Origin of the sequence: Guyparkeria sp. WRN-7, from assembly GCF_001641825.1 — a bacterium.
Classification (GTDB): Bacteria; Pseudomonadota; Gammaproteobacteria; order Halothiobacillales; family Halothiobacillaceae; genus Guyparkeria.
Genome location: NZ_LRFH01000014.1, coordinates 57142 through 114812 on the forward strand (window position 1 = coordinate 57142; position 57671 = coordinate 114812).

General features: G+C 65.9%; 51 protein-coding genes and 1 tRNA gene (2 of these 52 only partly in view). 16 read left to right on the forward strand and 36 right to left on the reverse strand.

The window, feature by feature from the left end; genetic code table 11:
- On the forward strand, window positions 1–1294 hold the 3' portion of the coding sequence (recG, locus tag AWR35_RS04845) for an ATP-dependent DNA helicase RecG (protein WP_082663916.1). It extends 833 nt beyond the left edge of the window; 1294 of the gene's 2127 nt are visible here — the last part of the coding sequence; its start codon lies off the left edge, out of view; it ends in the stop codon at window positions 1292–1294.
- A 78-nt stretch (window positions 1295–1372) separates the two neighbouring features.
- Here the strand turns inward: recG and AWR35_RS04850 are convergent, their stop codons facing one another.
- The 3 genes from AWR35_RS04850 to AWR35_RS04860 all read right to left on the reverse strand — a co-directional run bounded on the left by AWR35_RS04850 (window position 1373) and on the right by AWR35_RS04860 (window position 4097).
- Complete coding sequence (locus tag AWR35_RS04850) at window positions 1373–2674, reverse strand: OmpA family protein (RefSeq protein ID WP_082663917.1); 1302 nt, start codon at window positions 2672–2674, stop codon at window positions 1373–1375.
- Between the two features lie 14 nt (window positions 2675–2688).
- Window positions 2689–3312, reverse strand: a complete 624-nt coding sequence (locus tag AWR35_RS04855) for a hypothetical protein (protein ID WP_058574825.1) — start codon at window positions 3310–3312, stop codon at window positions 2689–2691.
- A gap of 110 nt (window positions 3313–3422) precedes the next feature.
- The gene (locus tag AWR35_RS04860; protein WP_058574826.1) at window positions 3423–4097 is read right to left on the reverse strand and encodes a hypothetical protein; all 675 of its coding nucleotides are present in this window, start codon (window positions 4095–4097) and stop codon (window positions 3423–3425) included.
- Between the two features lie 285 nt (window positions 4098–4382).
- Here AWR35_RS04860 and AWR35_RS04865 point away from each other — a divergent pair, with 285 nt between their 5' ends.
- On the forward strand, window positions 4383–6506 hold the full coding sequence (locus tag AWR35_RS04865; protein ID WP_058574827.1) for a transporter substrate-binding domain-containing protein: 2124 nt from the start codon (window positions 4383–4385) through the stop codon (window positions 6504–6506).
- 82 nt (window positions 6507–6588) lie between these two features.
- Here the strand turns inward: AWR35_RS04865 and AWR35_RS04870 are convergent, their stop codons facing one another.
- From AWR35_RS04870 to doeB2, 9 genes are all read right to left on the reverse strand, one after another.
- A complete protein-coding gene (locus tag AWR35_RS04870) occupies window positions 6589–7842 on the reverse strand; it encodes an MFS transporter (protein WP_231723558.1) in 1254 nt (417 codons plus the stop codon).
- 1013 nt (window positions 7843–8855) lie between these two features.
- The gene (locus tag AWR35_RS04875) at window positions 8856–9320 is read right to left on the reverse strand and encodes a hypothetical protein (RefSeq protein ID WP_058574829.1); all 465 of its coding nucleotides are present in this window, start codon (window positions 9318–9320) and stop codon (window positions 8856–8858) included.
- 39 nt (window positions 9321–9359) lie between these two features.
- The gene (locus AWR35_RS10740) at window positions 9360–9731 is read right to left on the reverse strand and encodes a hypothetical protein (RefSeq protein WP_156413937.1); all 372 of its coding nucleotides are present in this window, start codon (window positions 9729–9731) and stop codon (window positions 9360–9362) included.
- Between the two features lie 37 nt (window positions 9732–9768).
- Window positions 9769–9951: a hypothetical protein gene (locus AWR35_RS10900; RefSeq protein ID WP_058574830.1), complete on the reverse strand. Its 183-nt coding sequence runs from the start codon at window positions 9949–9951 to the stop codon at window positions 9769–9771.
- 84 nt (window positions 9952–10035) lie between these two features.
- On the reverse strand, window positions 10036–10206 hold the full coding sequence (locus AWR35_RS10905) for a hypothetical protein (RefSeq protein WP_231723559.1): 171 nt from the start codon (window positions 10204–10206) through the stop codon (window positions 10036–10038).
- A gap of 191 nt (window positions 10207–10397) precedes the next feature.
- Complete coding sequence (locus AWR35_RS04885) at window positions 10398–11774, reverse strand: NAD-dependent succinate-semialdehyde dehydrogenase (protein WP_058574831.1); 1377 nt, start codon at window positions 11772–11774, stop codon at window positions 10398–10400.
- Window positions 11771–13072 (reverse strand): ectoine hydrolase, encoded by a 1302-nt coding sequence (gene doeA / locus AWR35_RS04890; RefSeq protein ID WP_058574832.1) that lies wholly within the window; start codon window positions 13070–13072, stop codon window positions 11771–11773. The genes AWR35_RS04885 and doeA overlap by 4 nt, the downstream gene beginning before the upstream one ends.
- 3 nt (window positions 13073–13075) lie before the next feature.
- A complete protein-coding gene (locus tag AWR35_RS04895; protein ID WP_231723560.1) occupies window positions 13076–14350 on the reverse strand; it encodes an aspartate aminotransferase family protein in 1275 nt (424 codons plus the stop codon).
- Between the two features lie 118 nt (window positions 14351–14468).
- Entirely contained in the window at window positions 14469–15635 is a 1167-nt protein-coding gene (gene doeB2 / locus AWR35_RS04900) for a N(2)-acetyl-L-2,4-diaminobutanoate deacetylase DoeB2 (protein ID WP_058574833.1), read from the reverse strand.
- Between the two features lie 264 nt (window positions 15636–15899).
- Between doeB2 and AWR35_RS04905 the strand changes: the two genes are divergently transcribed.
- On the forward strand, window positions 15900–17327 hold the full coding sequence (locus tag AWR35_RS04905; RefSeq protein WP_058574834.1) for an MBL fold metallo-hydrolase: 1428 nt from the start codon (window positions 15900–15902) through the stop codon (window positions 17325–17327).
- A 321-nt stretch (window positions 17328–17648) separates the two neighbouring features.
- Here the strand turns inward: AWR35_RS04905 and AWR35_RS04910 are convergent, their stop codons facing one another.
- The 3 genes from AWR35_RS04910 to ssb form a co-directional block, all read right to left on the reverse strand.
- Window positions 17649–21314, reverse strand: coding sequence for a DNA-binding protein (locus AWR35_RS04910; protein WP_156413938.1), 3666 nt, complete (start codon window positions 21312–21314; stop codon window positions 17649–17651).
- Window positions 21315–21735: 421 nt separating this feature from the next.
- The gene (locus AWR35_RS04915) at window positions 21736–22374 is read right to left on the reverse strand and encodes a hypothetical protein (RefSeq protein ID WP_058574836.1); all 639 of its coding nucleotides are present in this window, start codon (window positions 22372–22374) and stop codon (window positions 21736–21738) included.
- 383 nt (window positions 22375–22757) lie between these two features.
- Window positions 22758–23303, reverse strand: coding sequence for a single-stranded DNA-binding protein (gene ssb / locus AWR35_RS04920; protein ID WP_058574837.1), 546 nt, complete (start codon window positions 23301–23303; stop codon window positions 22758–22760).
- Between the two features lie 294 nt (window positions 23304–23597).
- Between ssb and uvrA the strand changes: the two genes are divergently transcribed.
- Window positions 23598–26429 (forward strand): excinuclease ABC subunit UvrA, encoded by a 2832-nt coding sequence (gene uvrA / locus AWR35_RS04925; protein WP_058574838.1) that lies wholly within the window; start codon window positions 23598–23600, stop codon window positions 26427–26429.
- Window positions 26430–26477: 48 nt separating this feature from the next.
- On the opposite strand, the gene AWR35_RS04930 is transcribed toward uvrA, so the two are convergent.
- The 5 genes from AWR35_RS04930 to AWR35_RS04950 form a co-directional block, all read right to left on the reverse strand.
- Window positions 26478–27017 carry a hypothetical protein gene (locus AWR35_RS04930; RefSeq protein WP_058574839.1) on the reverse strand — a complete coding sequence of 180 codons (540 nt, stop codon included), beginning with the start codon at window positions 27015–27017 and terminating at the stop codon, window positions 26478–26480.
- A 21-nt stretch (window positions 27018–27038) separates the two neighbouring features.
- Window positions 27039–27389, reverse strand: a complete 351-nt coding sequence (locus tag AWR35_RS04935) for a TraR/DksA family transcriptional regulator (RefSeq protein WP_058574840.1) — start codon at window positions 27387–27389, stop codon at window positions 27039–27041.
- A gap of 8 nt (window positions 27390–27397) precedes the next feature.
- Entirely contained in the window at window positions 27398–27895 is a 498-nt protein-coding gene (locus tag AWR35_RS04940; protein WP_058574841.1) for a hypothetical protein, read from the reverse strand.
- Window positions 27896–28017: 122 nt separating this feature from the next.
- A complete protein-coding gene (locus AWR35_RS04945; protein WP_197408135.1) occupies window positions 28018–29010 on the reverse strand; it encodes an MBL fold metallo-hydrolase in 993 nt (330 codons plus the stop codon).
- Between the two features lie 155 nt (window positions 29011–29165).
- A complete protein-coding gene (locus AWR35_RS04950) occupies window positions 29166–30149 on the reverse strand; it encodes an aldo/keto reductase (protein WP_058574842.1) in 984 nt (327 codons plus the stop codon).
- Window positions 30150–30255: 106 nt separating this feature from the next.
- Between AWR35_RS04950 and AWR35_RS04955 the strand changes: the two genes are divergently transcribed.
- Entirely contained in the window at window positions 30256–30711 is a 456-nt protein-coding gene (locus AWR35_RS04955) for a phosphate-starvation-inducible PsiE family protein (RefSeq protein ID WP_058574843.1), read from the forward strand.
- A gap of 67 nt (window positions 30712–30778) precedes the next feature.
- Here the strand turns inward: AWR35_RS04955 and phoU are convergent, their stop codons facing one another.
- Window positions 30779–31501: a phosphate signaling complex protein PhoU gene (gene phoU, locus AWR35_RS04960; protein WP_058574844.1), complete on the reverse strand. Its 723-nt coding sequence runs from the start codon at window positions 31499–31501 to the stop codon at window positions 30779–30781.
- Between the two features lie 170 nt (window positions 31502–31671).
- On the opposite strand from phoU, the gene ppk1 reads away from it, so the two are divergent.
- The 4 genes from ppk1 to AWR35_RS04980 all read left to right on the forward strand — a co-directional run bounded on the left by ppk1 (window position 31672) and on the right by AWR35_RS04980 (window position 37074).
- Window positions 31672–33747, forward strand: a complete 2076-nt coding sequence (gene ppk1, locus AWR35_RS04965) for a polyphosphate kinase 1 (RefSeq protein ID WP_058574845.1) — start codon at window positions 31672–31674, stop codon at window positions 33745–33747.
- 101 nt (window positions 33748–33848) lie between these two features.
- Window positions 33849–34091: a PP0621 family protein gene (locus AWR35_RS04970; protein WP_058574846.1), complete on the forward strand. Its 243-nt coding sequence runs from the start codon at window positions 33849–33851 to the stop codon at window positions 34089–34091.
- Window positions 34070–35719, forward strand: a complete 1650-nt coding sequence (locus tag AWR35_RS04975; RefSeq protein WP_082663919.1) for an ATP-binding protein — start codon at window positions 34070–34072, stop codon at window positions 35717–35719. The genes AWR35_RS04970 and AWR35_RS04975 overlap by 22 nt, the downstream gene beginning before the upstream one ends.
- Window positions 35716–37074, forward strand: a complete 1359-nt coding sequence (locus AWR35_RS04980; RefSeq protein WP_058574848.1) for a sigma-54 dependent transcriptional regulator — start codon at window positions 35716–35718, stop codon at window positions 37072–37074. The genes AWR35_RS04975 and AWR35_RS04980 overlap by 4 nt, the downstream gene beginning before the upstream one ends.
- A 105-nt stretch (window positions 37075–37179) precedes the next feature.
- Here the strand turns inward: AWR35_RS04980 and sixA are convergent, their stop codons facing one another.
- Window positions 37180–37686 (reverse strand): phosphohistidine phosphatase SixA, encoded by a 507-nt coding sequence (sixA, locus tag AWR35_RS04985; protein WP_058574849.1) that lies wholly within the window; start codon window positions 37684–37686, stop codon window positions 37180–37182.
- Window positions 37687–37909: 223 nt separating this feature from the next.
- Between sixA and AWR35_RS04990 the strand changes: the two genes are divergently transcribed.
- Entirely contained in the window at window positions 37910–38443 is a 534-nt protein-coding gene (locus AWR35_RS04990; protein ID WP_058574850.1) for an FHA domain-containing protein, read from the forward strand.
- 7 nt (window positions 38444–38450) lie between these two features.
- Window positions 38451–40127, forward strand: coding sequence for a protein kinase (locus AWR35_RS04995; protein ID WP_058574851.1), 1677 nt, complete (start codon window positions 38451–38453; stop codon window positions 40125–40127).
- 12 nt (window positions 40128–40139) lie between these two features.
- Here AWR35_RS04995 and AWR35_RS05000 read toward each other — a convergent pair whose 3' ends face one another.
- The 12 genes from AWR35_RS05000 to AWR35_RS05055 form a co-directional block, all read right to left on the reverse strand.
- Entirely contained in the window at window positions 40140–41099 is a 960-nt protein-coding gene (locus AWR35_RS05000) for a LysM domain-containing protein (RefSeq protein ID WP_058574852.1), read from the reverse strand.
- 73 nt (window positions 41100–41172) lie between these two features.
- A complete protein-coding gene (locus tag AWR35_RS05005; protein WP_058574853.1) occupies window positions 41173–41979 on the reverse strand; it encodes a protein phosphatase 2C domain-containing protein in 807 nt (268 codons plus the stop codon).
- A 95-nt stretch (window positions 41980–42074) separates the two neighbouring features.
- Entirely contained in the window at window positions 42075–43994 is a 1920-nt protein-coding gene (locus AWR35_RS05010; RefSeq protein WP_058574854.1) for an ATP-binding cassette domain-containing protein, read from the reverse strand.
- A 259-nt stretch (window positions 43995–44253) separates the two neighbouring features.
- Window positions 44254–44330: transfer RNA gene (locus AWR35_RS05015), tRNA-Pro, on the reverse strand.
- A gap of 24 nt (window positions 44331–44354) precedes the next feature.
- Entirely contained in the window at window positions 44355–45332 is a 978-nt protein-coding gene (locus tag AWR35_RS05020; protein WP_058575248.1) for a polyprenyl synthetase family protein, read from the reverse strand.
- An 89-nt stretch (window positions 45333–45421) separates the two neighbouring features.
- A complete protein-coding gene (locus AWR35_RS05025; protein ID WP_058574855.1) occupies window positions 45422–46801 on the reverse strand; it encodes a hypothetical protein in 1380 nt (459 codons plus the stop codon).
- The gene (locus AWR35_RS05030; RefSeq protein WP_058574856.1) at window positions 46798–48603 is read right to left on the reverse strand and encodes a VWA domain-containing protein; all 1806 of its coding nucleotides are present in this window, start codon (window positions 48601–48603) and stop codon (window positions 46798–46800) included. Before AWR35_RS05030 ends, AWR35_RS05025 begins: the two co-directional genes overlap by 4 nt.
- Before the next feature lie 3 nt (window positions 48604–48606).
- Window positions 48607–49563, reverse strand: a complete 957-nt coding sequence (locus AWR35_RS10750; RefSeq protein ID WP_058574857.1) for a VWA domain-containing protein — start codon at window positions 49561–49563, stop codon at window positions 48607–48609.
- Window positions 49560–50063 (reverse strand): hypothetical protein, encoded by a 504-nt coding sequence (locus AWR35_RS10755; protein ID WP_058574858.1) that lies wholly within the window; start codon window positions 50061–50063, stop codon window positions 49560–49562. Before AWR35_RS10755 ends, AWR35_RS10750 begins: the two co-directional genes overlap by 4 nt.
- Window positions 50060–51079, reverse strand: coding sequence for a DUF58 domain-containing protein (locus AWR35_RS05045; protein WP_058574859.1), 1020 nt, complete (start codon window positions 51077–51079; stop codon window positions 50060–50062). Before AWR35_RS05045 ends, AWR35_RS10755 begins: the two co-directional genes overlap by 4 nt.
- Window positions 51076–52038, reverse strand: coding sequence for an AAA family ATPase (locus AWR35_RS05050; RefSeq protein WP_058574860.1), 963 nt, complete (start codon window positions 52036–52038; stop codon window positions 51076–51078). The genes AWR35_RS05045 and AWR35_RS05050 overlap by 4 nt, the downstream gene beginning before the upstream one ends.
- Window positions 52035–52703, reverse strand: coding sequence for a metalloregulator ArsR/SmtB family transcription factor (locus AWR35_RS05055; protein ID WP_058574861.1), 669 nt, complete (start codon window positions 52701–52703; stop codon window positions 52035–52037). The genes AWR35_RS05050 and AWR35_RS05055 overlap by 4 nt, the downstream gene beginning before the upstream one ends.
- 143 nt (window positions 52704–52846) lie before the next feature.
- Here AWR35_RS05055 and AWR35_RS05060 point away from each other — a divergent pair, with 143 nt between their 5' ends.
- From AWR35_RS05060 to AWR35_RS05080, 5 genes are all read left to right on the forward strand, one after another.
- The gene (locus AWR35_RS05060) at window positions 52847–53572 is read left to right on the forward strand and encodes an MBL fold metallo-hydrolase (protein ID WP_058574862.1); all 726 of its coding nucleotides are present in this window, start codon (window positions 52847–52849) and stop codon (window positions 53570–53572) included.
- Window positions 53573–53617: 45 nt separating this feature from the next.
- Window positions 53618–54076, forward strand: coding sequence for a hypothetical protein (locus tag AWR35_RS05065; RefSeq protein WP_058574863.1), 459 nt, complete (start codon window positions 53618–53620; stop codon window positions 54074–54076).
- An 11-nt stretch (window positions 54077–54087) separates the two neighbouring features.
- Window positions 54088–54558 (forward strand): rhodanese-like domain-containing protein, encoded by a 471-nt coding sequence (locus AWR35_RS05070; RefSeq protein WP_058574864.1) that lies wholly within the window; start codon window positions 54088–54090, stop codon window positions 54556–54558.
- Between the two features lie 131 nt (window positions 54559–54689).
- Complete coding sequence (locus AWR35_RS05075; RefSeq protein ID WP_058574865.1) at window positions 54690–55928, forward strand: MFS transporter; 1239 nt, start codon at window positions 54690–54692, stop codon at window positions 55926–55928.
- Window positions 55929–56071: 143 nt separating this feature from the next.
- Complete coding sequence (locus tag AWR35_RS05080; protein ID WP_058574866.1) at window positions 56072–56644, forward strand: DUF4124 domain-containing protein; 573 nt, start codon at window positions 56072–56074, stop codon at window positions 56642–56644.
- Between the two features lie 9 nt (window positions 56645–56653).
- On the opposite strand, the gene argB is transcribed toward AWR35_RS05080, so the two are convergent.
- Window positions 56654–57541, reverse strand: a complete 888-nt coding sequence (gene argB / locus AWR35_RS05085) for an acetylglutamate kinase (RefSeq protein WP_058574867.1) — start codon at window positions 57539–57541, stop codon at window positions 56654–56656.
- A 41-nt stretch (window positions 57542–57582) separates the two neighbouring features.
- Window positions 57583–57671: the 3' portion of a dUTP diphosphatase gene (gene dut / locus AWR35_RS05090; protein WP_058574868.1), read on the reverse strand. 367 nt of this gene lie beyond the right edge of the window; 89 of the gene's 456 nt are visible here — the last part of the coding sequence; the start codon falls outside the window, past its right edge; it ends in the stop codon at window positions 57583–57585.

Consider the following 57671-nt stretch of genomic DNA (forward strand, 5'->3'; position numbering starts at 1 on the left):
CCTGGGCTTCACCCCCACCGGCGCGCAGCAGCGGGTGATCGGCGAGATCAAGACAGACCTGGCCCAGGAACTGCCGATGCTGCGGCTGGTGCAGGGTGACGTCGGCTCGGGCAAGACGCTGGTGGCCGCGGCCGCCGCACTAGACGTGATCGACGCCGGCTACCAGGTCGCGCTGATGGCGCCGACCGCACTGCTCGCCGAGCAGCACGCGCGCAACTTCGCCCAGTGGTTCGAGCCGCTGGACCTCTCGGTGCTGCTGCTCTCCGGCCAGCAGTCAGCCGCGCAGCGCCGCGAGGGACTGGCCCAGCTGGCCGATGGCCGGGCGCAGATCGTGATCGGCACCCACGCCCTGTTCCAGGAGTCGGTCGATTTCCACCGGCTGGGGCTGGTGATCGTCGACGAGCAGCATCGCTTCGGCGTCCATCAACGGCTGGCGCTGACCGACAAGGGCGCAAGCCAGGAAGGTGGCGCACGCCGGCCGCATCAGCTGATCATGACCGCCACCCCGATACCGCGCACGCTCGCCATGACGCAGTTCGCCGACCTCGACGTCTCGGTCATCGACGAGCTGCCGCCGGGGCGCACGCCGGTGACCACCGTGGTGGTGCGTGCCGATCGGCGCGGCGAGGTGATCGAGCGCATCAGCCAGGTGTGCGCGGAAGGCCGGCAGGCCTACTGGGTCTGCCCGCTGATCGAGGAGGGCCAGATCGAGGCGCAGGCGGCCGAGTCCACCTTCGCCATGCTGGGTGAGGAGCTGCCGCACCTGAGCATCGGCATGGTGCACGGGCGGATGAATGCTGCCGAGAAACAGCGCGAGATGGCCCGCTTCAAGGCGGGCGACTACCACCTCTTGGTGGCGACCACCGTGATCGAGGTGGGCGTGGACGTGCCCAATGCCTCGCTGATGATCATCGAGAACGCCGAGCGCATGGGGCTCGCGCAATTGCACCAGCTGCGCGGACGGGTGGGGCGCGGCGCGACCGCCAGCCACTGCGTGCTTCTGTTCGACGAGCCGTTGAGCGATCGCGCCCGGGCACGACTGGGGCTGATGCGCGAGACCGAGGACGGCTTTCGTCTGGCCGAGGCCGACCTCGAACAACGAGGGCCCGGCGAGGTGCTCGGCACCCGCCAGGCCGGCATCGCCAAGCTCAAGATCGCCGACCTGCAGGAAGATCAGGGCAAGCTCGAGGAGGCCGGCCAACTGGCCGACGAGCTGCTGGAACGCTTCCCGGAATCCGTCAATCCGTTGATCGCCCGCTGGGTGGGCGCGGCCGGTCAGTACGGCCAGGTCTGACGCTGGCGCTGCGGGACAACTCGCCCCGGGGCGCCAACCAGACCGTTGCCGCCCTGCCCGGCGCGGGACGTCTCGTCGCTAGAGCATCCGTTGGGCTCGCTTCCACTCCCCGCGCCACTCGTCCTCGCCACAGTAGCGCCACTTGGCCTTGAAGGCATCGCGAGCGGGCGACTCGAACACGATCCGCAGCGGCCCCCAGTGATCACTGCCGGCCTTTTCGCTGTCGCAGGAGCGGCGCGAGTTGTCCTCGACCCAGTAGCCTTCGAAAACCGTGTCGCTGGTGAACTCGCCCAGCAGGCGGCCACCGTCGGAGGAATAGTCGCCCTCGAATTCGCCATCGACGCGGCGCATCTCGAGAATGCCGTGACCGCGGGCATCCCAGATGCCCAGAATCTCGACGCGGGGTGCGCCCTCGCCATTCGCCTTGCGCGGCGTCTTCACCGTCAGCTCGACCCGGCGGTTCTTCGCCCGGCCCGCCGGCGTCTCGTTGCTGGCGATCGGCCGCGTCTCGCCAAACGCCTCGCGCGTCACCCGGTTGGCGGAAAAACCGCCATGCTCGACCAGGTAGTCGGCAACGGCGGCGGCCCGGTTGCGCGACAGCGTCTGGTTGTCCTCGGCGCTGCCCACGCCATCGGTGTGACCGGCGACCACCACCGAGGTCGCACCGCGATTCTCGATCCGGGTGAGCACGTCGTCGATCGCCTGCGAAGCGGCCGGCTTGAGCTGATACTCGCCGCTGTCGAACAGCACCGCACTGTCGAGGGCGATGCGCTGGGCCGAACCGATGCCGCCCACGGCATCAATATCCGCGCCCGGCGTCTTGCCGCCGCAGGAGGTCTTGAGGTCGACCAGGCGCACGTAACTGAAGTCGGTATCACCACTCACATAGGGGGCCAGGTCGATCTCGGCCTTGCCCCCGGTTATGCGACCGATGCGAGTCCACTGCTCGCCGTCGTTCGACACCGCCATCGCGGTGGGCTCGACATCCGGACCGATCTCGAAGACGTACAGGTCCGGCCCCGGCACGTCGATCAGGGCATTGTCATCGAAGGTCAGTACCAACTCGCCACCACAACCCAGGGTGGTGTAGCCGCCGTTGTCGTGTTCGGCGATGTCCGGCACGCCCAGCGCCAATTGCGGGTTGGCCGCCCCCGGCCGTGGCTGCGGATCACCGCTGGAATAGTGGACCACCGCATCGGCGAACGAGGCATCACCCAGCGGGAATGTCACCTCGCCGCCGTGGCCGTCCGGATACGACTGCGGGCCGCCGGCTAACGCGAGCGGAGCACATACGGCGCCCGCCAGCATCACGGCCGCCACGCCACCGCGTGACGGGGCACGAGGGGCAGGCTCGCCTGGATTCGACTGGCAATATTTCATCACGACATCCTGTTTCAGCTTTCGTCCTTGAGGGGAGCGACCGGCAGCTTCCAGCTGTACTCGAACTGCATGACCCGGCGCTTCTTGTCGATATCGAGGCGGTAACCGGTCGCCTTGCCGAAGCGCTCGCCGTCCACGGCGTAGTACGCGCTGCCCTGCTTCTCGATACGCATCGCATCGAGCGGGATTTCCGGCTTGCCGTCACGATTGAAATTCAGTGCGATGGCCGCGGCGAACACGCGTTCGGCATCGGCCTGCGATTCCACCCGGAAGTCATCCGGCAACAGGCGCACGAAGCCGTCGCGCACCCGGGGCGTGCCGCCCCGATGAACCCGGATCACCTCGCCGTCCTTGACGGCCATGAAACGGTGCGAGGTGCCGTTGGCCATCTTGGTGGCCACGGTCCATACCGGCACCGTGAACAGCTCGTCGATCGCCGGGGCGTGGAACGGCTCCACCTTGACCTCGATCTGGTCGAGGATGTGAGAGCGGATCAGCTGGGGCGCCTTGGCCGCCGTGGCTGGCCAGGAGGCGGCCAGCAGCAACAAGGCAATCAGGCCACCGAACAGGCGCGCGACCAGGCGGGTGGATGACGTCGGCACCTGGGCGCCGGAATGCGAGATGTGCGGAGCGGACATGGTCGTCACCTCCTTGTGGTCCTTGAAGATCGCCGCGAGCCGGTATTGGCCAACGGATCACGATCGGTCCCTTACTGCCCCACCCGGGGCCGAGAGCACGCCGAGCCCGACTACTGGCCGAACCCCGTGCCCAGCTGCATCGGCTCGGCCGGCAGCTCAAAGTGACTGTCCGGCGGCGTCTCGTCGGAAAGCGAGCTGACCCGATAGCGGTCGCCGAACCGCAGGGTCGCTAGACCGCGCGACTCCAGCGCCTCGTTCATCGGGTGGTCACCCTTGTCGCCGGAAAGCACGGTTCCGAAGGCCTCAAACGCGGCACTCATCTCCCGCAACAGCGGGTTGTCCGAGAGCACTGCCTCGTCGACGTGCGACTCGCCGTCCGGGCCGGTCCAGTGAATTTCGTAGACCTCGCCGGTAATGCCGGCGACCGTTTCCTCCCGACCGGTCGCCTCGATGCTGGCCACCGACTCCACGTTCGCCACGGAAGGCGCCTGCGGGCCTTGCGCCCCGGCCGACTGCGCCATGGACTGAATGGAGGACATCTCCAACACCATGAGTTGCCCCCCGGCATTGGTAATGCTGTAGCCGGCATCCTCTCGCACCAGCATGTAGGACGGCTGCCCCTGGGGATCCAGCCGGACCGTACTGTCGTTCTGCCAGCTGACCTCCATCGCCTGCTTCATTCCGGCGCCGGACGGACCCGCCCCGGTGCTTTCGATGGTGGCGGTGCCGCCGGCAAGGGCAGGGGATGCCATGCCGGCGAGAAGAAGAGCGAGAAAACGGGACATGAGCGTGCTCCTTGCGGGCTTGGTCCATGGCGATCTGCCTTGCGGGGACATTAATCCCCCTGTTTTCAGATCGTTACCAGCGAGCCTAGTCCCCGAAATAACGCGATGGCAAATCGGGTTCCTTGAACCGATTCGCCCCGCATGAATTCGTCGGCCACCATGACTGCTCGACGTTAGCCAGCTACTGGTGACATGCGACCAAGCAGGTATCATCTCCCTGGCGTCCTCTATCGACGGACGGCCCCGACCCCGCACAGAACAATCGGAACGACAAATGGGCACCGCATGAACAACGTCCTGCTGCTTGGCTGGATATCCCTGCTGCTCTTTTCGGCGAGCCTGCAGGCGGCGCCCCTTTCCCCCGAAGAAAAGGCCTTTCTCGAACGACACCCCACGGTCACCATCGCCATGATGACCGACCACCCGCCGTTCAGCTTCGTGCGCGACGGCCAGGTCGTCGGCTTCGAGCACGATCTGCTGGAACTGATCGCCGCGGACACCGGGCTCGCCTTCGACAAGGAGTACGGCACCTGGAGCGAATCGTTACAGCGATTCAGGCGCGGCGAGGTCGACATGATCGCCAGCATCTCCTATCGACAGGAGCGCACGGACTTCGCGCGCTACACCGAGCCTTATTACACGCTCCCGATTTTCGTCTTCGTCCGTGACGACTTTGGTGACTACAGCGGCATCGCCGATCTCGCCGGGCTCAAGGTGGGAGTTCTGCGCGACATCTTCTACGAGAGCGATCTGCGCGAGGCAGGCGGGATGGAGCTGGTCCGCTTCGACACCCATCAGGAGCTGACACGGGCCCTGGTGGTGGGCGAGATCGACGCGCTGGTGCAGAACCTCTCCAACATCAACCACATCATCAAGCAGCGCGCCTACACCAATATCCGCATCGCCGGTGAACTGAACCTTCCCGGTCTGGGCGTGGAAGACCTGCGTTTTGGCAGCAACGCCCGCCAGCCCGCGCTCAACTCGATTCTCCAGAAGGGATTGAGCGACGTCACGCCCCAGGAATGGGAAAGCCTGACGGCCAAGTGGCTGGACGTGCGCAACCTGGAACCGGCAACGGGCATCCGCCTGACTGCAGCGGAGCGCGCCTACCTGGAACAGGAAGGCCCGATCGACATCTGCATCGATCCCAACTGGATGCCCTTCGAGCGCTTCAACGAAAACGGCGACTACGAAGGCATCAGCGCGGATTACTTCGCCCTGTTCGAAAAGACGCTCTCTGCCGAATTCCGCCCGGTGACCACCGAGACATGGACGCAGTCGGTCGAGTATCTGCAAGCGGGCAAATGCGACCTGTTCAGCCTCGCCATGCGCACCCCCAAGCGGGAGGAATACCTCGACTTCACCGACAGCTACATCAAGACCCCGCTGGTGATCGCCACCCGGGCGGACGTGGCCTTCATCAACGACGTCGGCGACCTGCAGGGCCGCAAGATCGCCATCCCGGCGCTGTACGCGTTTGCCGAACTCCTCGAGAACGATTACCCCGAACTTGACCTGATCGCGGTGGAAGACATCGACGCCGGGCTCGACAAGGTGCGCAGTGGCGAGGTGTTCGGCTACATCGGCACGCTCGCCACCATCGGCTACAAGCTGCAGACCGAATACACCGGCGATTTGCGCATCACCGGCGACACCGGCAAGTCATGGGACCTGGGGGTGGCCGTGCGAGAGGACCGCCCGGTCCTTTACGGCATCATGGAGAAGGCGGTCGCCAGCATCACCGAACAAGAGCGGCGCAGCATCAACAACAAGTGGATAGCCATCCGCTACCAGGAACGGGTCGACTACACCCTGCTGTGGCAAGTGGTCGGCTTCTTCGTCGTGGTGCTGCTGATCGGAGCGCTCGTGTATCTCAAGCAGGCCAGCCTGAAACGAAAACTCGAAGCCGCCTATCAACAGGCCGAGCGGCTGGCGGTGACCGACAAGCTCACCGGCATATACAACCGCCACCGGCTCGACCAGGTGCTCGAGGAGGCGATCCACAAGGCGGAGCGTTACGACGAGGCCTTCGGCGTCATCATCCTGGATGTCGACCTGTTCAAGGAAATCAACGACCGCTTCGGCCACCGCACCGGCGATCTCGTCCTGCGCGAGTTCGTCGAGGTGCTGCGCGCCAACTGCCGCCAGACCGACATCCTCGGCCGCTGGGGCGGCGAGGAATTCCTCATCATCGCCCCGCATGCCGAGACGCATGCCCTGCTGGCCCTGGCGGAAAAACTGCGCGCGGCCATCGAAACGACTCGCTTCAGCGAAGTCGAACGGGCAACCACCAGCATCGGCGCCAGCCTCTACCGGGTCGGCGACACCCCCGACACGCTGATCAAGCGCGCCGACGACGCCCTGTACGATGCCAAGCGGCAGGGGCGGAATCGCGTCGCGTTGCGATAACCCGCGGGGAGTCACCGGCCTCCGCCTTAACCGGGTGACAGGCAGGCGTGGCCGCCTGCCCGCCCCAGGGCCCCTGCCCTGGCTAGGCGTCTTTGACCCCGGCCGTGACCGGGTCCAGCGGGTTGCCATCCGCGTCGCGGAGCTGATTGTCGTAGGCCGCCTGGAGGCCCGTGTCGCGCTCTTCCTCCTCGGGCTCCTCTTCGCCGATGGTGCGCGGGTACAGGGGTGACAGGATGGCGACCACGACACCGATTGCCGCGAAAACGGCGAACGCGTCGGCGTAGCCGAATGCCTCGACCAGCACGCCAACAACGGGCGAGCCGATCGCCTGCCCGAGCGATACCGCGATGAACGGCAGCACCGGGCCCAGCGACAGACGCCCGGGCAACAGGCGGATGCCGGTCATCAGGTAGAGCCCGGTCAGACTCATGTACGCCAGACCGAAGACCAGTGCGGAAAATGCCGCGAGCGGCAGCGCGTCGGGACTGGCGGCGAGCAATGCCAGGCTCGTCGACAGCATCATCAGCATCAGGGCCTGGGTGATGGGCGGGTTGTTGCGGTCGGCCAGGTCGGCGACCACGGCGCCCCCGAGGCCGGCAACACCCACCGCCAGCCACAGCCAGCCCGTGGCACCCGGCGGCAACTCACCCAGGGTGACCAACAGATCAGGCGCGAAGATCCAGTACGCGGCGGAGACGAAACCCATCAGAAAGGCGAACACCGACAGCCGCCCGAGGCGCCACCATTGCAGACGGGTGATCGGCGGTGGCGGGGCGGCATCCGATGGCGTGACCCGCGATACCGACGGGATCACGCGCCACGTGGCCACGATGCCGATGACGGCCAGGACGGCAAAGGTCCCGTAGGCAAACCGCCAGGCATCGGCCAGGAACAGCACGGCGGGCACGGCAACCGCCACACCCACGCTGGTCCCCGCATTCATGATCGAGCTCACGCGCCCGTGCATCGAGCGCTCCACCACCGCCTGCATGGCACCCGAGAGCGCCGGCATCATCAGGCCGGTGGAGACACCGCAAGCGAATACCCCAATGCCGAGGGACAGCGCATCCGGGGACTGGCTGATCACCAGCAGGCCACTGGCACCGAACGTCCCGGAGAGCATCGCCGTATAACGGGACCCCATACGGACCGCAAGAATCGGCGCGACCAACGAAGCCAATATGAAACTGATCAACGGCAGCGCACCGATCACACCGATCACGTCCGGCGTCAGGCCCAGATCGGCCCGGATCGGCGGCACGAACAGACCGAAGGCGAAGCGCGCCAGCCCGTAAGTGATCGCGATCAGCCCGGCACCAAACAGCGCGAACCTCATGCTGGGAGGAAACGTCATCTCTGGCCCACCTTGCTCGTAACGAGAATGTCGGCCCGCGGGCCGTCCCGACGCGAAAACACGAGACTAGAGCCTAGGCTGCCATCCTGCGTGCTTCAAACGAGTGGCTGGCTTACGAGAATGTTTCTCCCTTTCCCCCTGCAGGGCCTAGCCGCAAATGGATTGCGATCCGGTGGTTTTCAGGCAAGGCGGAGAGGACGCCTTCAGACAGAAGTGGATCGGTTTCGGGCGTTTGTTTCGCTTGGCGATTTCGATCACGCCGCGCTGCCAACGCCCGAGGCACTTTCTATTGCTTGTCCAATAGAAAGTCCCCAAAGACAAGGACACCCCGGCGCCTTGGCCCTTCGGGCTCCCCTCGTCACCGCCGGGTTGCGAACGGGTCGGTTCGACGCGACCTCCTGTCGCGGCGAACCTCTTGGCGGCGTCCATGCCGCCAAGACCCTGCAACCCGACGCAGACGAGGCAAGGCGCAAGGGGCCCCGAGGAGTACCAACTGAGGAACCCTTAGCGAGAAAGCACTTCGGTTACTTGATTGAATGCACCGGCTTTCGCAGCCAAGCTGCCGCACCCACAACAAACCTCCTCTGGGAGCGAGCCCTGCTCGCGAAACGCGCCAACGGCGCGTGCCCAACCCTAAGCCGCACCAAACCAATTGTTCGTGGCAACAAACCATCAGACGCGAAAGTCCCCTTCGCCCTTGCCGAGCGGCCGGGGTGCCGCAGGGACGGCGCCACAAGGACGTGGCGCCGAGATCCGCCGCGACACGACGTCGCGTCGAACCGTGCCCGTCCGCGGCACCCCGGACGGGAGGGAAGCCCGCAGGGCCCAGGCGAGGGGTGCCCTTCTCTTTCGGCCCTTTCTCTTGGGCAAGCAAGAGAAAGGGCCTCGCGCGCTTGGCAACGAGGCCCAACCAAGATTGCCCAGCCGATCAAGCGTGCGAAACCAAAGTTGGTCAAAATAAGGACCGACCGCCTTCCCAGAGCTCCTAGCGTGCTTTAACCGAAAAGCCCCACTGCACCCAGGGCGCTTCCCGCAACAAAAAAGAAAAACGACAGGTACGGAAAAACGTAGTCCGAAAAGCCGCCCTGGGACCTCTTTTCATCGTCTTCAACCATAGAGTCCCAAGCCTTTCTTCCCGAATAGTAAAGGTGAGCATCGCTTTTCCATGACCTAAATAACCTCGCCATGAAATGATAAATTCTGGCTGTTGCGACGCCCACGAAAAAGACACCAAGGGCAAAGCTAGTTAATGACAACTTAGCCCAAAATATGTTCACAGCGTTTGGCGCCGCACCCAAAAAACCAAGCGTGGCAATAGCCCCGCCCGAGTTGGTCATGAACAAGTACTTTAGAGCCCTCTCTCCCCACTCTTTTTCCAAGTGATACAACTGAGACCAACGCCGAGATATATGCGCCTCTCGACGCTCGCGCATCAAGTCAGCATCCAGGTTTTTTGTCATACCAACACCAAACAGCCAAATCAATATCGAGGCCGAACCTCATCCGCCCCAGTGCTTTTGTATTACATAAGAAAATCCATATTTCTCTTTATTATGCTCAACAACTCGGTCTAAATTAAAAGGACTCACCCGCCTGAAGTTATTTGCCCCCATGCAGTTTGCATAAGTCTGGTAAAAACTCCTCATTGACCGGAAGCCGGCATCCATGCCCCGCTGCCTAACGAAAGACATGCAATACTCGTCAACTTTCTCCCAGTGCATCTTGAAGGATTCAGCATTTGTAGAATAGAACCCAGACTTATCCACCATCTCGAAGTATTGATCTGGAGGACCACTGACATTATTATTTGAGGCACAACCTGACAGAATGGAAAATAGGGCAATTACAAAAAAAACAAATCTATAAACCATGCTTCCTCCAATAGGGTTAAACCGTTTTTTTCACCTCTCATTCATGAGCCACACCGTCTGCGCCGGTGAATAATTCGTCAATCAACGGCTCAATCTTGCTACGCGTCGGCCCGAACTTGTCCATCCGGCCACCACCGTTGCGCGCATCGTAGGTCGCACGCCCCTCAAGACCCTCGCGGTCGTAGACCTGGATATCAGCGTAGGAGAGGTACATCGCCATGTCCCAGCGTCAGTTGGCGGTGTGCTCGAGGTAGTGGGAGCAGCCAACCGGGCGCTCGCCCCGGTACACCTCGGTATACAGGCCCTACTCCTCGATCAGTTCGCAGACGGCTGACTCGAAGCCGTCCATCAGCACGCCGGGGTTGGGCTCGACGCAGATGCGCTCGATGTCGTTGTCGGCGACCAGCTCGACGGTCTGGGTAATGGAGCAGCCGCACAGGCCGAGGCCAGCAAAGAGTTTCGCTTGCGGTGACATGACACCTCCTTGGTCGGTGGTCATTCCTTGTGGGGCATTAGACCCCGAATGTGCATGGTCGCATGTTTGAAAGGCTGCATACGGCACCCGACTCGGGCGCCCACACAAACAAAAGGCCAGCGCCCGGCGGGCTCATCCCCGCTCGGCACGCTGGTCCTTCTCTTGCAGCTTCCGGCTGTCAGCATCAGACTCTAGCCTGTCTTAGGCCCCACCCAGACCTGCTGCGCATTGACGAACATCTTGATGCCGTGCGGGCCGAGTTCGCGGCCGTAGCCGGAGTGCTTGACGCCGCCGCTGGGCAGGCGTGGGTCGGTCTTGACGATGCCGTTGATGGAAACCTGGCCGGCCTCGATGTCGCGGGCCATGTGGATGGCCTTGGGCACGTCGCTGGTCCAGATGGCGGCCCCCAGGCCGTACTGGGTGCTGTTGGCCATTTCCATCGCCTCGTCGCAGTCCCTCGCGCAGATAGCGGTGGCCAGCGGGCCGAAGGTTTCCTCGCAGAAGGCGACCATGGAGTCGTCGACGTCGGCCAGCAGCGTGACCGGGTAGAAGTAGCCGTCGCCCTTGGGCATCTCGCCGCCGATCAGGCAGCGCGCACCGGCGTCGATGGTCTCGACCACCTGGCGGTGGAGGTTGTCGCGAAGGTCGGCGCGGGCGATCGGACCGACGTCGGTGCTCTCCTCGCGCGGGTCGCCCATCTTCAGTTTCGCGAAGCGCTCCTTGAGCATCTTGAGGAACGGCTCGTAGACCGATTCCTCGACGATGATGCGCTTGGCCGCGATGCACGACTGGCCGGCGTTGATGATCCGCGAGAGCACCACCGTGTCGGCGGCGGCCTCCAGATCGGCGTCCGCCAGCACGATCACCGGATCGGAGCCGCCCAGCTCCAGTACCGCCGGCTTGATGTGCCGGGCGGCGGTGGAGGCGACGATCGAGCCGGCGCGGTCGGAACCGGTGAACGAGACGGCGCGCACGCATTCGTGCTGGATGGCGCCGGCGATGTCCTCGGTTTGCAGCGGCAGGTTCTGGAACACGCCCTGCGGGAAGCCGGCCTTCTCGAACGACTCGGCGATCCCCGCCGCGCAGGCCGGCACGTGGGCGTCATGCTTCATCACGCAGGTATTGCCGGCCATCAGCGCCGGGGCGGCAAAGCGGAAGGCGAGCCAGAACGGCGCGTTCCACGGCAGGATGCCCAGCACCGTGCCGATCGGCAGGTACTGCACGTAGCTGACCGTGGCGTCCGAGTCGATCATCTCGGTGGCGAGATAGTTTTCGGCGTTGTCGGCGTAGTGCTCGGCGCACCAGGCCGCCTTGTCGACCTCGCCACGCGCCTCGCGGATGGGCTTGCCCATCTCGTCGGTCATCAAGAGGGCCAGTCGCTCGCGGTCGTCGCGCATCACCTGGGCCACGCGCCGCAGCAGGTCGGCCCGCTCGGCGAAGCTGGTCTTGCGCCAGTCCCGGTAGGCCGCCTCGCTGCGCTCGAGCACGGTCTCGCGCTGGGCGGGGTCCATGACCGGGAATTCGTGCAGTCGCTGGCCGTTGGTCGGGTTGATGACGGTCTGGGTCATGAGGCGCGGGTCTCCTTGGAGTGCTTCTGCTCCGGCTTGGTCTTCGAATCGGACGCGGACTTCGCTTTCTTCTCACCGCCATCGGCGTTGAGCAGCTCGATCTTGGGCTCGTCGGGGATCTCGCGCTTGGCCTCCTCACGCTTGACGGTGAAGTCCTGGTCGAGCGAGAAGAACGACTCGCAGCCGTCCTTGGTGATGTAGATGGTGTCGGAGATGCCGCAAGTCTTGTCACCGTCCACGCCCCAGGCCCAGGGAATGATGTGGAAGGTCATGCCCTCGCGCAGCACGGTCTTGTCGCCGTGCATCAGGCTGAGGATGTAGCCCTCGTCCCAGCTGGGCGGGAAGGCGATGCCGATCGAGTAGCCCGAACGGGTGATCAGCTTGCCGTGGGCATCGTCGACCGTCATCACCGAGCGCACCAGGTTGTCGGCATCCGAGACGGTGACTCCCGGGCGGATCAGCCCCTTGACCCGTTCGAGCGCCTCCTTCATCCGCTCCTGCGCCTTCCACATCAGGTCGGTGGGCTCGCCCAGCACGGCGGTACGCATCATCGCGGTGTGGTAGCGGCGATAGCAGCCGGCAACCTCGAGGAAGACGTGCTCGCCCGGCTTGACCACGCGCCCTTCCCAGGTGGCGTGGCCGATCATGGTGCGCGGCCCGGAGGTGACGTAGGGCATCACCGCCGGGGGCTCGCCGCCGGCGCGGAACATGCCGGCGCTGATCTCCGCACCGATCTCGTTTTCGGTCACACCGGCCTTGCAGGCCTCCAGCCCCGCCTTCATGCCCGCCTCGGTGGCGATGGCCGCACGGCGCATGATCTCGATCTCGTGCTTGGACTTGGTCCGGCGGCCGCACTCGACGATACCGAAGCAGTCCAGCAGCTTCGCCCCGGTCAGCGTGGTGTGCAGCGCGTCCTGCTGGTAGGCCGGGAAGAAGTAGCTGTTGCGCTCGTAGCCGATGTACTTGTTCGCCAGACCGAACTCCTTCAGGGAGGAGACCAGCATCTGGATGGCATCGCCCGTGTCCGGGTACGGCCGGGTGATCTCCACCCAGGTCCGCGCATGGACGTTGGACTCCTCCATGGTGCGGGTGATCATGAACGGCTCGTCATCGAGCGGCACCACCAGCGCCTGGAAGAACGAGTACCCCGTCGTCTGGTAGTCGGTGAGGTACATCAGGTTCTCGGGGTCGGTGATGATCACCGCGTCGAGCAACCGTTCGGCCATGCGCATGCGCAGCTCGCCGAGCCGGCGCTCGTATTCCTCCATCGGGAACGTCATGTCGTCACGTTGGCGCATGGGTCAGCCCTCCACCTGTGCATCGACGGCCTGCTCGAACAGGTCGAGTCCTTCGGCAAGGTCGTCATCGGGAATGGTCAGCGGCGGGATCAGCTTGATCACCTGCCCGCGTGAACCGCAGACCGCCGCCAGCAGGCCACGGTCGAAACATTCGCGCGCAATGCGCTTGGACAGATCGCCGTCGATGAAATCGAGCGCCTGCATCATGCCGCGGCCGCGCACGGCAAAGCGCGGGTACTTCTCGGCAATCTTCTCCAGGCGCTTGCGGATCACCTCGCCCTTGCGGCGGGTCTCGTCCATGAACGCCTCGTCCTCGAAGTAGCCCAGCGCCACGGTGCCGGCGATGAACGACAGGTCCTGGCCGCGGAAGGTGCCGGTATGCTCGCCCGGCGACCAGTGCTTGTCGTGCTCGGGCTTGTTGAGGTTCATCGCCATCGGCGTGCCGAAGCCGCCGATGCCCTTGGCCAGTGTGATGATGTCCGGGTCGAGGTCCATCTCGTCGAAGGAGAAGTACGGGCCGGTCCGCCCGCAGCCGACCTGGATGTCGTCGACGATGAACAGCGCGCCGAGATCGTGGGCCAAGTCCTGGATGCCCTTGAGCCACTCCTCCGAGGCGACGCGCACCCCGCCCTCGGCCTGGATGGTCTCGACCAGGAAGGCCGCCGGCTTTTCGTAGCCGGAGGACGGATCGTCGTAGAGATCACGCATGCGTTCGAGCGAGGCCATGCCGCAGCCGAGCTGGCAGTTCGGGCAGGGAGTCTCGCAGCCGAAGGCCTGGTGGGCGACGTTGTCCAGCGACACGCCGGCGGCGTTGCGGAAGTGGGCGTTGGTGGTCGCGGCCAGCGCGCCGAGGGTCATGCCGTGGAAGGCGTGGTGGAAGGAGACCACCTCCTGACGGCCGGTGACACGACGGGCCAGCTTGAGCGCCGCCTCGACGGCGTTGGTGCCGGTCGGGCCGACGAACTGCAGCCGGTAGTCCATGTCGCGCGGCTTGAGGATGGTATCGACGAACTTGGTGATGAAGGCCCGCTTGGCGCTGGTGTACATGTCCAGGCTGTGGGCGACGCCATCGTTCTGGATGTAGTCGATGATGGCGTCCTTCATCTTCGGGTCGTTGTGCCCGAAATTGAGCACCCCGGCGCCGGCATAGAAATCGATGTAACTACGGCCCTGCTCGTCGGTCTGGCGGGCATTGCTCGCCGAATGAAAGACCGTGGGCGCCGCGCGGCAATACGCGCGGATTTCGGATTCCCACTGCTCGAACACCTGCATGTGCATTAGCCACTCTCCCCTGGTTGCGGGTGGTTTCGCCCCGCGCCGCTCGGCGGGGCGCCAGGCCGGTTTCCCGGCGTGTCAAAAACAGGCCTTGCAAGAGACAGGCCTGACCTTGCGTCGTTCAGCCCGCGGCGTCGATCGGCAGCCCCACGATGTCGGCGAAAAGTCGCCCCACCGGGTCGATCAGCCGGTCGTTGAAGTCGTAGCGCGGGTTGTGACAGGGCCAGTGATGACCCTCGCCATCGTCGGCGCCGATCAGAGCGAAGGCGCCGGGCACCTCCCGAAGGTAGTAGCTGAAATCCTCGGACGCCATGATCGGCACCGGCAGCGCATCATCGCGCCATTCGGAACCGAGCACGCGCGCCAATGCACCACGATAGTGCGCGGCGGCCTCGGGATCGTTGACGGTGGCGTGATAGCGGGGAGTGAAGGTGACCCGGGCCTCGACGCCGTAGGCGGCGGCCGTGTCGCGGGCGATCTGCTCGAGGTGCTCGGCGACGGCATCGCGCTCCTCGGTGCTGCCCACGCGCACCGAGCCGGCCAGCCGGGCGGTGTCGGGGATGGCGGTGATCGCACCACCGGCCTCGAAGGTGGTCACGCTGACCACGGCCGAGGCCTGCGGGGCGATGCGCCGCGAGACGATCTGCTGGATCGATTGCACCAGCGCGGAGCCGGCCAGCACCGGGTCACGGCAGATCTCCGGCTGGCTGGCGTGTCCGCCGCTGCCCTTGAGACGGATCTCGAAGATGCCGTTCGCGCCCATCACCGGGCCGTCCGGGCAGACCGCCTGGCCGTAGCGGATCGCCGGCCAGTTGTGCCAGCCGAATACCCAGTCGACGCCCTTGAGGGCCCCGTCGGCGATCATCTCGCGCGCGCCGTGGCCGCCCTCCTCGGCCGGCTGGAACAGCAACGTGACCGGGCCGGGCAATTCACGCTCGTAGGTCTTGAACCAGCGGGCGACCGCCAGCAGCGTGGCGGTGTGCCCGTCGTGACCGCAGGCATGCATGATGCCCGGCGTGCCGGAGGCCCAGTCCTTGCCGCTGATCTCGTCGATCGGCAGGGCGTCGATGTCGGCGCGCAGGGCGATGTGCCGGCCGTCGGCATCGGGGGCGAGGTGGGCGACCGTGCCGGTGCCAGCGCAGGCGCGCCAGGGAATGCCGAGGTGATCCAGTTCGGTGCGGATGGTGCCGGCCGTGGCGTGCTCCTGCCAGGTCAGTTCCGGGGCCTGGTGCAGGCGTCGGCGGAAGGTGGTGGCCTGGTCGGCGATGTCGTTCCAGATCGAGAGCACCGCGGGTCTCCTGTGGTCACCGGCCGCAGCCGGGCGCGATATCGGGTCGGGGAGAGCCGGACGGCCGGCGGGGCCGCCGCCCGGTGATTCGAGCTAATCACAGGTCCGGCACCGGGCGCAATAGCGGTCGCGGCGGGGTCGAACGGCCATCCGGCGAACCAGGGGTTGAGAAACTTCCGGGTCGTCCCAAGGTCTGCAGATAACCAACAATTTCTCTGATACATTCCCAAGCCACGCTTATTTAACTGACCGGAGAGAGCATTCATGCTGTTCGAAGCGTTCGAGGAAAAAGGCCTGTCGCAGATGAGCTACGCGATCGGCTGCCAGCAGAGCAACGAGCTGGCGATCGTCGATCCGCGCCGCGACATCGACTTCTACATCGATTTCGCCGCCGAGGAAGGCTTCGTCATCCGGCACGTGCTCGACACGCACATCCACGCCGACTTCGCCTCGGGCGCCCGCGAACTGGCCGAGGCGACCGGTGCGAAGCTGCACCTGTCGGACTACGACGACAACGAGGACTACGAGGTCGGCTTCGATCACCTGCCAATGGAGGAAGGTGACTCGATCCAGATGGGCAACGTTCGTCTCGAGGCGCTGCACACGCCGGGTCATACCCCCGAGCACCTCACCTTCCTGGTCTACGACGGCGCCCGCTCGCCGGACGTGCCGGTGGTCGCCCTGACCGGGGACTTCCTGTTCGTCGGCAGCCTCGGCCGCCCGGACCTGCTGGGCGAGGAGGCCACGCGCGGCATGGCCAAGCAGGCCTTCCACAGCGTGCGCGAGAAACTGAAACACCTGCCCGACGGGCTGGAGATCCGCCCGGGCCACGGCGCCGGTTCGGCCTGCGGCGGCGGCATGGCCGGTCGCACGGTCTCCACACTCGGCTACGAGCGCATCGCCAACCCGCTGCTCGACCCGGACCTCTCCGAGGACGAGTTCGTCGAGCTGCTCTTGGGCAACCTGCCGCCGGCACCGGATTTCTACCCGCGCAACAAGGTGATCAACTCCGAGGGGCCGAAGCCGGTGCAGGGCATGGTCGACCTGCTGCCCGAGGAGATCGAGGCGTTCGACATCGACGACCTCAAGGCACAGATGGACGACGGCGCCGTGGTCATCGACATCCGCGACCGGCTGGCCTTCAACGCCGCCCATATCAAGGGGTCGCTCGGCATCGAGTTCGGCGACAACCTCTCCACCTGGGCCGGCTGGGTCGCCCCGCCGGACAAGCCGCTGATCCTCGTGGACCACGAGGGCGACGACGAACTGATCAGCGATGCCATCCGCGCGCTGGTGCGCGTCGGCCAGGACAAGGTGGTCGGTTTTCTCGACGGCGGCTTCGATGCCTGGCTCAAGGCCGGCGAGCCGTTCGCTCACATCCCGCTGGTCGACGCCGAGACGGCCAAGACCGACCTCGACCACGACCGCCGCGCGCTGTGGGACACCCGCGAGACCAGCGAGTGGGACGAGGGCCACGCCCTGGGCGCCCGCCACCAGACGGCCCACGACGTCCGCGGTGGTATCGACGGCGTCGAAAAGGATGCGCCGATCACGCTGGTCTGCGGCTCGGGCATGCGCTCGACCGTGGCGGCGAGCCTCCTGATGCGCGAGGGCTACACCAACGTCGCAAACCTGATGGGCGGCATGGATGCCTGGGAAGAGGCCGGCCTGCCGGTGGTCGCCAAGGACTGATCACCCGTCAGGCACGGAACGAGAAAACCCCGCTCGGTCGAGCGGGGTTTTTTGTGCGAGAGCCACAAACAACAAACCCCGTCCGAAGACGGGGCCTGTCTGATTCGATCGAACCCGGCGGGACCTAGAAGGGTTATTCATACCATGACGGCATATAAAAACAGCTCACCGCCCACTCAGTAGGGTTTCCGAGACTATTACGCAACAAATGCATTACTTTTCGTTGCATTCCGATGTCACTCACCAATGAATCACAACAAACACACCTCACCTCCGCTGGAGGCTGGTACGACCACGACTCAAACGCATCGCCCATGCACCCTACTCCTCCACCATCTTCACCCTCATGTGACTCCCTTCCTGTTCAAAAGAAGCCACTACGCCCCGTTCCTCTAGGGTAGAAACGATCGCCTGGGCCCCCTTGGAGGCGGGGATCGTCACCTCGGCCTCGTCAGACCTAGCCAAGGACTCATAGGGAAGCCCGAGGAACCCGAGTATCCGCAGCAACTGTTCTGTATCAATTGCCTGAAGCTTCGGCTGCAGCAAATTAACAATCAGTTTGGGCGGCACCTCGCGGGCCATCACCTCCAGGACGTCAGCCGGCAATTCACGACGTCTTTGAGCGGCGACTTTTGCCAAAGCGACGAGATCCTCACGAGTCGCGACTGCAACGTATCCCGACACCTCGTCAAGAATCGCGTCCTTAAGCTTTCGGCCCGCATTTTTTCTCAGCAGCAGATTGCTCAAATCACCCTGCACGAGGTCTGGTACGACGTAATCGCTGAACCGAGAAGACTGTTTGATAAACATCTCCTTAACCGGCCATTCGAAACCCGCGAGCCTAGCGTAGGCCCGGGCATCATCATTGATAACGTCATACTTCAGTAGCCAAGCGAATAGCTCGCCACCCTCTTCCGAAACCGGAACGGTTTCCACATCAAGCTGAACTCCCAACGACGCCACAAGCTGCGCGCGCATCGACGCCGAGGGCAGAACACCTTCAGAGGACAGCAGTTCGCAGGCAACCGATTCCTTCTCACCTTCATCGGCCCCTTCCTGCACCGTGATCTTTCCCGCGGACGACAGAAGGTCACCAAGCATTTGATCGACACCAAAGACACCCAGGTAGGCTCGGACATTGTGAAAACTCGGAGCAAATCGCTGCGAGTAAGCAAGATGCGGCCATACATCCTCGTCCACCTCTTCCAGATCCTGCAAACTGCACTTTTCTGAGGCGCCGGAGACAACATCTGAAACAAAACGAGATTCGGCCCCCATGACATCGTTAATAACATCAACAAACGACTCTGGATCCGTAACTGTCTCTGACTTGTTCTTTATTGCCGCCAGGTAATCGGACAAATTGTGCAGACATGCCCTATATGCCTTCTCGTCCCGTTTTTCGATCACATCAAGCCCTAGTGGCGTTTCGCTGCCGACGATCTGGCGAAGGTTGTTGAGATTAATCTCATAAAGAACTTTTTCTACAAATACACGCCTCACAGCATCGGATAGCGAACCAAGATCATCCACTCTAGCTTTCGCTTTTGAGAAAATCGACGCTACCCGATAAATCTGAGAACCGTCAACCTCACCGACACTCAAAACGGGGAGCAGCCTGTAGTTCTGAGAAAGGTATTTTGAAACGAAACCATCAACCTCGTAATCGACTCGATCAGAAAGGTTCCGGAAAACGACATCCAGCAGCAATGCTCGTTCATCTTCCGCAAGTTCAAGGTCTTCGACCAAATGCACAAGAACACGAGGCGCTACCGACGCAAATTGACTCACAAAGAGCTCTTTTTCTTCCCCCCCTTCGAGATAAGACTGAATAAACCTCCTCTGAACGTCACCGAATGCAGAAAGAGACCCAAGCATTAACTCGGCCCCGCTGTGACTGGATCTAAGCAGGTGGTCCATTATATCTATATTGTAAAGCGCCGGATCATTTAGATGGCGCTGCCCAACCTCGCAGACAACGGCTTCAACATCGTCGCCACTAAGCTCGAACTGCTCATCCATCACCCCACGATCAAAAGAGTGGATGATGAATCTTTTTGCGTTTTCACTTATTATTCTTCCATGGTAAGGGGACGTGTATAAAGTAAAATTCCTATTGATATACCCGTTGCTCAATAACTCGTACGCCAAACCATCCGGGAACACATCCTTCGCAATCGACTTGAGCGTTTTGTCTGAGGTATTATGGCTTACCTTAAAATCCGGTCCGTTTATGAGGTCACCAACATCTGCCCCACGGAGAAAATCCAATCGCTTTTTATATTGGCTGATCAAGTCAATAAGGCGGCTTCTCTCTGACTCGACCCAACCTTCCGGGTCGAAAATATCTCCCAAATCCTCTTTGAGATCCTCCCTGTTAAAAGCGAACTGGATGTTACTTGCGTTGATTCTCAACACCACCTCAGGGTTTCCGCCATCGGAAGAAAAGTCGGACCAGAACTCCGGGGAACGGAAATAGTCTTCATCGACAGCCGTACCGTCATAGATATAATGATGATTATTCGCAATCGTGTATGGGCTAGCGCGCACAACCCTCTCAATGTACGAAAGCAGTTGGTCGCCCAGTTCCTCACTTCGGCTAGCGGAATCATCTAGATGAAACAGGGTGTTCCGTACCCCTCTAAGCTTCTCATTCAACTCAACCATGTTTTCGCGAACCAAATCACGCGAAGCTTTATAGATCTCATCCAGTTTGCTGTCGCCCGTGCGAATACGCTCGAAATCAGCCAAGTGAGAACTCTTGTAGAGCATCATGGCGAAGAGTTCGGTTTTATTCAGATCGAGACCACCTGGCTGCCCCAACCTAATCCGATCACAAAAAACGACGAACTCATTACGTGCATTCTTTAGAAGGCGCATATCAGGCAGGTATCGACTAGCCAGGTCGACAACCCCCATACTTACCTCAGGAGCCACTTCATCCAAAAGCTGCCTGATCAGATCTCTGGCACTCTCGTGGGTAATAAATGGAACCACCGGGATTACCAAGTCGAAGAACTTGGTGCGGTTAGCTCGTACGGCTTCAGCCTTTGACGCATCTCCGATGGGATCCACGTCACCCCCCAAGCCCCTGCCCTCTTTCTGGAGACCGAGCTGATCAAATATGCTGTCTTTCATTGCGTAGACAAAGCGAATCGGACGATCACGTCTACTCGGTAAAGAATTAAGAAGAGTGTTCAATGAAAGGAGCGTTTCGAAAATACGGGAGTTATTGAAGCGATCAATATCCTCTAGGATGACGATATCGTAAGTGGAGGCATCAAAGAAATGCACTATTTCATCTAGGTACTGATCGAAATATGATGTGGATGTCTCATCAAGGGTGACTGCCGCAGCTCCGGCGGATATTTGCCTCACATGCAATCGACCAAAGAGAAGCCAGCGTAAGAGCAAGGTCACGGAAGTTACGACGCCCAACACGGCCACATGCCACCACAGCCCGATATCGAGCACCGACACAAACTCAACAGCAAGCTTTTCTGTCGTACCAGCAAGTAATGAGAGGACAGCCACCAACAGGCCCACCACCAGTGAAAGTACAAACTCTCGGCCGAAGCGGAATCGATCAATTCTTCGAAACCTTGATCCAGGGGCGCTACTTGGGTCCAAACGATAGAGAAGCTGCTTAACGATCTCTTTTTGTATTATGTTCGTTGGCGTTTTGTCGTATTCGTTTTGCTCCCTGCCGAACTCATCACTTTCGTTTTTTGGCTGCTGCGCAGGGGCCAGCGTGGATAAAGACAACTCAACGACATTTTTTCGATTTTGGTCCGCGACCTTTCGGAGTATGCTGCTTTTACCGACGCCAAAATTTCCTGACAAGGCAATGTTCTTGACATCGGGATTTTTGAGCGCGTGATTTATCGCCCGTACGTAGAAGTCGTGTTCTTTTGAGATATATTTGGGCGTAAGCGGCAGCAGCTCCCAAGGCTTACGCTCATCCCTTTGCGAGTTCGCTTCAGTCAAAATGGTTCTCCTTTACCTTCTCTGGCGAAAAACTTCTCAGCCCTATGGATCCTTGTGTGCCGTGACCTGCAGGCGCTGCCCCTTCAATAAGCGTTCATCACATCGGTTACTGATATCGCTGAAACGGTTGCTGGCGCCCGTTTCGGTCAAGCTCTTTCGGTTAACAACATATCTCCGAGTATCGCGATGGGAGCTAATCGCTGTTTCCTCGGTCGATCGTCGGCAACGGCCGATTCAAATCCGGCTCGCTCAAACCTTGAGCGCACGCGTTGTACTGCTCCCGAACGAACTACTCCAGCAGGCTCTCGCTTTCCTGCCGGGGCCGCCTTTTGTCAGCCTCAACGCGCCGACCCGCTCAGCCGCGGCATTCGTCGCATGGGAACGAGGGCAGGGGTGGCCCGGCCCCGCCGAGCTTTCCTTATCACAGGTCGCTGGCATCCCGATTCCCGACCCCGGCCTTCCTTTTGTGAAACCCCTGCTCCAACTTGGGACTCAAGAGCAGCAGCATTGAACGATCCAACCGGCCGGCATGCTCAACAAGGGCGACTTGTCCGCCGCTCTCGTTCCATATGAGCCTTTCGCTTGGGAATGACACACCCATCCTGTTCTGAACATGCTTCCGCTCGACCTCATCTGCCTCCCCGTACTTGGCCAATATCGCCGCCCGGACCTGGGAGTAGCCCGTGTGATCGAAGGAGGCCACCATTTTTCTCAACAGATATGTGTCAAAACTCTCCATGTCCGTCGAGATGAAGTAATAGGTGGTTGTCGCAGGGACATTTGCGACCGTTTCTTCTACGCCACGACGCTTTAAGTACGGAGGGATCGTCCGGCAGTTAATCAGGCCGATATACAGAACGGACGGGGAGAGAAAGTCAGCATCACTCTCGTCAGAGCAGAAAGCGTCTGGATGGGTCTGTTTGAACGTGGACAAGGTTGAACCAAGCCGATCCCCCTTTAGCCCAATCGAGGCTTCGGCAGCCACCGCCGTAGACACCGCGAACGGCGCAGCCAGCAGAACCATGGCGCAACAGGCCATGGAAGAGATCAGACGTTTCATCCTTCACCTCCGTGTGTCAGGTATTCCCTCGATCGATCGCCGGCAACGGCCGCTCCAGATCTCGCTCACTCAGACCTTTAGCGTACGCGTTGCACTGCCATCGAACGAACTGCTCCAGCAAGTTTTCGTTCTCCTGCCCCAGCCGCTCGTTCTCTGCCTCCAGACGCGCCAGAAGCTCTGCAGTCGCCCTCATCGTAGGCGGCGAGGACCATCTGAGCCCTTCGTCTTGGCTGACTTCCAGACCAAAGGCCTTAACTGACCACTGACCATCCCTCGAATCCGACGGTCAACTCTCAAACATCAAGATACCGAAATGCAAAAAAGCCCCTGAACAACAGGGGCTTTCATAAGGCTGCGTCATAACTAAGTCAGCGAGGCATCTCCTAGAACGGAATATCGTCCTCGCCGAAGCCGTCGTCGATCGACTTGGCCGGGCGCTGGTCCTGGCTCGGCGGCGGGGGCGGCGCGCCGTAGTCGGACTGGCCGCCACCGTAGCCCGCGCCGGCACCGGCCGCGGCGCCACCACCATAGCCACCCTGGCTGGCCTGGCCACCGCCGTAGCCGCCGCCCTGGCCGCCACCGGCGCCCGGACGGCCGCCGAGCATCTGCATCTCGTTGGCGACGATCTCGGTAGTGTAGCGGTCCTGGCCGTCCTGACCCTGCCACTTGCGGGTCTGCAGGCGACCCTCGATGTAGACCTGGCTGCCCTTCTTCAGGTACTCGCCGGCAATCTCGGCGAGCTTGCCGAAGAAGACGATGCGGTGCCACTCGGTGTTCTCGCGGTTCTCACCGGTGTTCTTGTCGCGCCACTGCTCGGAGGTGGCCACGCGGATGTTCGTGACCTGACCGCCGGACGGCAGGTAGCGCACGTCCGGGTCGACCCCGAGATTGCCGATGATGATTGCCTTGTTCACACCGCGGCTCGCCATATTCACACTCCTTACTAATACCTGCCGGACCGGTCGAGTCGCCGGCCAAACCACCACTATAAAGGAAACGCTACGCGATTCGATAGCGCCTCTGCGGGACCGCCAAGGGCACCACGGAGAGTGTCCAAAAACATCAGGCAGGAGGGGCCCCGCTTGCGGTAGCTATTCGCCCGACCCTCGGTGGATCAACGAGATCGGGGCCCTTTCGACTACAATGTCCGGTTCCGCGCGCGACGGGGAGGACGTCTCCCTGCCGCGCGTGACGTCCATTCAATCGAGCGACGACCGCACACCATGGCCGATCCGTACATCCGCATTCGCGGTGCCCGCACGCACAATCTCAAGAACATCGACGTCGACCTGCCGCGCGAGAAGCTGATCGTCTTCACCGGTCTGTCCGGCTCGGGCAAGTCGTCGCTCGCCTTCGACACGATCTTCGCCGAGGGCCAGCGCCGTTACGTCGAGTCGCTGTCGGCCTACGCGCGCCAGTTCCTGTCGATGATGGACAAGCCGGACGTCGACACCATCGAGGGGCTGTCGCCGGCGATCTCGATCGAGCAGAAGACTACCTCGCACAACCCGCGCTCGACGGTGGGCACGGTCACCGAGATCTACGACTACCTGCGTCTGCTGTACGCGCGCGCCGGCATCCCGCGCTGCCCGGAACACGACATCGACCTGACCGCGCAGACGGTCTCGCAGATGGTCGACCACGTCATGGACCTGCCCGAGGGCTCAAAGTGGCTGCTGCTCGCGCCGGTGATCGAGAACCGCAAGGGCGAGCACCACAAGCTGTTCCAGGAATGGCAGGCGCAGGGCTTTCTGCGGGTGCGCATCAACGGCACCGTCTACGAGATCGACGAGGTGCCGGCCCTCGATCCCAAGACCAAGAACACCATCGAGGTGGTGGTCGACCGCTTCAAGGTGCGCGACGATCTCGCACTGCGGCTGGCCGAATCCTTCGAGACCGCGCTGCGGCTCGCCGACGGCCAGGCGATGGTCGTCTCCATGGACTCCGACGAGGAGCACGTCTTCTCCTCGCGGCACGCCTGCCCGAAGTGCGGCTACTCGCTGGGCGAGCTCGAACCAAGGCTGTTCTCCTTCAACAACCCGGTCGGCGCCTGCCCCAGCTGCGACGGGCTGGGCGTGAAACAGTTCTTCGACCCGCAGAAGGTGATCATCAACCCCGAGCTGTCGCTGGCCGCCGGTGCCGTGCGCGGCTGGGACCGGCGCAACGCCTACTACCACGCGCTGCTCTCGTCGCTGGCGCGCCACTACGACTTCGACCTCGAGACCCCCTGGGAGGAGCTGCCCGAGGACCTGCGCGAGATCATCCTGCACGGCTCGGGCAAGGAGAAGATCGCCTTCACCTACATCGGCCCGCGCGGCCGCGCCAAGGAGCGCACCCACCCCTGGGAAGGCGTGCTGCCGAACATGTCGCGCCGTTACCGGGAAACCGAGTCGCAGGCGGTGCGCGAGGAGCTGGCGCGCTACATCTCCGAGCAGGCCTGCCCGAGCTGCCACGGCACGCGCCTGAACCGCGCCGCGCGGCACGTGTTCATCGACGACTACAACCTGCCGACGGTCACCCGCTGGTCGATCGGCCACTCGGCCGAGTTCTTCGACAAGCTCGAACTGGAAGGCGCGCGCGGCGAGATCGCCACGCCGGTGGTCCGCGAGATTCGTTCGCGGCTGAAATTCCTCAACGACGTCGGCCTGAACTACCTGTCGCTCGACCGCAGTGCCGAGACGCTTTCCGGCGGCGAGGCACAGCGCATCCGCCTGGCGAGCCAGATCGGCTCGGGGCTGGTGGGCGTGTCCTACATCCTCGACGAGCCGTCGATCGGCCTGCACCAGCGCGACAACGACCGCCTGCTGGGCACGCTCACCCACCTGCGCAACCTCGGCAACACGGTGATCGTGGTCGAGCACGACGAGGACGCGATCCGCGCGGCGGACTTCGTGCTCGACATCGGCCCGGGCGCCGGCGCCCACGGCGGCCAGGTGGTCGCCCAGGGCACGCCGAAGGAGATCGAGGCGACCAAGGATTCGCTCACCGGGCAGTACCTCTCCGGCAAGCGCGAGATCACGGTCCCGGAGCGCAACCGCGCCGATGCCGAGCAGATGCTGACGCTGGAGGGTGCGACCGGTCACAATTTGCAGGGCGACCCGCTGCATATCCCGCTGGGGCTGTTCACCTGCATCACCGGCGTGTCCGGCTCGGGCAAGTCGACGCTGATCAACGACACCCTGTTCAAGATCTGCGCCCATCAGCTCAACCGCGCCAGCGCGACCGCCTCGCCGTACAAGAACATCCACGGCATCGAACAGCTCGACAAGGTGATCGACATCGACCAGTCGCCGATCGGTCGCACGCCGCGCTCGAACCCGGCGACCTACACGGGACTGTTCACCACCATCCGCGAGCTGTTCGCCGGCACGCAGGAGGCCCGCTCGCGCGGCTACACGCCGGGCCGGTTCTCCTTCAACGTCAAGGGCGGGCGCTGCGAGGCCTGCCAGGGCGACGGCGTGCTCAAGGTGGAAATGCACTTCCTGCCGGACGTGTACGTGCCCTGCGACGTCTGCGGCGGCGCGCGCTACAACCGCGAGACGCTCGACATCCGCTACAAGGGCAAGACCATCACCGACGTGCTGGAGATGACCATCGAGGAGGCGGCCGAGTTCTTCGAGGCCGTGCCCAGCCTGCACCGCAAGCTGACCACCCTGATGGACGTGGGGCTGGGCTACGTGAAGCTGGGGCAGAACGCCACCACGCTCTCCGGCGGCGAGGCCCAGCGGGTCAAGCTGTCGCGCGAGCTGGCCAAGCGCGACACCGGCCACACGCTCTACATCCTCGACGAGCCGACCACCGGCCTGCACTTCGAGGACGTCGCCCAGTTGCTCAAGGTGCTCTACCGCCTGCGCGACCACGGCAACACGGTGATCGTGATCGAGCACAACCTCGACGTGATCAAGACGGCCGACTGGATCGTCGACCTCGGCCCCGAGGGCGGCTCCGGCGGCGGGCGGATCATCGCCTCCGGCACCCCGGAGCAGGTTGCCGAAGTCGAGGGCTCGCACACCGGGCACTACCTCAAGCGGATGCTGGCGCCGGCAAAGGCGTAAGGGAGCCCGGCCCGCCCCGCGAGTGCCGTACTAGCCGCGAGTGCCGTACTACTCGAGCGTGCGCTGCAGGCTCTCGAGCATCTCGCGGGTCTTCTCCTTGGTCTTGTCGAAGACGTCCGACCCGGTTTCCTTGGTCGCCTGCCACGCGCTGGCGGCGCCGGACTTGGTGCTCTCCCAGATCCGGGCCGCGCCTTCTTTCGCCTCGGCCCACCAGTCATCATCGACGCGCGGGTAGTCGCGCACCTGCTCGAGATCGTCGGTGAGGAACACGGCGTAGGAGACCCGGTCGAGGCGGTTGCCGGCCCGGGTGGCCACGGAGAACTGGTCCACCTCGACGAAACGCCTGTCATCGTCCTCGAAGCCCTCGAGGTCGTCGTCGAATTCGATCACCAGCCCGTGGACCTTCATGTTCTCAGCGACCAGCACGTCCTCGACCTCGCCGGCCTCGCGGTTGTCCTCAGCGGCGAGGTAGACCTCCGAGCCGATCAGGCCGTCCATGGAATAGAGCCCTTCCGGCGGCTCGGCCAGAACGGGCGGGGTCAGCATCACGGCAATGGCACTGGCCAGTAGGGTTTTCATTCGGGTCATAGGATCGCTCCGGTTTGTTTGTCAGCCGTCCTCGGCACATTCGACGCAGCGCGTGACGCTCGGATCACTCTGGAGTCGCCGAAACGGGATGGGTTCCCCGCAGACGAAGCAGTCGCCGTACTCGGCATTTTCCATCCGCCGAAGGGCGCCCTCGACGCGGGCGAGCTCGCGCTCCCAGCGGGCGCGAACGGCCCGGGCCATCTCCCGGCCCTGCTGCGCCTCCACGCGCGACAGCTGACTCTGCTTACTCTGGCACACGCTGTCGATCTCCACCCGTTCGGTGGACTCGTCGCTGCCGCTCAGCAGGTCTTGCAGCTCCTCGCGACGTTCGACCAGTTGGTCGTGAAGCGCCTGGCGTTGCGCGTCATCCATCGGGGCCGTCAGTCGATCTTGATCTTGGCGTAACCGCGCTGGGCATAGGCGGCCGCCGTGACGAAGGTATTGCCGACTTCGACGATCGGCTCGACCAGCTCGGCCTGCGTGATGCCGACCCGGCGGGTGGCGATCGAGCAGGCCTCCATGCGGAGGACGCCGTCGAGCGCAGCGAGTTCCCGCAGCTTGTCGTGGATCTGCAGGATGGTCTGCGCGTCGGTCATGTGGCTGTCAGGCGCCTCTTCCGTGAGCAACCGCACCGCGCCGCCGCGGAAGGCGAACACCATCCGCGGCGTCACACCCTGACGCTCGAGGTCTCGGTAGGTCTGCTCGATCACGCCCAGCCGCGCCAGCAGCTTGTCCGGATCGGCGGCCGTCACGTCCCAGAGGATGCGACCTTCCTCGATGCCCTGCAGGGCGTGGGCGTCGTCGGGACGCGGCAGGTCGGCACTCATGCCCACCACGGGCATCAGGCACAACAACAGCCCCAGTACGAGTCGATGCATCACGGCTTCCTCCCGGATATTTTCACCTGCCGGGAGTAAAGCCGATGGCGGCGGGAGTGCAAACAAAAAACCGCCCGCGGGTCACCCCGGGGCGGTCTGATGGCTCGACCCTCCGACCGGAATCAGAACTCGAATTCCATCTTCTGGAATACCCGGCCGGCGTTCTTGCCCGCCAGCTCGTCGAACGTGTGCCAGTGCGAGAACTGGCTCTGGTCGAGTTCGTAGGCGTCCTGCAGGGTGCCGCCCTCGTCGATCATCTTGCCGATCTCGGTGCGCAGGAAGACGAGGTAATCCTTGGTGTAGTGCTCGACCGTCTCCAGATCGGTCGGCCCGCCGTGCCCCGGGATGATGGTCTTGTCCTCGGCCACCTCGGCGAACTTGGGCCAGGTCTCGAGCCACGCCTTGGTATCGGTGTACTCGAAGATCGGCAGCATGCGGATGTTGAAGGCCATGTCGCCGGCAATCACCACGTCGCGCTCCGGGATCACCACCGAGATGTCGCCGGGAGAGTGCGCCGGGCCGAAATAGACCACGTTGGCCGTCACGCCACCCAGGTCGAGCTCGAGGCGGTCCTCGAAGGTGACGTCCATCGGCACGGCCTCGGTCCCCTCGGCCTTCTCCTTGGCGATGTCCTTGAGCTGCTCCTCGTAGGCCGCGGCGTGGCTGTCGTAGTACTCGGCGGCATCCACGTGGCCGATCACCTCGGCGCCCTGCTCGATCCAGTAGCCGGTCGCCATGGCGGCGTGCAGCTGGCCGTTCTCGTTGACGACGTACTTCACCGGCACGTCGGTGCGCTTCTTGATCTCCTCGTGCAGCGCCTCGGCGAGCTGGTAGGAGGCCCCGGCATTCATCACCAGCACCGCATCCTCGCCGATGACGAACGAGAGGTTGTTGTTATGCAGGGAGTTCTCGTAGGTGTACGGCTGGGTCGCGCCGATCGCCGACCAGACGCCCTCGGCGACCTTCTGCGGGTAGTCGTAGAGCATCGACTCCGGCGCCTTGTCGGCCGGGTTGTCTTCCGCGGCCATCGCCGGGGCGGCGAGCAGCCCGCCGGTCAATGCCAGCAGTGCGCCGCCGGCCACGCTACGCGTCTCTCTCATCCACTCGGTCAACATGTATCTCCTCCCAGCCGGTGTCACATTCGACTCGGTTGCTGATTTATTAGTTAGCGAACTAACTATCTCGCCAACGGCGGCGAAGAACAACCCCGCTTCCATTCGGGTTTTTGATTCGAAAACACATCCGCTGATTGAATCGCGCCCACCCAGGCTCAGTTCCAGGCCAGCCCGCCACGGGTCTGCCAGTAGCGCTCGGCCGGCTCGGCCAACCCTTCAAGCATGGCACGTTCGTCGGCCGACAGCTCGACGTCCAGTGCCTCGAGATTGGCCGCCAGCTGCTCCTCGGTGCCGGCACCGGACAGCACCATGTCCACCCAGGGGCGGGCAAGCAGTGCGGCGATGGCGATCGCGTCGCGACCCACGCCGTGCGCCCCGGCCACCCGGTCGAGCACGGCCATCGCCTCGGCATCCTCGGGACGATCGTTGCGGGCGGTCAGTCGGCCGTTGGCGACCGCTTCCTTGATGATCACCGCCATGCCCGAATCGCTGGCGCGCTCGAGCTGCGCGGCCACGGACGGTTCCAGCAGGTTGCAGGTCGCCTGGACGGCATCGAACAGCGGCCGACCGCCGATGGCGACCTCCATGGCGCGCGCCAGTGTCTCGGCCTGTTTCGGCCCGCTGGTGGTCAGGCCGATGGCCGTGCCGGCATCGCGGATCTCGGCCAGGCGCTCGAGCACCTCGGCATTGTCGAGCACGCCCGAATCCAGCGTCGCCGAGTGGATCTGGTAGAGCGCCGGCGCGCCGCCGAGCGCATCGAGGGTCTCGTCCCACTGGCGGTCGAGCACCGCGCGGCTGTGCTCCTTGACCTCGTGCACCTCGGCGTCGACCTGCCAGCCGGCGGTGTAGGTGTATCCCCACTTGGAGCCGACGGTGGGCCGCTGTTCGGCCGGCCGACCGGCGAGCCAGTCACCCAGGAAGGCCTCGGCCCGGCCATAGGACCGGGCCGCATCGACATAGCGCAGGCCTCGGCGCCAGGCGGCGTCGAGCATGGCGTGGGAGTGGGCGCGCATCGCCTCGACATCACGGCCGTCCGGCATGTCGGCGCCGTGACCGAGGTTGATGTAGCCCGGCCGGCCGAGGGCCGCCAGCCCCAGACCGATGCGCGGACGGGGAAGAATCAGTCGCTTCTCCGGCATGATGAAAGGTCTCGATTCGTCGTTGGATCGGTGAAAGAGGATATAAAGTGGGTCCAAACCCACGCCGGGCCGGCAGGGCGGCCCGACAACAGAGGAAGAGGCTAGCATGCAGCGATTCCGCCTGAGTCACCCGATCCACAACGTGGTCAGGAGCCTGGAGCTCTTCGGCCTGGTGGTGATCCTGATCGCAACCTTCATCGCCGCCGGCCAGGATGTGGCCGAGATGATCGCCGCCCGGCGGGTCACCCTGGCCGACCTGTTGCTGCTGTTCCTCTACCTCGAGGTGCTGGCGATGATCGGCGCCTACCTGCAGACCGGCCGCCTGCCCATCCGCTACCCGATCTATATCGCGATCATCGCGCTGGCACGCTATCTGGTGCTGGAGGTCAAGGATCTCGAGGCGTGGAAGATGCTGGTGGTGGGCGCGACCATGCTGATCCTCGCCGGCACCGTCCTGCTGCTGCGCTACGGCCACCTGAAACTGCCCTACCCGGAGAGCGAGCTCGACCTCGAAGGCGCGGAGGTGAAGCGCCGGGGTCGCGACGACAACGACACCCCCTAAACAGAACGGGCCGGCATGAGCCGGCCCGTTTCCTTTCTTTCTGCCCGTCGCGCGGGCACACAGCCGCTCAGATCTGGGTGCGTTCCTTGGCCTCGCGCAGGCCGCTGGAGCACTCGCCCGTGCCGCGCTGCTGGAAGATGATGTACTCGGCGATGTTGGTGCAGTGATCGCCGATGCGCTCGATCGCGCGCATGCAATGCAGCATCCGCAGGCTGAGATCCGGCGATTCCGGGTGCTTCTTCATGTACTCGAGCAGCACCTCGTGGACCTCGTTGTACTCGTGGTTGACGTGGTCGTCGCGGCGCATGATTTCCTCGGCCGCGACGCAGTCCTGACGGACGAAGGCGTCGAGCGTGTCGTGCAGCATGCCCTTGACGATCCGGCCCATGACACGGAAGTGCGTGGCGAACTCGGTCGACTGCAGTGCCGGGCCGACCTCCTCGGCGATGCGGGCAAGCTTCTCGGACTTGTCGCCGATGCGCTCGAGGTCGGTGATCGCCTTGACGATCGACATGATCGTACGCAGATCCCCGGCCGTGGGCGCGTATCGGGCGATCAGGTGGATCGACAACTCGTCGATGGAGACCTCGAGACGATCGATCTCGTAATCCTGCTCCATCGCCACCCGGCCGCGTTCGGCATCGCCGTCGAGCAGGTAGGCCAGCGCGTCACCGAAGTGCTGCTCGGCCACGCCACCCATGTTCATCAAGAGCGAACGGAGGGCGTTGAGGTCCTCGTCGTAGCGCGTCAGGGTGTGTGGCGTCAGGTTGGGCGCGTCTTTTTCGCTCATTTCCTCGGATTCTCCTGTGGGCGGCTTGTCTCGACCCGACTGCTAGGGTTTACTCGTGGCCTCGGGCGGCTTCACGAGCCTGTCATGCGCGGCGGCCAGACTGGCAGGCCGCCGGAAGCGGGCTCGCCGACCAAATGCCCATACTCTAACCGACTTTGCGTTGCGAAATAATGACACGAACCGACGAGACCCCGCTGCCGTTCATCAACCGCGAGCTCAGCCTGCTCGGCTTCAACCGCCGCGTGCTCGAACTGGGGCAGGATCCGGACGTGCCGTTGCTCGAGCGACTCAAGTTCCTCTGCATTTCCTCCTCGAACCTCGACGAATTCTTCGAGGTGCGCGTCGGGACGCTCACGCAACAGATCCGCGCCGGCATCAGCCGCCCCGACGATGCCGGCCTGACGCCCTCCCAGCAGCTCGACGTGGTGCTCGAACAGGCGCACGCCCTAGTGCATGACCAGTACGAGACCCTCAACCGCGACATCATCCCGGCGCTGGCCGAGGAGAACATCCACTTCCTGCGCCGCACCCACTGGACCGAGGCGCAGGCGCTGTGGGTCAAGCAGTACTTCCGCCGCGAGCTGCTGCCGCTGCTGACGCCGCTGGGCCTCGATCCATCGCACCCGTTCCCGCGCATCCTCAACAAGTCGCTCAACTTCATCGTCTCGCTGGAAGGCAACGACGACTTCGGCCGCGAGGCCTGGCTGGCGATCGTGCAGGCGCCGCGCGCCCTGCCACGCATCATCCAGATGGACGAGGACGCCGCGGAAGGCCCGTCGAGCTTCGTCTTCCTGAGCTCGGTGATCCACGCCCACGTCCACGAGCTGTTCCCGGGCATGACCGTCACCGGCTGCTACCAGTTCCGGGTCACCCGCAACAGCGACCTGTCCGTGGACGTCGACGACGACGAGGATCTGCTGCAGACGCTGCAGGGCGGCCTGTTCGAGCGCAACTACGGCAACGCCCTGCGCCTGGAGGTGGCCGACAACTGCCCGGCCGACATGATCGATTTCCTCTGCGAGCGCTTCGCCCTCGACGACCGGCAGGTGTTCCAGGTCCACGGCCCGGTCAACCTGCACCGCCTGATGGCACTGCCGGGGCTGATCGACCGCCCCGAGCTCAAGGACCCGCCGTTCACCCCGCGCCTCGAGCCGGAGTTCGATCCGGACGAGAACATCTTCGAGACCATCTCCGAGCGCGGCAGCGTCCTGCTGCACCACCCCTACCAGTCGTTCATGCCGGTGGTGGACTTCATCCGCCAGGCCGCCGACGACCCCAAGGTGGTGGCGATCAAGATGACGCTCTACCGCACCGGTCGGGATTCGGCGATCGTCGATGCGCTCGAGGCGGCGGCGCGTGCCGGCAAGGAGGTCACCGCGGTGGTCGAACTGCGCGCGCGCTTCGACGAGGAAGAGAACATCAACATCACCACGCGCCTGCAGAAGGCCGGCGCCTACGTCGCCTACGGCATCGTCGGCTACAAGACGCACGCCAAGATGACGCTGGCGGTGCGCCGCGACGGCAACCGGCTCAAGCGCTTCGTCCACCTGGGCACCGGCAACTACCACCCGGGCACCGCGCGTCTCTACACCGACTTCGGCCTGATGACCGACGACCGCTTCATCGGCGAGGACGTCAACAAGCTGTTCATGCAGCTGACCGGACTGGGCCGCGGCATCCGCCTCAAGCGGCTGCTGCAGTCGCCGTTCACCCTGCACGAGGGCATGCTCGAGCGCATCCGCCGCGAGACCGCGCATGCCCGGGCCGGCAAGCCGGCGCAGATCCGCGCCAAGATGAACGCCCTGATCGAGCGCCGCGTGATCGAGGCGCTCTACGAGGCCTCCACCGCCGGGGTGAAGATCGAGCTGGTCGTCCGTGGCGTCTGCTGCCTGAAACCGGGCATCCCGGGGGTCTCGGAGAACATCCACGTGCGCTCGGTGATGGGGCGCTTCCTCGAGCACCCGCGGGTGTTCTACTTCCTCAACGACGGCGAGGAAGAGCTGTTCCTGTCGAGCGCCGACTGGATGCCGCGCAACTTCTTCGCCCGCGTCGAGACCGCCTTCCCGATCGACACCCCGGAGATCCGGGCACGGGTGATCGACGAGGCCTTCGACCGCTACCTCGCCGACAACACCGGCGCCTGGGAACTGACGTCGGAGGGCGAGTATCGCCGCATCAAGCCGGGGCGCGGAGCCAAGCGCTTCAACGCCCAGCACTCGCTGATCCGGGACCTGGGCAAGGCCTGAGCCGATTCCCCGCCGCCCCGCGCAACGGGGCGTTGGGTCGCCCCTCGGGCATGCGATACTGTTGAGCGCCGTCATCCTCGGACTCAGGTAACCGTTCGCCCATGCTCAAGCTGCTGTTCTGGCTCATCGTCGCCCTGGTCGTGGGGCTCATCTTCGCCATCCGCCAGGCCAACCGGCTGCGCGCCGAGCAGCAGGCGAACGAATCGACCGAGACGCGTTCACTGGAGTCGGTGCGCTGCACGCAGTGCGGGGTCTTCGTGCCCGAGGACCGTGCCGTGCGGCGCGACGACAAGGACTTCTGCAGCTGGGAGCACGCCGAGGAATGGCACCGGGCACACCATTGATCCACCCCGCCGGCGAGGAGAACTGGCGCGGGCTGCGGCTGGCGAATGCCTACCGGCTGCTGCTGGCACTGGCCCTGACCGCCGCGGCACTCACCGAGCGCGGCCCGGCCGTGTTCGGCGAGGCCAATGCCTCGCTGTTCATGGTGACCGCCTGGGCCTACCTGTTCCTGGCCATGGCCTTCGAGTGGCTGCTGGAGCTGCGGGTCACCCCGTTCCGCCCGCAGGCCCACCTGCACACCCTCGGCGATCTCGGCTGCCTGATGCTGATCGCCCACGCCTCGGGCGGCCCGGAGGGACCGATCGCCCTGGCGCTGGTGATCGCGATCGGCATCGCCGCGGTACTGCACGGCGGACGGGCCGCGATCGGCTACGCCGCTGCCGGCGTGCTGCTGGTGCTGGGCGAGGCGATCTATGCCTCCTGGACACAGCCGGATGCGAGCCATCTGGCCAACTCGGGCTTTCTCGGCGCCGCCCTGCTGCTGATCACCCTGCTGGTGATCGCCTTCGAGCGGCGCGCCGCCGTCTGGGAGCACCAGAGTCAGGCCCGCGAGCGCGAGGTGCGCTACCTCTCCGAGCTGGCCCTGCGCGTGATCGAGCAGACCGACAACGGCATCGTGGTCTCCGACCCGGACGGGCAGATCGACTACATCAACGACGCCGCCCGCCAGATGCTGGGCGAGGCATCGGCAGCAACGCCGGACGGCGCCGCCAACCCGCCGCTGCCGGACGTCAATCCGGCCATCCACGATGCGCTGCGCGCCTGGCACATGGGCGACGGTTCCCAGCAACGCGACATCGACCGACCGCGACGGCTGCGGGCGCAATTCCACCGCATCGAGACGGCGCTGGGGCCGCGCGCCCTGATCGTGCTGCAGGACCTGTCGGCGGAGGACGAGCGTGTCCGCCGCGACAAGCTGGCGGCGCTGGGTCGACTGATCGCCTCGATCGCCCACGAGGTCCGCAACCCACTCTCCTCGATCCGCCAGGCCGCCGAACTGCTGCCCGAATCGGACACCGCCGCCGAACGCGAGCAGCTCACCACGATCATCACCCGGCACAGCGACCGCATCAATCGGCTGGTCGAGGACGTGCTCGGCGCGTCGCGGGCCCCGATGGTCAACGCCCAGGTCGTCGACCTGGGCGACTGGCTGGAACGCTTCGCCGAGGACCGGCGCCAGGCCTGGCAGACGAACGGCAAGCCGTTCGAGATGAGCATCGACACCCCGGCCGGCCAGGCCTTCGCCCGGGTGGACACGACCCACCTCTGGCAGGTGATCGACAATCTCTGTGACAATGCCGAGCGCCACGGCCTGCCCGCCGACGGGAAACTGAACCTGCGCCTGCAACTCGAGGCCGCGCCCCAGGGGGGCTGGCAGATCCGCGTGTGCGACAACGGCCCGCGCATCTCGGCCGAAGACCGCGGCGCGCTGTTCGAGCCGTTCTTCACCACGCACTCGCAGGGAACGGGGCTGGGGCTGTTCGTCTCGCGCGAACTGGCACTGGCCAACCGCGGCGAGCTGACGCTCGAGGCACCGGACGCGAACCGCGAGGCGGGCAACTGCTTCCGCCTGTGCCTGCCGGCGGCGGAGGCAACGGCCGAGGACGCAACGACACAAGCAAGGGAATGAAGACGATGGCGTACTGCCTGATCGTGGACGACGAGCCGGACATCCGCACACTGGTCGCCCTGTTCATGAAGCGCGAGGGCGTGACCACCCTCGAGGCCGCCGATCTGAGCGAGGCCCGAGAACAGCTCGCCGCGAACGAGACCATCGACCTGTGCCTGGCGGACATGCGCCTGCCCGACGGCAACGGTCTCGATCTGGTCGATGAGATCCGCACGCAGCGCCCGCAGCTGCCGGTGGCGGTGATCACGGCCCATGGCCAGGTCGAGGCGGCGGTGCGCGCCCTGAAGGCCGGCGCCTTCGACTTCATCAACAAACCCATCGAGCAGGACACCCTGCGCCGCCTGCTGCGCGATGCGCGCAATCTGCAGCCGCCCGGCGCGGAGCCGGGCGATGATCACGACGGCGACGAGGGAAGCTCGTCCCTGATCGGTCAGTCACGGGCCATGCGCCAGCTGCGCGAGATGATCGGCCGGCTGGCCCGCTCGCAGGCACCGATTTTCATCCAGGGCGAGTCGGGCACCGGCAAGGAGCTGGTCGCCCGCGAGATCCATAACCACAGCAGCCGCGCGCCGGGGCCGTTTGTGCCGGTCAACTGCGGCGCGATTCCCGGCGAGCTGATCGAGTCGGAGCTGTTCGGTCACCACAAGGGCGCCTTCACCGGTGCAACCCGCGACAAGCCGGGCCTGTTCCGCGCCGCCGAGGGCGGCACCCTGTTCCTCGACGAGATCGCCGAGCTGCCGCTGCCGCTGCAGGTCTCGCTGCTGCGGGTATTGCAGGAACGCCGCGTGCGCCCGGTCGGCGGGACCGAGGAGGTGCCGATCGACGTGCGCATCGTTTCCGCATCGCATCAGGACCTCAACCAGGCGGTAAGCGAGGGACGCTTCCGCCAGGATCTCTTCTTCCGCCTCAACGTCATCGGCCTGCGCGTGCCACCGTTGCGCGAGCGCCTCGACGACCTGCCCGCCCTGGCCACCGCCATCATCGCCCGACTGGCTGATCGCGATCAGCGACCGGTGCCGACGATCGACCCCGAGGTGTTCCAGACGCTCGCCGCGCAGCCTTTCCCGGGCAACGTCCGCGAACTGGAAAACCTGCTCGAACGGGCGATGGCACTGACCGACGACGACCGCATCACCGTCGAGGCAGTCGCGCCCGACCCGATGATGACGGCCGAGGAAGACATCGGCGCCTCCGCGCTGGGGGCCTGCCCCGGTTTCATCCCGGAGACCGACGAGCAGCGCGAGGTGCTCGCCGCCCTGCAGCAGACCCGCTGGAACCGCAGCGAGGCGGCCCGACGCCTCGGCCTGACATTGCGCCAGCTGCGTTACCGGTTGCAGAAGTGGGGCGTCGAATAGCGTTCAGCTGAAAATCAGGACGATCGCCGCCAGGCGCCCCTCGACCTCGTCAGCCAAGGGAATTCACTGACGCGGCTCGTCCAACGTCGAGCCGCCGCCCTCCGTCTAATCCGCCAGTGCCCGCAGCACGGCCGGCGGCAGGGCCCAGACGAGCTTGCCGCTGCCATAGCCGATCGCGTTGTCGAAACGGACCAGCATCATGCCGCCCTTCTTCATCGGCATGTTGCCGCCGGGCCGCCCGGCAATCAGCGTCTCGGCGAGCTGGCCGATATGCGGCTCGTGACCGACCACGGCCATGCCCTCGACACGCGGCTGCTTGCGTAGCCATTCGACCGCCAGATTGACTGGCGTCTCCGGCGCAAACACGCCTTCGGACTCGATCTCGCGACACTCCAGTGCCGGCGCGACGATCTCGGCCGTCTGCATGGCCCGTACGGCCGGACTGCTGACGAGGCGCTCGATCGGCAGGGCCATGGTGGTCAGGCCGCGGGCGGCCATCTGCATGCGATCGATGCCCCGCCTGGTCAACGGGCGCTCGCTGTCGGGACGCCCCAGGCGAGCGAACTCCTCGCGGTTCTCGGCGGCGGCATGTCGGATGATCAACAGGTCCATGGTGCATCTCGCTGGCCGGCAAGCGGCCTGTCAGGGCATTTACGATTAGATTCCGGCGGCATGCTGCAGGCGTCAAGCTACCGGATTATGACAATGTGACCGGGGCATGGTGGACCGGCAGACACAGCATCGGTTCAATCCCCGTGAGCGGGGACCGCGGCTGGCATCCGCCCGCCGGTGGGCTATGATGGTGCCCCCGAAAGACCCAATGCGAGGAGACGACATGGAAGGCCGCCGACCGCAGGACGCTACCGCCTCGAACTCGAGCCGTCACCGCTCGGCCGGACCACAGGGAACCCAGCTGTTCCAGGCCGATGAACTGCGCGCCCAGGCCGAGCAGGCCGCCTCGCCGGGCAACACCCGCGCCTCGGTCGCCGAACCGGTGCTCGAGGGTGTCAGCCCCGGGATCGAAGGACGCCGCTATACCCTGCGCGCCGGCCGGCAGACGATCGGCCGCCGCGACGACAACGACATCATTCTCGACGAGCCCAGCGTGTCCTCCTCCCACGCCTGGATCCTCAACCAGCAGGGCCACCACGTGGTCATGAACATGCTTTCGACCAACGGCACCTTCGTCAACGACGAACGGGTGCACGAGGCGACGCTCAAGCATGGCGACCGGGTGCGCCTCGGCCAGGCGGAGTTCGTCTTCCTGACGCGCGAGGCCGGCGACCGCCGTATCGGCGCACGCCACTGGCTGGTGGGAGCGCTGCTGCTCGCCGCCATCGTGCTGGCGTTCACCCTGATCCGGAACTGAACCGGCCGTGACGGCCCCGGAGACCATCGGCCGCTACCGGATCGAAGGCGTCCTCGGCGAGGGGGCGATGTCGGTCATCTACGCCGGCTTCGATCCGAGCATCAACCGTCACCTGGCGATCAAGTGCCTCAAGGACGACGTCGCCCGCGACGCGGCCTACCGACGCCGCTTCCTTACCGAGGCCCGCGCCGCCGGCACGCTCAATCACCCCAATATCGTCACCATCTACGACGTCGGCGAGGCCGATGGCCGACCGTACATCGCCATGGAGCGGCTGCACGGCGAGACCCTGGCCGAACGGGTCGCTCGCGAAGGTTTCCCGCCGATCCCGGTGGTGATCGACCTGGCCGGGCAGATCGCCGCCGCGCTCGACTTCGCCCACCGTCACGGCGTGATCCACCAGGACATCAAGCCCGAGAACATCATCCTGGTGGAAGGCTGGACGCACGCGAAGGTCAACGATTTCGGCGTGGCCCGCCTGCCCGGCGGCGACGAACACCATGACGGCATGGTGGCCGGAACCCCTGCCTACATGGCCCCCGAACAGTTGCACGGCGATCCGACCGACGGCCGCAGCGACCTGTTCTCGTTGGGGGTGCTGCTCTTCTGGCTGCTGACCGGCGACAAGCCGTGGCGCGAGTCCGAGGTCGACCAGCTGATGGCTGAGCGCCAGCGCCACCCGCACCCGTCCCTGGTGCCACGCGACCCGGCAACCCCCGAAGTGCTGCTCGAGATCGTGCGCAGCCTGCTGCAGCCGGCAGCGGAGGAGCGCTATCAGCACGGTCACGAGGTGATCGATGACCTGCGCCACGCGCGCCGCGAGCTCGAAAGGCTGCGCGCCGACCCGGTCGCGACCCGGGTACTGCCGATGCGCGTGCGCTGGGCGGCGATCCTCGGCACCATCCTCACCATGACCCTGCTGGTCGGCCTGGCCTCGGTCTACGTCAAGCAGGATGAGGCGCTGACCGGCCTGGCCGTCGACTTCGGTGCCTCACTCGGGCGCACCATCGCCCACGAGACCGCCGAGGACCTGCTGCTGAACGACCGGATCGCCGTGCGCGCGCTGGTCACCGACATGCAGCGCAACGAGCAGATTCGCTACCTGTCGGTCGCCGATCGCGACGGTCGCGTCATCGCCAGCGCCCAGCCGGGCGAGGTCGGCGACACACTGGGCGCCCTACCGGAGCAGGGCGAGGTGCGGGAACTGGCGGGCGGGATCGTCAGCCACCACGGCACGATCCCGCAGGCAGCCGGCAAGGAGGACATGCTGCTGTTCGACGTCCCGGTACGCTATCAGGACCATCCCATCGGCACGTTGCGACTGGGCATGGACGCCGCCCCGCTGGAAACGGCCAATCGCACCACCCTCGGCGCCATGCTGGTTGCGCTGCTGGCGACGCTGGTGGTGGTGCTGGGTGCGGCGTGGTGGCTGTTCCGCCGCCTGCTCGCCCCCATGGACGTGCTGCGCGATGCGCTGCTGCGCGTGGCACGCGGCGATTTTGCCTACCGCATCCGCCTGATCCGTCGCGACGAGTTCGGCCGGCTGTTCACCGCCTTCAACCTGATGAACGAGTCGCTCGCCAACCAGGAGCGCTCGCCGGAGACCCCGCAGACAGGTCGCGAGACAACGGCCGAACCCACCCGCGTGATCGAGCCTGCCGACCCGCCGGACAAGACGGACTAGCCGTAGGGAACGCTAGAGATCTTCCAGCCGGCGCTGGAGCTCACGGGCCCGCGCGCGGTAGCTGCGTGCCGGCTCGAACGTCGGATCGATGGCCAGCACCCGGTCCCACAACGCGATGGCATCACCGAGCTTCTGGTTGCGGTAGCGCAGGATCGCGCGCTGATGGTAGTCGGCCACCAGGGCCTGCCGCAGCTCGGGCACGCGGCTCGCCGCCGGCTCCAAGGACGGGTCCTGCTCGAGGGCAGCCTCCAGTTGTGCCAGCGCCGCCTCGCGATCGCCCTGTTCCAGCAGGGCCAGCCCGCGTCGCTGCATGGCTGCTGCATCGGAACCGTCGTCCGCATCCCGAGAGCGCTGTGCCGCTAATGGTGCGTCGGGCAGGGCCAGCGCGGCCACCGTCTCGCGCGATGGCCGGGGCGCCGGCGCGAGCGAGCGGCGTGCCGGTCTGCCCGCCTCGCCGACCGGCGGGGTGGCCACTGCCCCTCCCGACGGCGGCCCCGGCAGGCGAATCACCTCGCCGACGCGCAGGTCCGAAGGGTCAGTCGACTCGTTGTAGCGGGCCAGCAGCAGGAACAGCCCCGCATCACCGAGGTGGCGCTCGGCCAGGGCACTGTAGGAATCGCCCGACCGGACGACGTAGCGGTGCGACTCCTCGCCCAGCACGCGCTCCGGATCGGCCTCGAGCTGCTGCATGATCGCCCGGGCGACCGCATCGTCGGGGTGCCGGGCGAGATAGCGATCCAGATCACGCCGCCCCTGGCGATACTGGCCGCGCTGCAGGTCGGCGAGGATGGCGTCCAGCGACCGGGACGAGGCCTCACCCGACGCATCGTCCGCCCTTGCCGTCTTGCCCGACGACGTCAACTGCCCCGTCATCTCCTGCAGGCGTGCATCCACAGCCGACAGCTGCGCGCAACCGCTCATCAGGCCAGCCAGCAGGCCGACCAGCACGAACCGGCCGCCCGCGAACCTCACACCATGATTTCGCCGTGTCGTTGTCGTCATCGCCATCCCACCGGTAACGGCTCGTATCAAGATCAGGCCAAGGTCAGACCAGAGTCAGCCCGCCGAAAAGCCGGCCCAGCCACGACGTCGGCGTCTCGGACCGGGCCAGTATCAGCCCCAGATTGTCGCCCTCCGCACCGCCGCGCTCGCTGCCGCGGGCCAGTCCCTCGCACACGCCATCGTAGAGATCGGGCTCGCGCAGCAGCGCGCCCAGCTCGCTCGTGCCGAGGGTCTCCCAGACACCGTCGCTGCATAGCACGAAACCGTCGCCCGAGCGCAGCGCCGCATAGCCGTGCTCGACCTCCGGGGGCTCGCTGCCGCCCAGTCCGCGCAACAGCACGTGCTGGTCCGGATCCCGGGCAAGATCGGCCTCGCGGATCTCGCCGCGATCGAGCTTGAGGCGGGCGAGGCTGTGATCCCGGGTGACGCTCAGGCAGCGCCGCCCGCGAAAATGATAGAGACGACTGTCGCCCACATGGGCCCAGTAGGCCTGACCTTCGCGCAGCAAGAGGGCGACGACGGTCGAGTGCGGCTCGGCACTCACCCAGGGATTGCGCCGGCGAATCTCCTCATGGGCGGTCTGGCAGAGTGTCTCGAGGAACAGCGCGCCGGGCTGGTCGCGCCAGACCCGCTCGTCCCAGAGATCGCGTGCGGCGTGGATCACGCCACCGGACGCCAGCTCGCCGCCGCCGTCGCCCCCCATGCCGTCCGCGAGCACGAGCAGCGAGGTCGCTTCGCGCCAGTCGTGCAGGCAGATGAGGTCATCCTGCTGGGAGGGCCGGCCGCCCGGCGCCCGTCCGCCGGCGGCTCCCGGCAGTTCACGGATGTCGAAATCCCCTTCCCTGTGCATCGTGCGGCCGCTCCTCGTCCATTTTCGCCCGCGCCGGGCAGGCAATCCGTTGGCGGGCAGTATAGACGCCGCCGACGGCGAGTCGGAAATGGGACTCAGCCGAGCTCCTGCTGCTCGAGCCACTCGGTCTCGAGCGCCTCGAGGCGTTCACTGACGTCGCCGCGCTCGGCCTGCAGCCGTGCCACTTCCTCGTCCTGCTGGCCATCGTAGAGGGCCGGATCGGCCAGTGCGGCGTCGATGGCACTCAGACGCTGCCCCAGCTCGTCGACCTGTCGCTCGAGGCGATCAAGCTGCTTCTTGCGGTTGCGCTCCCGCGCCTGGCTCGCCTTGTCGCGGGGCTTGCCCCAGCTCGACTTGTCGCTGGGCGTCTTGTTTCCCGAGGCACCGGCTGCCTTCGCATCGGACTTCTGGGCCGCCTGCTCGCGGTTGTGTGCCCGGCGGCGCTCGGTGACCGCGTTGCGATAGTCGTCGAGATCGCCGTCGAAGGGCACCGCCTCGCCGTCGCGCACCCACCAGAAGCGGTCGCAGACCAGCTCGATCAGGCTCTTGTCGTGCGAGACCACGAGTATCGCCCCCTCGAACGATTGCAGCGCCTCGGCCAGCGCCTCGCGCATGGCGAGATCGAGGTGGTTGGTCGGCTCGTCGAGGATCAGCAGGTTGGGCGCCTTCCACACCAGCAGCGCCAGCGCGAGACGGGCCTTCTCGCCACCGGAGAACGGTTCGATCGACTCGAAGATGCGGTCGCCGACAAAACCGAAGCGGCCGAGAAAGTCGCGATATTTCTGGGTGGTGCCCTCGCGTTCGGCGACCCGCTCGAGAGCGATCATCGGCGTGTCGCGCGGGTCGAGCTGATCGAGCTGATGCTGGGTGTAGTAGCCCACCTGCACGCCCGGGGCGACGAAACGGTCGCCTCCGATCCAGGTCGGTTCGCCGTCGGCGATCGCGCGGATCAGGGTGGTCTTGCCCGCCCCGTTCGCCCCCAGCACGCCGATGCGATCGCCGGCGCGCACCTGCAGGCCGACGTGCTCGATCAGGGGTTTGCCGTCGTAGCCCACCGCCACGTCGTCGAGGGTGACCATCGGGTCCGGGGCACGCTTGGGCGTCGGGAAGTAGAAAGAGAAGTCGTCGCGGTCGGCGTGACTGGCGGCGATGGTCGGCAGGCGTTCGAGCGCCTTGACCCGGCTCTGCGCCGCGCGCGCCTTGGTCGCCTTGGCGCGGAAGCGGTCGATGAAGCCCTGCAGGCGTTCGCGCTCCTTGGCGATCTTGTCCGCCAGCGCGGCGTCCTGCGCCAGGCGCTCGGCACGCATCGCCTCGAAATCGCTGTAGTGGCCGGTGTAGAGATTGAGCTTCTGGTTCTCGATGTGGGCGATGTGCGTGCAGACGTGGTCGAGAAAATCGCGGTCGTGCGAGACCACGATCAGCGTGCCCGAGTAGCTCACCAGCCAGTCGGCCAGCCAGAAGACCGCGTCGAGGTCGAGGTGGTTGGTCGGCTCGTCGAGCAACAGGATGTCGGAGGGAGCGATCAGGGCACGCGCCAGGTTCAGGCGCATGCGCCAGCCACCGGAGAAGCTCGAGACCGGGTTGTCGATGTGTTCCGGGGCGAAGCCCAGCCCGTCGAGCAGGCGGGCGGCCCGGGCACGGGCGGTGAATCCGCCGGCGGCCTCGAACTCCGGGTAGAGCTCGGCCAGCCGCATGCCGTCGTTCTCGGTCTCCGCCTCGCGCAGGGCATCGGCGAGGCGGGCATAGTCGCGGTCGCCGTCGAGGACGTAATCGACCGCCGAGGTCTCGAGCGCCGGGGTTTCCTGCTCCACGGTGGCCATGCGCTGTCCGCCGGCCCATTCGATGTCACCCGCATCCGGCGCGATCTCGCCCTCGAACATGGCGAGCAGGCTCGACTTGCCGGTGCCGTTCTTGCCCACGAGACCCATGCGCTGACCGGGCAGCAGGGTGAGATCGGCGTCCTCGAGCAGCAACTGCGGGCCACGGCGGAGCGAGACGGACTTCAACTGGATCATTGTTTCCTCCCGGAAGACGGGTAGACCGCCACGTGCATGGCAGCACGGCAACGGATGGCGCTCCCCCTGGGCAAAACACCTGGGCAAACAAGAAAAGGGACTCGCGCGCCTGTCACGGGCGCTGCAAGGAACGGCCCCACGTCACCGGCGTGCGACACGCACCTCGCCGAGCGGATCGGCCGCCTCGCTCCATGAGGGAAAGAGGGAAGCCCAAAACCAAAAAGGCCGGGACCCCAAACGGGGCCCCGGCCGGGGAATTTGGTCGGAGTGGCAGGATTCGAACCTACGACCCCTACGTCCCGAACGTAGTGCTCTACCAGGCTGAGCTACACTCCGAAAAGACCGGCGACACCATCGGTGTCAGTGGTCGCGCTGGACGCTGATGTCCGCCAGGGCGGACAGGGCTCGGGAGTAGACACTGTCCGGCAACACCGTCAGTGCCTGCTTGGCCGCATCGGCCTCATGTCCAGCGAGCGCCGAAGTATACGAGAGTGCGTCGGTCTGTTCAACCACCTTGAGCACCTCGTCGATCCGGGCCGCCGTCTGCGACTCGATCGCCTCGCGGACCAGCGCCGCACCAGCCGCATCGGCGCGCTTCATGGCGATGATCAGGGGCAGCGTCGGCTTGCCCTCGTTGAGGTCGTCGCCGACGTGCTTGCCGGTCTGCGCCTCGTCACCGCGATAGTCGAGCACGTCGTCGACCAGCTGGAAGGCGACCCCGAGGCGATAGCCGTATTCGCCCAGCGCCGCCTCGGTGGCCTCGTCACGGTCGTCGAGCACGGCGGCCAGCCGGCAGGCGGCCTCGAACAGCGTCGCCGTCTTGCGGCCGATGACGTCCATGTAGCGCGCCTCGGAGACGGCGGCATCGCCTATGTTCATCAGCTGCATCACCTCGCCCTCGGCGACCCGGTTGGTGGCATCGGCAAGGATCGCCATCACCCGCGGGCGCTCGACCTCGACCATCATCTGGAAGGCCCGCGAGTAGAGAAAGTCGCCGGTGAGTACCGAGGCGGCGTTGCCGAAACGGGCGTTGGCGGTGTCGTGGCCGCGGCGCAGGGTCGACTCGTCGACCACGTCGTCATGCAGCAGGGTGGCGGTATGGATGAACTCGACCACCGCCGCCATCTGCGCCGCGCCCGGCAGCTCGGCGTTCTCGCCGCGCAGGGCACGGCTGGTGAGCATGTGCAGCAACGGGCGAAAACGCTTGCCGCCGGAGTGAACGATGTAGTTGCCCAGCTGGTTGATCAGGGCGACGTCCGAGCCGAGCCGCTCCATGATCACGCGGTTGACGGCCTGCATGTCGTCGGCCATCAGGTCGCGGATCTCGTTCAACTGCATGCTCATCGGTCTCGCTCGTTATGTTTCTTATCCGGCATGGCGCCGGGCGGCGCGCCGTCGCCAACCTTACACCATGGCCCGATGACGGACTACCGGAACCAGTGGGCGGGCAGCCCTTCGATCAGCCGTTGCCGCAGCGTATCGAATTCATCCGGCTGCGGGCGCTGCTGCGGATCGAAACACCACGACTCCAGCGTGGCCAGCGCCACCAGCCATTCCTCCGATGCGCCGCGCTGGGCCAGCCGCTCGTGCGTCACCGGTCGAACGAGGCTTGGCAAGGCATTCAGCTCGGCAAGCAGTTGTCGACGCAGCGCCTGGGGCTCCTCGCATGCCCGCAGCCGCCGACGTGCTGCCCGCCGGGCGCGCCGGGCCTGCCAGTACCGCCAGACCCGGCGCCCCGTGATCACCAGGACAACCGCAGCGGCCAGGCCGGCCAGCAACCACGGCAGGGCGGCCCACAACGCCGCCAGCCGACGTTCCGTGGGCTCGGCCTCCCAGGTCACCGTGCGGGCATCGAGCCGGACGTAGTCGAGCTCCACCCCCGGATCGGCGGCGCGCGGATCGATGTAGGGCAGGCGCAGGGACGGCAGGTCCGCCTCGCGGCGACCGTCCGCACCGCCCTCGACCGTGGGCAACAACGAGATATCGACCTGCCAGATGCTAGCCAGTGGCGAAATCCGCTCGGCGGCCGGCAAGGCCTCGGCCGAGTCGCTGCCCAGCTCGTGGATAGCGGGACTACCGAGACGGAGGCCCGGCGGGGCGACCAGTTGCGCGTCGATCAGGCGCGACAGCGCCTCGGCGGTCAGCCCCTCGCCGCGCACCCGGAACTGCCAGCCACCCGGCTCGCCGGCGACCAGCGCGTCGACCGCCACTCCCTCCACGGCCAGTTCGGGGGTCACCGGCAGATAGGTCGGCAGATGCGCCGGCAACTCGACCACGTCGAGCCGGCGGGCGACCGGCACAAAGGCGTATTCACTCTGCGCCAGGCCCACCACCTCGAAATCGATACGGCTGAACTCAAGGCGCAGTTCCCCGCCGCGCAATGCCTGCACCGCCCACCGGTAGTGACGACGATCGACCAGCCGGCCGTCGATCTCCACCGTATCGCGGGTCACCGCCAGCGGCCGGGCATCGATACCCTCGCCCTCGGGGCGATGCACCTCGACCTCACGCACCTGCCGCGCGGGATCAAGGATGGTCTGGGTAACGAGGAAGGTCTCGCGCTGAACCGGGTCCAGCCGGGTCACCTCGGTGCTCACGATCACGCCTTCGGGGGCACGCCCGGCACCCGCCTCGCTAGTCGACCGGGCGATCGGCGGCAGAGGCTCGATCGGCCCGAGCTCGATCGCCTCGGCAAAGCGGTCGGTTTCCCGATCGGGCTTCGGCAACGGAATATCGGCATGCGCCGGGCCAGCCATCGCGGCCAGGCCAAGCAGCATCGCGAGCAGGGACGTCACGGCTTGCTTCATGACCCGTCCTCCCCGGAGAGCCGCTGCTCGACCACCGCCTTGTACGGCTGCTGGCGCAGCAGTCCCTCGATCGCCGGCTGCGGCCGGTCCTCGATGCGCTCGAGCTTCTTGCGCGCCCCCTGCAGCAGCCCCTCGTTGAGGCGGAAGGCCTCGCCGCTATCGGCCGACCCCGACGCCACGGGGCCGCTGCCGCCACCCTGGCTTTCGAGAAACTCCTCGCTCATGCGCGCGCCCCGCGTCTCGTCCAGCGGGTCGGGCTGCATGGAATCAAAACCGCGGAAGCCCGGCTGGTCCTCGGCGGGGCCCTCACGGGCGGCCTCGATCAGGGACGCGGCCAGCTGACGATTGCGCTCCGCCGGGTCGTGCTCCGGGTCCAGCAGCAGCACGGCATCGAAGGCCGACACCGCGGCCCGGTAGCGACCCGCGAGCACCAGGGCATTGCCGAGGTTGAACAGGGCCAGCATGCGCGGCTCGGCGGCCTCGGCCAGCCAGACCGCGGCCTGCAGCCGTTCGATGGCATGGGGGTAGTCGGCACGACGGTAGGCGGTCAACCCGCTGCCGAGCCGGGCGTCGTAACCGCTGGCCCGGTCGAAGCCGGACTGGGCCCGGGCGAATTCGCCCGCCTCGAAGGCCGCCCAGGCCTCCTTGAGCAGGGTGTCCTGCGTGTCGGCATCGACCACCGGCTCGGCATGGGCGGCCGTGAACAGCAGCGGCGTGATCAAGATGAGTGCGACCGCCAGCCCGTTCTTGCGGCGGACCGACGGGCCCCATTCGAACCACAGATGCAGCGCGAGCGCGACCATCGCGACCCACAACGCCAGCACGGCGACCGACTGCTGCCGCTCGAGCGCGCTCTCGGGCACGGGCGGAGCCGGCAGGGCCGCCAACGCCCCGGCCAACGCGTCGGCATCCTCGCGCAGGATGCCGGTCCGGCGCGCCATGCCACCAGTCAGCCCGGCTATTTCCGCGACGCGCTCGAATTGCGGGGTGGATGTGAGCACGTTGTGATCGTCGTCGCGCAATGGCTGGCCATCACGGTAGAGACGCGCCGTCTCGCGGGCCATCGTCACCGCCAGCACGGGGATGCCCTGCTCGTCGAGGCGTTCGGCGGCCGTCAGCACTCGGCTGCCCTGCTCGCCGGCAAACTGGCGCGCATCGCCACTGGTGATCCAAACCACGGCCCCACCGGCCAGGGCCTGCATGCGCGCGGCCAGTGCCAGGGCGCGGTCGGGCCGGGCCGCCAGGCGCGTGCCGGTCAACCCCGGCAACTCGTCGGCATAAAAGCCCAGCAGGTCCGGATCGGGACTGACCGGCAGCAATACGCCGGCGGTGTCCGCATAGCGCATCAGCCCCACGGGTCGGCCGGGGTCCGCCTCGGCGAGGAGCTCCATCAGCAGGACGGCGCGTCCGATCCGGTCGGGCTCGACATCCCGGCCGGTCATGGCCGCCGAGCCGTCGACCACGAACAGTACCGGCGCGCGTGCCTCGCCACCGGTCTCGCCCGGCTGGGGCAGACGCGGGTCGGCCAGTGCCAGGGTGGCGAACAGCCAGAACAGCAGCCACAGACCGCGCGCCAACCAACCGGCCCGGACCCCGGCCGAGCGGCCCTCGGCAAAGGCCCAGGGACGCAGCGACGGGTCGGCATAGCGGTCCAGCCGGGCCTGGCGGCGGCGTTGCCAGAGCGCGAGACCGACCGGCAGCACCAGCAAGGCGAATGCCTCGGGGCGCACCAGCACCGGCCAGCTCTCGGCATTCGCGAGGAGCCCCCAGAGCTCGATCAGGCTGTCGACGTGTCCGCCCATGCGTTAGACCTGCAGCCGTGCGTTGAAGAACTGCGCCATCAGCAACGACAGCAATCCCGCACCGAGAAACCAACCCAGCAGCGGGTGGCGTGTCCGGTGGCTCGGCTGGCCGGCATCGGCCGTCTGGTGGCGCGCCATGGTTTCGGTCACCGACATCAGCGCCTCGCGGTCGCCGGCGGCAATCGCCTGCCCGCCCGACAGCCTCGCCAGGTCCTCCAGGGTCGGCTCGCCGCCGGCCACGCCACTGTCCGCCGGCGCCAGGTTGATGGTATAGAGCTCGATATTCTCGGCGCGCGCCACGGTCAGCGCCTCGGCGGGGGACATCTCGCCGCCGGTATTCACCCCGTCGGTCCAGACCAGCAGCTGCGGCGGCACCTCGCCGCGTTCGCGGCGCTGGGCGATCTGCTCCATCGCCACCGCGAGCCCGTCACCCAGCGCGGTCGCACTGCCATCGAGGCCCGGCTCGAGCTGCTCGATCCAGAAACGCAGCACCGCGTGATCATCGGTCTCCGGCACCAGCGTCCCGGCCGAATCGGTCACCACCAGCAGCGAGAAGCGATCGTCGGGGTGCGCCTCGAGAAAGGCGAGCAGGGCCTCGCGCATCACCGTCATCCGCGAGACCGGCTGGTCGTCGGCATCGCGAAAATCACGTGCGGACATGCTCGGGCTGGCATCGACCAGGAGGACGATCGAGCGGGACGGTGGGTCGAGGGCGACCGACTCGCCCAGCCAGACCGGTCGGGCCAACGCCAGGATCAGGCTGGCCAGTGCCGCGAACAGGAACACGATCAACCAGCGCTGACCACCCTGCGGCCGGCCCGCCGCGTCACTGCCTCCCAGCGCCGGGTGGCGCAGCAGGCGCGCCGGCGGCCGGGCGAGGATGCGTCGCGACCAGGCGGGATAGAGCAGTGGCAGCACCACCAGCAATGTCAGCACCCAGGGCGAGTCGAAGCCGATCATGCGCGTGCCCCCCGCCGCCAGAGGGCGCGGCGCATCCGGCGCAACTGTTCGGCAAATTCCCGCGGCTCGGCGGTACGCCCCGTGGCGAAGCGGGCGTGGTCGAGACGATGCATCCAGTCCGACCACGGCGGCGGCAACGTCTCGCGCCGCGGCGCCTGACCGCCATGCTGCCAACGGGCGATGGCCATCGCGGTGCGATCCTGCAGCGAGCGCAGCGACGCCCCGGCATCCGTCCGGCGGGCGAGGCGCTCGAGGCGGAGGAGCGTCAGGGCCAATCGCAGGTCGCGACGACGACGCCAGGCGACCATCGCCACGGCGAGCACGGCCAGGATGGCGACCACCGCCAGCCAGCGTCCATCGGCCGCGGCGGCATCCACGCCTGTCGTCGGCGGGACGGCCGCCGGATCCAGCCAGGGGGCGGTGAACACGTCCACCAGCCGCTCCGGCGCGGTCTCGGGCGGGCCGCCCTCCGGGTGCTGCCAGTCGCGGTACTCGCTCATACCGTTGCCCCCGCGGATCGGGCCAGGGCGACCGGCACCTCGGCCAGCCAGTCGGCCGGCTCGGCATCGGCGGCAAGCGGCAGGAAGGCTGCCCCCAGCGCCTCGGCCGATTCGCGCCAGCGAGCCAGGGCCTCGCGCTGGGCGCGAGCGAACCCGTCACGCCAGCGCCGACTGCCCGTATCCAGCCAGCGCGCGTCGCCACCGGTCTCGAAGGCGACCAGGCCCATGTCGGGCATGTCCAGTTCGACCCGGTCGCTCACGGACACGAAAATCAGATGCTGATCGGCCGCCAGCGGTGCCCAGTCGATCGCCCGACCCGGACCGGTATCGGCCAGACAGTCGGACAGGACGATGATCACCGAGCCGGCAGGCAACCGCTGCGCGAGGCGCTGACGAAGCCCCGCCCAGTCCACCGGCGCGGCATGCTCGCCCACCTCGCCGGCCGCCTCGGCCAGCTCGCTCAGGCGCTGCAGGATCGCGGCCTGACCGGTGACCGGTCCGGCGGCATGATGCCCCGGGCAGAACGCCTCGCCGACCGGGTGGATCTCGACGGCCAGGTTCTGCCGCAGCGCGCCGGCGGCGAAGGCGTGCGCGGCGAGCAGGGCCTGGGTCAGCTTGAGCCGCCGATGGGTACCGAAGCGCATCGCCGCACCACAGTCGACCACCAGGTGGGCCTGTCGCTGTGCCGGCTCGCGATGCATGCGCACCACCGGCTCGTTGACCCGCGCGGAGATGCGCCAGTCGATCCGCGCCGCCGGCTCGCCCGGCTGGTAGGCACGCAGCTGTTCGAAGTCCAGTCCCTCGCCGAGGCGACGGGCGAGCTGGTCGCCGGACAGCCGGGTGCTGGTGGGAAAGTCCTCGCCCACCAGGGAGGGCAGGCGCTCGCCCCCGGCCCAGGCGATCGCGATCTCGTCACGCCCGGGCGCCAGACCGGCCGCCTGAGCGCGGGAGGCGCCCGCCGTCGAAGCGTTGCGCCCGAGTCGCGCCATCAGCCGCTTAAGGCCGCTCGGCTTCACGGCGCCGGGATCAGCTCGAGCAGGCGCTCGATCACCGTATCGCGGGTCAGACCACTGACCATGGCGCGGGGACCGAGGATGATGCGGTGGCGCAGCGCGTCCTTCGCCAGGCCGATCAGGTCGTCGGGAACGATGTAGTCGCGCCCCTCGAGGAAGGCGGCCGCGCGGGCGGCCTGCACCCACGCTAGGGCGCCGCGCGGCGAGGCACCCACCAGCACCTGATCGGCCAGTTCGGGATCGAGTTCACCCACCCGACGCGTCCCGGCAACCACGTCGACCACCCAGCGCTGCAGCGCCTCGTCGCATTGCACCTGACGGACCGACTCGCGGGCGGCGAGCACCTGGTCGACGGTGATGTTGCGCGCCTCGCCCACCGGGTTGCTGCCCAGCGAGCCGTCCAGCGTGCGCTTGAGGATGTCGTACTCGTCCTCACGCTCGGGGTAGTCGAGCGCCACATGGAGCATGAAGCGGTCCATCTGCGCCTCGGGCAGCGGGTAGGTGCCCGACTGCTCCAGCGGGTTCTGCGTCGCCATGACGAGGAACAGCTCCGGCAGGTCGCGGCTGTGGCCGGCGACCGTGACCTGGCGCTCGGCCATCGCCTCGAGCAGCGCCGACTGCACCTTGGCCGGTGCCCGGTTGATCTCGTCGGCGAGGATGATCTCGTTGAACAGCGGCCCGGCCTCGAAGGTGAACTCGCGGGTCTCGGGGTGATAGACCTCGTTGCCGAGCAGGTCGGCCGGCAGCAGGTCGGGGGTGAACTGGATCCGCTTGAAGCGCGCGTGCACGCCTTCGGCCAGCGCCTTGATCGCGGTGGTCTTGGCCAGCCCCGGCAGGCCCTCGACCAGCAGGTGCCCGCCGGTCAGCAGGCCGATCAGCAGCCGGTCGACCAGCTCGCCCTGGCCGACGATGTAGTGGCCCAGGTGGGCACGAAGGTTCTGGATGGGCATCTGTTCGGTCATGACGCGGCTTTCTCTTCAGTACTGATGGGCAGGCCGGCGAGCTTCCACTCCGGAAAGCCCGGACCGAGGCGACGACTGCGAAATCCTGCCTTGCGCAGCCGCTCGACGGCCTCGAACGAGAAGGTGCAGTACGGGCCACGGCAGTAGGCGATCACCTCGCGCTCGGGATCGAGCTCGGCCATCTGGCGCTCCAGATCCGCCACCGTGACGTTCACGGCACCCGGGATGTGACCGGCCTCGTATTCCTCTGCCGGCCGGACGTCGATCAGCGTCACCAGGCCCTCGCGGCAACGCTCGATCAGCTCCTCGGCGGAGACCGGTTCGAGGGAATCCTTCTGGTGCAGGTGATCGTCGACCATCTGGCGCACCTCGGCCAGGTGGCGCTCGCCGACACGGCGGAACACGTCCAGCAACTCGATCACGTCATCGTCTGCGATCGAGTAGAACACCTGCTTGCCGGCGCGGCGTGCGACCACCAGGCCTGCCTGCTGCATGCGTTGCAGGTGCTGGGAGGTGTTGGCGATCGACAGCCCGGCGACGCGCGCCAGACCGTCGACCGAACGCTCGCCCTGCGCCAGGTACTCGATCAGCTCCAGGCGGCGGCCGTTGGAAAGCACCTTGCCCAGTCGGGCGAACTGGTCATTGACTTGTTGCTTGAAGGACACGGGCCCCTCCAGACGAATGCGGACGGATATACAACCACTGTCGGGCAATTCCCACAAGCGGGCCGCGCGACTCACCCGTCGATCTTGACATACATTCAATTGAATCATTGAATGTTGCTCGAGTCCACTGCCTCGAGATCCACATGTTCCTGATCCAGCACCCCTGTGAATTCAGCTCGCTGGCCTACCTGTTCGGCTGCGCCGGCAAGGGCGTGGCCATGGCCGTCGACGTGCATGCCGACGACGTCGATCGTTTTGTCGAGATGGCAACCCAGCAAGGCGTCGACATCCGCTACGTCGTCGACACCCACGTGCACGCCGACCACCACTCCGGCGGCCCGGCACTGGCGCGGCGTACCGGAGCGGAGTACCTGCTGCACGAGTCCGCGCCGGTACGGCATGCCTTTCGTGGCGTCGCCCACGGCGAGTGCCTCTCGCTGGGCAATGTCAGTGTCGAGGTGCTGCACACACCAGGGCATACCGACGATCACATCTGCCTGCTGGTCACCGACCACAGCCGTGCCGACGAGCCCTGGTGCCTGCTCACCGGTCACACCCTGTTCCCCGGCGGCGTCGGCCGGCCCGACCTGCACGGCCGCGAACGCGAGATGGCGGCCAAGCTCCACGATTCGCTGTTCGGCCGCGTGCTCAGCCTGCCCGACCACATCGAGATCCTGCCCGGCGCCCAGGCCGGCAGCGCCTGCGGCGGCGGCATCAGCGGCAAGCCCGTCTCGACGCTCGGCTTCGAGAAGCGCCACAACGACGGGCTCCTGCGCGACCGGGCGCGCTTCGTCGACACCATCGCCGCGTTCGAGCTGCCGCCGATCGAGGCCATGGCATCGTTCTACGACTTCAACACCGGGACCTGATCCCGATAAACCATGATCTCGCCCCAAACACCAGGAGGAATACTTATGACACTGACGGGACACTTCAAGATCGGGCTTTTGGCCGCGACCCTTGGTCTCGGCGCCGCCATGCTCAACACGGCCTCAGCCGAGGACATCGTGCCCGGAGCCACCGGCCCCAACGGCCAGGCGGTACTCACCTTCATCGGCAAAGAGCCGCCCGGTACGCGCTGCAACAACAACCTGCAAGTCGCCGTGCAGGTGGCCAATACCTACCAGGTGCCGATTCAGATCCTTTCCGCCAGCATGGCCGACGGTCTGCCGGCACCGTCCGTCTACTACGGCGACCAACTGATCGCCGCCGACGGCGCCGACTTCAACGGCATGTCCAGTTACCAGATGGTTGCCGACACGCTGGAGATGGACGGCGTACCGAAACACGAATCGGTCGGCCTGATCGGCAATGAAAAGGTCAACAAGGAATTCACCGACCTGCAGTCGATCATCAAGACCGGCGGCAATTAAGGAGCACGCAAATGACAAATCTCAAGACACTCCTGACCGCACCGATCCTGGCGCTCGCGTTCACCGGCGGCCCGGCAATGGCGGAGAACGAGGAGCTGGTCGATGCCATGCAGGGCTATGCCATGTTCCAGGAGTACCACGGCGCGACCATCCGACCGGAACAGATCCCGGCGGGCGAGTGGGAGAACATCACCATCGTCGATACCCGCGATGCCGGCCAGTACGCCGAGGATCACATCCCCGGCGCCATCAATATCGAATGGCGCCAGATCCTCGAGCGCCGGGACGAGCTACCGACCGACGAGCAGGTATTGGTCTACTGCAACACCGGCACGCTTTCAGCCCAGGCCGGCCTGATGCTTCGCCTGGCGGGGATGGACAATGTCCGCATCCTCCAGGGCGGCTTCACCGGCTTCAAGGAAGCGGGTGGCTTCGAGGCGAACGCGCGGGCTCAAGAGGCGGTTCAGGAAGCAGCCAAGTAAGTCACCCCGCCACGCCCCGCATAGCCCGGGGCGTCTTGCCGGATTCGGCCCGCTTGGTCGGACCGCATCCGGCAAGACGTGTAAACCACAGATACAGAACCAAGTCACGCGCAAGGGGCAAGAGGTAACCCATGGATATCAGTCACCGGGATATCACTCACGGCATTGCCGCCAATCGCGGCCAGTTCGTCCACTTCCTGCTGCAGGTGTTCTTCGTCGGCGCCCTGGTGGGCATGACCCGCACGGTGCTGCCGGTACTGTCCGAGTCCGATTTCGGACTGGCCGCCGGCGCGTTCACGCTGCTGGCGAGCTTCGTGGTGATCTTCGGCGTGATCAAGGCGGCACTCAATCTGCTCGCCGGGCGGCTGTCCGACCGCTACGGGCGCAAGCGGGTGCTGGTGGCCGGCTGGCTGTTCGCCATCCCGGTGCCGTTCCTGCTGCTGATCGCCGATTCCTGGGGCTGGGTGCTGCTGGCCACCGTTTTCCTTGGCATCAACCAGGGGCTGGCCTGGTCGATGGCATTGAACAGCAAGCTCGATCTGACCCACGCCCACCAGCGCGGCCTGGTCAACGGGGCGAACGAATTCGCCGGCTACGGCGGCGTGGCGGTGGCCGGCTATCTCGCGGCGATCGCCGCCGAGCAGTTGGGCGCCCGCGAGGGGCTGTTCTGGTTCGGTCTGGTCGTGACCCTGCTGGCACTGGCGCTGGCCGTGTGGATGGTTCGCGACACGCTTCCCTGGGCGCATGCCCAGCAACAGGCCAGCGACAACGGCAAGACCCCGCCAACGCGAAACGGGCTGGCGTTCTTCCTGCACGCCACCTGGGGCAATCGCAGCCTGCTGGCGATCAACCAGGCCGGCCTGGTGGAAAAGTTCACCGACACGATCATCTGGCTGTTCGTGCCCATCCTGCTGGTCGCGCGAGGGGCGGACCTGGTCACCGCGGGCTTCCTGGTCGGCATCTACGGGGTGGTCTGGGGCGCCGGCCAGCTGATCACCGGCCCGGCCTCGGATCGTCTCGGCCGCCGCGGGCTGATCGTCGGCGGCATGTGGCTGTGCGGGGCCGGCATCGTCGCGATCGTGATGAGCCACCAGATCTGGATCTGGGCAGCGGCCCTGACGGTGACCGGTATCGGCATGGCGATGCTCTACCCCACGCTGGGCGCCGCCGTCGCCGACCACTGCGAGCCGGTCGAACGAGCTGGCGTGCTCGGCGTCTATCGTTTCTGGCGGGACTTCGGCTATGCCGTCGGGGCACTGGCGCTCGGCCTGGCCGCCACGCTCAGCGGCAACATCGAGGCCGGGTTCTGGTTGGTCGGGGTTGCCATGACGCTCTCGGGCCTGTGGGTTGCCATGCGGCTTGCCCCGTGACACGCGCCCACAGGTTGGCATCGGGCTTGCAGCTACCCGGACAAATGCAACCGGATCCGCGCTGGACGCCCCCTCACTGTCAACTTGTGACGCCGAGCGGACAGACAAAGGATTCGATCTGGACAATATAAAGAGAGGATCCCATGCGCGTTCGTCAGACCCTGCTGATCGCCACACTCGTCAGCATGATCTCGCCGATGTTCGCCGCCCAGGCGGCCGGCATCACCTACCGCTGGGTCGATGCCGACGGCAACCTGCAGCTGAGCGACACCCTCCCACCGCGAGCGGCGTCACAGGGATACAAGGTACTCGACCCGTCGAGTGGCCGGGTGCTGCGCGAGGTCGCACCGCAGAAGACCGAGCAGCAGCGCGCCCGCGAACAGGCCGAGCGGCAGGCGGCGCAGCAGCAACAGCAGGCGGCCCGCGAACAGGCACGCCGCGACCGCGTCCTGCAATCGCTGTACGGTAGCGAGGAGGACATCAAGCGGGTACGCGACGAGCGGCTCGACCGGATGGATGGCCGCATCCGGCAGATGGAAGGATCGATCGAGCGGATGGAGGCCGCGATTGCCGCCGGTCACGGCGACGAGCAATACAAGCGCGACCTGAAGAAACTCCGGCAATCGCTCGAGGAAACCCGTACCGAGCGCCGCGACATGGCCGAGCGCTACGAATCCGACCTGCAGCGCTTCCGCGAGCTCCAGCGGCAGAACTGAGCCGAGGGATCAGCCGCGGATCAGGGTACCCACGCCCTGGTCAGTGAGCAGTTCGAGCAGCACGGCGTGCGGCACCCGGCCGTCGATGATCTGCACCGTCTTCACCCCGCCACGCACCGCATCCAGGGCGAAGTTGATCTTCGGCAGCATGCCGCCGTAGATGGTGCCGTCCGCAATCAGCCCCTCGACGTCGTCGGCGGTCAGCCCGGTGAGCAGTTCGCCGTCGCCGTCGAGCACGCCGGCGGTGTTGGTCAGCAAGAGCAGCTTCTCGGCATTCAGCACCTGGGCGACCTTGCTCGCCACCACGTCGGCGTTGATGTTGTAGGCCTCGCCGTCCTCGCCCACGCCGATCGGCGCGATCACCGGGATGACGTCCGACGCGTCCAGCGTCTGGATGATGCCCGGATCGATCGAGGCGACCTCGCCGACGTGACCGATGTCGATGATCTCCGGCTCGTCGAGCTCGGGATGCTGGCGCGTGACCTTGAGCTTGCGCGCCCGGACTAGGCCGGCATCACGGCCGGTCAGCCCCACCGCGCGACCGCCATGGCGGTTGATCAGGGCGACGATGTCCTTGTTGACCAGCCCCCCGAGCACCATCTGCACCACGTCCATGGTCTCGCGGTCGGTCACGCGCATGCCCTCGACGAATTCGCCTTCCTTGCCGATCTTCTCCAGCAGCTGGTTGATCTGCGGCCCGCCGCCGTGAACGATCACCGGGTTCACGCCCACCTGCTTCAACAGCACGATGTTGCGGGCGAAGGCGTCCTGCAGGGCCTCGTCCACCATGGCGTTGCCGCCAAACTTGATCACCACGGTCTTGTCGAACAGGCGCTGGATGTACGGCAGCGCCTCCATCAGCACGTCGGCCGTCAGGGCGGGGTCGAATCGGGGCATGTGGGAATCTCTGTGTCCTGGGATGGAATAGGGGAGTCGCGTCAGGCCCGGCCGGTATGGCCGAAGCCACCGGTGCCGCGCTCGCTCTCGGAGAACTCGTCGACGGCCTCGAAGGCCACCTGGACCACCG

Excerpts from the sequence above, each read along its gene's own strand:
- AWR35_RS04850 (WP_082663917.1), bottom strand. The coding sequence starts at position 2,674 with ATGAAATATTGCCAGTCGAATCCAGGCGAGCCTGCCCCTCGTGCCCCG.
- AWR35_RS04855 (WP_058574825.1), bottom strand. The coding sequence starts at position 3,312 with ATGTCCGCTCCGCACATCTCGCATTCCGGCGCCCAGGTGCCGACGTCA.
- AWR35_RS04860 (WP_058574826.1), bottom strand. The coding sequence starts at position 4,097 with ATGTCCCGTTTTCTCGCTCTTCTTCTCGCCGGCATGGCATCCCCTGCC.
- AWR35_RS04865 (WP_058574827.1), top strand. The coding sequence starts at position 4,383 with ATGAACAACGTCCTGCTGCTTGGCTGGATATCCCTGCTGCTCTTTTCG.
- AWR35_RS04870 (WP_231723558.1), bottom strand. The coding sequence starts at position 7,842 with ATGAGGTTCGCGCTGTTTGGTGCCGGGCTGATCGCGATCACTTACGGG.
- AWR35_RS04875 (WP_058574829.1), bottom strand. The coding sequence starts at position 9,320 with ATGACAAAAAACCTGGATGCTGACTTGATGCGCGAGCGTCGAGAGGCG.
- AWR35_RS10740 (WP_156413937.1), bottom strand. The coding sequence starts at position 9,731 with ATGGTTTATAGATTTGTTTTTTTTGTAATTGCCCTATTTTCCATTCTG.
- AWR35_RS10900 (WP_058574830.1), bottom strand. The coding sequence starts at position 9,951 with ATGGCGATGTACCTCTCCTACGCTGATATCCAGGTCTACGACCGCGAG.
- AWR35_RS10905 (WP_231723559.1), bottom strand. The coding sequence starts at position 10,206 with ATGTCACCGCAAGCGAAACTCTTTGCTGGCCTCGGCCTGTGCGGCTGC.
- AWR35_RS04885 (WP_058574831.1), bottom strand. The coding sequence starts at position 11,774 with ATGACCCAGACCGTCATCAACCCGACCAACGGCCAGCGACTGCACGAA.
- doeA (WP_058574832.1), bottom strand. The coding sequence starts at position 13,072 with ATGCGCCAACGTGACGACATGACGTTCCCGATGGAGGAATACGAGCGC.
- AWR35_RS04895 (WP_231723560.1), bottom strand. The coding sequence starts at position 14,350 with ATGCACATGCAGGTGTTCGAGCAGTGGGAATCCGAAATCCGCGCGTAT.
- AWR35_RS04905 (WP_058574834.1), top strand. The coding sequence starts at position 15,900 with ATGCTGTTCGAAGCGTTCGAGGAAAAAGGCCTGTCGCAGATGAGCTAC.
- AWR35_RS04915 (WP_058574836.1), bottom strand. The coding sequence starts at position 22,374 with ATGAAACGTCTGATCTCTTCCATGGCCTGTTGCGCCATGGTTCTGCTG.
- ssb (WP_058574837.1), bottom strand. The coding sequence starts at position 23,303 with ATGGCGAGCCGCGGTGTGAACAAGGCAATCATCATCGGCAATCTCGGG.
- uvrA (WP_058574838.1), top strand. The coding sequence starts at position 23,598 with ATGGCCGATCCGTACATCCGCATTCGCGGTGCCCGCACGCACAATCTC.
- AWR35_RS04930 (WP_058574839.1), bottom strand. The coding sequence starts at position 27,017 with ATGACCCGAATGAAAACCCTACTGGCCAGTGCCATTGCCGTGATGCTG.
- AWR35_RS04935 (WP_058574840.1), bottom strand. The coding sequence starts at position 27,389 with ATGGATGACGCGCAACGCCAGGCGCTTCACGACCAACTGGTCGAACGT.
- AWR35_RS04940 (WP_058574841.1), bottom strand. The coding sequence starts at position 27,895 with ATGCATCGACTCGTACTGGGGCTGTTGTTGTGCCTGATGCCCGTGGTG.
- AWR35_RS04945 (WP_197408135.1), bottom strand. The coding sequence starts at position 29,010 with ATGTTGACCGAGTGGATGAGAGAGACGCGTAGCGTGGCCGGCGGCGCA.
- AWR35_RS04950 (WP_058574842.1), bottom strand. The coding sequence starts at position 30,149 with ATGCCGGAGAAGCGACTGATTCTTCCCCGTCCGCGCATCGGTCTGGGG.
- AWR35_RS04955 (WP_058574843.1), top strand. The coding sequence starts at position 30,256 with ATGCAGCGATTCCGCCTGAGTCACCCGATCCACAACGTGGTCAGGAGC.
- phoU (WP_058574844.1), bottom strand. The coding sequence starts at position 31,501 with ATGAGCGAAAAAGACGCGCCCAACCTGACGCCACACACCCTGACGCGC.
- ppk1 (WP_058574845.1), top strand. The coding sequence starts at position 31,672 with ATGACACGAACCGACGAGACCCCGCTGCCGTTCATCAACCGCGAGCTC.
- AWR35_RS04970 (WP_058574846.1), top strand. The coding sequence starts at position 33,849 with ATGCTCAAGCTGCTGTTCTGGCTCATCGTCGCCCTGGTCGTGGGGCTC.
- AWR35_RS04975 (WP_082663919.1), top strand. The coding sequence starts at position 34,070 with ATGGCACCGGGCACACCATTGATCCACCCCGCCGGCGAGGAGAACTGG.
- AWR35_RS04980 (WP_058574848.1), top strand. The coding sequence starts at position 35,716 with ATGAAGACGATGGCGTACTGCCTGATCGTGGACGACGAGCCGGACATC.
- sixA (WP_058574849.1), bottom strand. The coding sequence starts at position 37,686 with ATGGACCTGTTGATCATCCGACATGCCGCCGCCGAGAACCGCGAGGAG.
- AWR35_RS04990 (WP_058574850.1), top strand. The coding sequence starts at position 37,910 with ATGGAAGGCCGCCGACCGCAGGACGCTACCGCCTCGAACTCGAGCCGT.
- AWR35_RS05005 (WP_058574853.1), bottom strand. The coding sequence starts at position 41,979 with ATGCACAGGGAAGGGGATTTCGACATCCGTGAACTGCCGGGAGCCGCC.
- AWR35_RS05010 (WP_058574854.1), bottom strand. The coding sequence starts at position 43,994 with ATGATCCAGTTGAAGTCCGTCTCGCTCCGCCGTGGCCCGCAGTTGCTG.
- AWR35_RS05020 (WP_058575248.1), bottom strand. The coding sequence starts at position 45,332 with ATGCAGTTGAACGAGATCCGCGACCTGATGGCCGACGACATGCAGGCC.
- AWR35_RS05025 (WP_058574855.1), bottom strand. The coding sequence starts at position 46,801 with ATGAAGCAAGCCGTGACGTCCCTGCTCGCGATGCTGCTTGGCCTGGCC.
- AWR35_RS05030 (WP_058574856.1), bottom strand. The coding sequence starts at position 48,603 with ATGGGCGGACACGTCGACAGCCTGATCGAGCTCTGGGGGCTCCTCGCG.
- AWR35_RS10750 (WP_058574857.1), bottom strand. The coding sequence starts at position 49,563 with ATGATCGGCTTCGACTCGCCCTGGGTGCTGACATTGCTGGTGGTGCTG.
- AWR35_RS10755 (WP_058574858.1), bottom strand. The coding sequence starts at position 50,063 with ATGAGCGAGTACCGCGACTGGCAGCACCCGGAGGGCGGCCCGCCCGAG.
- AWR35_RS05050 (WP_058574860.1), bottom strand. The coding sequence starts at position 52,038 with ATGACCGAACAGATGCCCATCCAGAACCTTCGTGCCCACCTGGGCCAC.
- AWR35_RS05060 (WP_058574862.1), top strand. The coding sequence starts at position 52,847 with ATGTTCCTGATCCAGCACCCCTGTGAATTCAGCTCGCTGGCCTACCTG.
- AWR35_RS05065 (WP_058574863.1), top strand. The coding sequence starts at position 53,618 with ATGACACTGACGGGACACTTCAAGATCGGGCTTTTGGCCGCGACCCTT.
- AWR35_RS05070 (WP_058574864.1), top strand. The coding sequence starts at position 54,088 with ATGACAAATCTCAAGACACTCCTGACCGCACCGATCCTGGCGCTCGCG.
- AWR35_RS05075 (WP_058574865.1), top strand. The coding sequence starts at position 54,690 with ATGGATATCAGTCACCGGGATATCACTCACGGCATTGCCGCCAATCGC.
- AWR35_RS05080 (WP_058574866.1), top strand. The coding sequence starts at position 56,072 with ATGCGCGTTCGTCAGACCCTGCTGATCGCCACACTCGTCAGCATGATC.
- argB (WP_058574867.1), bottom strand. The coding sequence starts at position 57,541 with ATGCCCCGATTCGACCCCGCCCTGACGGCCGACGTGCTGATGGAGGCG.